The sequence below is a fragment of the Halomonas sp. AOP27-A1-41 genome (assembly GCF_052378605.1).
Classification (GTDB): Bacteria; Pseudomonadota; Gammaproteobacteria; order Pseudomonadales; family Halomonadaceae; genus Vreelandella; species Vreelandella citrativorans.
The window spans coordinates 1-55769 of the sequence record NZ_JBQSXT010000011.1; the positions used below are offsets into that span (position 1 = coordinate 1).

The following is a 55769-nucleotide window of genomic DNA, read 5'->3' on the forward strand; positions in this document are numbered from 1 at the left end:
TGTTTACTTCGTGGTTGATGCGTAGCGCCTTTGCTCACGGCCTGACCCCCTATCGGTTTGCTAATTACTGGGCTCCATCTATTCCTATCTGGAGCCGTGACATTGATCGTAGTGCCAGTGATGAGCTGCTCTATACCGTGTCGCGCCACTCAGGTTTTGATGTTGCGTCAGTCGAAAGGATGACATTACGTTCAATTGAGCAGAGTTTGGTAAAAATTCATCGTCAGGGAAATGTCCCCTTTCTTCTGTCAGCGGGGATATCTAACAAGGTACGTACCCAGCACGGCCTCCAATATTGTTCCGAATGCTTCAAGGATTATGGGGCCATCTATTATCGTGACTGGCGTTTAGGGTTTATGGTTGTTTGTCCTTACCATGGCGCCATGATGAGCGATGCTTGCCCACGTTGTGATGCGCCATTGATGCCACATCTAAGTACCGTGCAAAGAATGGATCGCTGTACGGTATGTGGGGTGTCGCTTCTTTCTCGCAAGTTACCAACCTTGTGCTGTTCTCCATTAGTGTTAGCTCTTCAATCCCAGCTACTGAAATTAGCGAATGGAACTCCGACTAACTTGCTCCCACAAGCGTCCACCAGTCCGGAAGCTCTGAGTGTCATTCGGGTAATGGCAGGCGTGCTCGCTAATTCGCTACAGCATGATCGACTGAGGCATCATTACGACTTGAAACCCTTCCATCGTCCTTCAAATCAGCGTTGCTTGTATGAGCATCAGCGTGTTGCCTATAGGACTGCAATTTTGGAAACCTTGGCATATTGGCTTCTTGATTGGCCATCGTCATTCCAAGAAGGTTCAAGTGTGCTTGGTCTAACTCAGAGGACATTCATAAAATCTATAATGCCTGCTTTTTTTGCTGAGCAGTTGTCATATCTGCCTGTGGGGGTACGAAGAACGCGCAGCACGAATCAGCAGCCAAAAGGCCCTTGTCTAAATCGGTGCCGACGAACTGAGCTTGTACAGTTCCGCCAGGAAAGAGCTCGACATATATTAAGTTTTTTAGGATACCCATTTTTGTGAGTCATAAGCCCCACTTGCAGTGTGATGACTGTGGTCGATCCATGCTTAAGGCGCAAAGGCGCTACAAAGGGAGCGCTTACTGCTCGACATGTTATGCCCGTGAGTTTAAGAAGAAGACTTGCACTAAATGCGGCGAGTCAGTGCGAGCCCATAAGTATGAAGAGAACCCGGTCTGCGGTGAGTGCCTCAGGCTGCACCGTGTCTGCGCGCGCTGCGATAAGCCGCTGCCGAGAGCCGGTTATCTTATTGGTCACGCTGCGTTTTGCAAAAGCTGCGCTCCGCATGGGCGAGAGGAACATACCTGTTCCCGTTGTGGATGTCTTTCTAGCAGATATTCACGCATCACTAATGGTGAACTTTCAGAGATTATCTGCCAGGCATGCGAAAGGAAGGCCTGCGCATTTGTAACCTGCTCGGTTTGTCGGAAATATCGTCAGCTCCATCAATATGATGTTGAAGGACGAGCTGTTTGTAGAGATTGCAGCGGGCCATATCCAAAAACTCACTCATGTCCTGACTGTGGAGCAGATACTCCCGGTGGTGGCAACGCCCCTTGCCAAGACTGTTCTTTAAAACGCCGTTTAGACCGACGAATAATGCTGAACCTTGAGTTATTTGAAGCTTCTTGGTGTAGAGCGCTATTTCTTGAGTTTTGCTCTTGGGAAAGGCTTCCTAGGCAAGCGGGAAATATGACGACGCGAATAGATAGTTATGCGCGTTTTTTGGTCATACTCGAACGGAATACTTTGTCCGTCAGAGATATTGATCAGCAACACTTATTCAATTTATTTGGAGCTGAAAAGCTTCGCCGTTCTTTTCATGTGGTGAATTTCTTAGTAGAAAAACTAGGCATAGAGTGGGATAACGAAGAGAAAGAGCAAGCGATTGAAAATAAGAGGATTAATGATATTTTGCAATGTTATGAGAAGCAGCCTTGGCATCGTGAGGTCGTCGACTATGCAAAAGAATTGAGTGAGAGAGTTACTTACAAAGAGACACCAATCAAACCTTTGACTGTTAGGAACTATCTGCGAGCAGCTATAGAGCTATTGATGTCAGCCAAGGTATCTTCCATTCAGGAACTTCCCGAAGAAGCTATCGTATCTCATGCTAAGAAAAAGCCAGGGCATTGTGCTTCCTTAGCTGTTTTCAGAACCTTTGCCAAAGATAAATACGCCGTTAATCTCGTGTTACCTGAGAAAAAAAATAAAGGGATAAGCAATAAGCAACACGTTAAAAAAATTAAGGCAGTAATGGAAAAGCTTGTTTCAACACCGAACGAGCGCGAAGCTAAAGCTTTAATGCCTGCAGCAATTTCAATGCTTTATCAGTTGCCATTAAAAAAGGTACTTATGCTTCGCTGTGCACACGTTGTGCAATCCAGCCGAAAGGTGTTCATTACTGTGGATGATGAGCGCTACGAGCTCCTCGGGCCGCTGCCTCATTTAATGAAGGTAGATCAGTTGGGAATCGACCCTGAGGCTTTTATCTTTGCTGGCAGAAGCCGTATGCAGCCTATGAGCACGGGAACTGTGCGGTACCATGTAAAAAAGCTTGAAGCGCAAATAGGAATGTAAGGTGTAGAGCTTGGCCAATGTGAGCCCTATGATAATTCGCATGATAACCATTTGTTATCGCTGACAGGCTGCCACACCTTTGCCATTTTTTTATTCGCATCAAATTGGCTATTCGCTCTAGTGGTCAATACTGATGCCTGTGATTGTTAAATCCGACCTCGCGCTCCACCACCTGAGGAACCGGGACCTTCTACATATTCGAGGTTCAGATCAACTTCAATCCGAACAGGAGGAATACCATAAACCTCATCTTCCAATCTCGACTTTGCATAGTTATTAAGTGCAAATCGCTCGCACAGGTGTCCACCTTCTCGCCATTCTGATTTTGAAAGTCCAAGTACAGTGACTAATCCCAAGCCAGCATGGTAGATTTTGTAAGGCATTGAATTTTGGCTTTCCCTTGTGCCATGAATTATCGGCTCTTGCCAAAAAAGCTCCAAAAAATTTCGCTGCGGTTCAGTAAGATTAGAAATCGTTTGATTCACCATCCCCTTAAAACGATTTTTTTCGAACTCAATAAAAAGTGGACGTACTACAGGGCTCAGCTGGAAAAAAACTCAGCAGCGGGTGCTTGATGTATTTTTGTGATCCAACCCGATTTGCTCAGCCAGCTAACTTCCTTTTCCCGGATATCCATGCGCTGCTCTGATTCAACCAATTCCCGAAGAACTCTGAGTTCTTTGGGATTGAGGTGTGGCAGGGTCATTCTCACCTTTTTTTTAAAGTTGGCCAGATCTCTCTCTTTTCTTAAACTAGCCTTTCGATCATTCTGCAAACTTAAGATCTTGAGACATCCAATTTCAAGCAACCTGACTACAAGGTATGAAACGGAGAACGCTCCAACTGTCAGGAAAAGAATTATGTAATCATCGGGAAAGCCAATATTAGAGAATAGTTTTGAGGCTGGCCTCCAGAGCAATAGAACAAGCAAAACCGTACCTAGTGCTCTAGCTGCTGATGTTACAGATGAGATCGAATCAAAGAATCTAATAGCCCATTCAGGCACAAAACCCCCTAAATTTAACGGTTTATGAGTGCGCATGCGTGCCTTTCTGGCAACAAGCACCTAACTATCTATCTGTAATGCTTCGTTAACTTAGGTGTCCAACATATCCCATTCGTCACCTAGAACCCAACGCAGCGCTGATAACTGTATTAATGGGCTCTGTGAAACTTAGAAATCGTATCGAACCCCTAAAGCCCACCAATCCTTATCAATCGCATTGATCTCCCTATCTGTACTGCTAGCATATTCTAAATATACAAACATTGGATCACTAAGCCGGTAGCTGCCACCCGCAACGTATTGGACGTCACTCAAATTCATGTCACTATTTTCCATATAGCTGACGTTCCCGTATATTTTGCCTTCTGAGTAACTAAAAACGGGTGCTATACCATAATGACGAATATCTCCCTGCTCTTCAAATAACGCACCGACACTTAGCTGTGGAGATATTTTGTAGGTTACGCTTGCCCCGAGTAGAGCATCATCATCACCTTCTGCTTCATCATAGCCAGCGGCAAAACGTACCGGGCCTGTTTCATAGGCTACATATCCCATTAGGTTAAGTGTTTCTTCTTCACCTGCATCTTCATCTTCTGGATCGAGCTTTCCAGCGACACCCAGGCTGAAGCCATCGAAACTTTGGGATTCAAAAGAGATAGAGTTTCCACGGGCGCGGGCACCACCTTTTGCCAAGGCTCGCCAATCCACAGTATTTCTTACATTGATAACCTTGGATATGTTCTGATAATAGATGGAGTCAAAGTTACCAACCTTTACGGCTCCGACGTCTTCAAATCGTAGCCCTACATATGTGTTCCTTATATCATCAATGACGTTAGGCCGTGCCTCGTCACGATCATTAGCGGTGAATCTAAACTCGGCTCTTATAAAACCCTCTAGCTTAGGATTTATCCTATGTCCAGCTTTAAAGCCAAGGCGTGAACCTTCTTCACTAATATAGTCGTTACCGTCATCGTTGTTTAACGTCAAGTGTATACGGCCATATAGGTCAAAGTAAGTTTCTCCGTCTTCATACACATTGAATGCCTGTGTGGTTCCTGAAAACCCTAAACCTGCTACTAGTGCCAATGTAGAAATGCCATGGCATTTTTTGTTGTTCAACAACATGTTTACTCCCTGATTTATCTTTTTGAGTTTGTTTTTACACTGCCGTGAGATTTTTTTTCTTTTTGGCCCTCCTCTTTTTTATTAAATGTTGTATGGCGTAGGCATTAATAAGCCGCTCACTCAGCCAAAGCGGGAGACTTTTTCATTGAATTTCCTTTGCGAGAAATTCTACTTTAAAGCACTACGGTTTGGTGGGGGGATTACCAGTGTGACTGAGGTATCGGCATGAACGAAGTTTAGGCAACCTACACTCAACGCAGATCCCAATAAAATTTTTTTCATTATGAGTACTTTTCCAGGTTAAATTAAATGTAGACGGTTTAACCGTCTAAAGAGATTGACTGATCCACCCAACTGGCACTCGTATGACTGGTGTAAATAACCAGTTTCTGAGCGGCTTTAGCCTGTAATAAAAGCGTGCTCACCTGATGACTACGCTCTGGATCCAATCCTGTACAGGGCTCATCTAAAAGTAAGATTGGAGGAGAAGAAAAATAAGCGTGAAGCAACATAAAACGCTGTAGTTCACCACCAGAGACATCACAGGCATAGCGAGAGAGTAAGCTAGGAGAGAGGTCCAGCAGTCTTAGTCCGTCGAGTACTGTCTTTGTGGGGACTAGAGCAAACCAATCCACAAGTTTTTCGCGAGGTAGTACGGTAGGATGTTGCCCTACGTACGACATTAATCGTGAGCGTAGAAATGCAAAGTGGGCGGGTGTCATTGTGCTTGGTGTGAACTGCTGATCGTGGGTTCGTATGCACAAGTGTGCCGTTCCTAAGCTTCGACTTCCCCAAATTCGTGAGAGCAAAGTCGATTTTCCTGAGCCTGACGCTCCCCAGATCTGTACGATCTGCCCTGTTTGTGCCGTTATGCGAAGTGGCCCATGATGTATGCCATTGCCTTCATACTGCAAAATCACAGTTGGTTTATTCATTAAATCATTGCCTTAACAAGAGCTTGGGCGATGAGATGCTCAGGCTCAGTAAGCAAACGATCCATAATGGATTCGCTGACGATGCGGCCTTGATCCATCACGATGGCCCGATCAGCAATGAGTCGAGCTAGACGTAAGTCATGAGTCACAAACACCATGGCAGTCTGTGTTTGGTTTCTCAAATTAGAGAGCACATCTAAAAAATCTGCTTGAGCGACTGAGTCGAGACCAGCAGTGGGTTCATCTAAAAATAAAATGCTCGGCTGATGGATCATGGCCGCAGCGATTTGTACGCGTTGGCGCATCCCTCCCGAAAAGTTCTTCACTGGCTCATGTAATCGTTCTGGACATAAACCAAGTCGCTGGCCCCATTTTTGTGCTTGTTTGAGTGCATCAACCGCACGGTTGTCACCTAAATCAAAAAGACGACGTACGATATTAGTGGCGGCACTTTGTCTCAGGTTTAGGGTTGTGCTGGCATCCTGAGCCACATAGCCACACGCCCGCCGACGTAAAAGGTTAGTTTGATAAAGACTGGTACGTAGTAAATCCTGGCCTAAAAGGGAAAGAGCCTGACAGTTGTTAGATAGCTGTCGTCCAGCAAGTATATTCAGAAGACTTGATTTTCCAGCACCTGAGGGGCCGACTAAAGCGAGAACCTCGGAAGGATAAAGCTTGAGGTGACAATCCGACAAAATACGGTGCCCAGCTATTTCAAGTGAGATAGCCTGTGCTGTCAGCACGGGATCTGGCAAGCTAAACATGAGCGCGCTCCTTGCATGCTTCGGAGTCGGAACATACCCAATGGGGGGTGTTTGACGTACCAATATTATCCAAATAATGAATAGATGAGCCGCAGATACAACATGCTGTATCGACTTTTTTCAGGCTAGCAGGCAGGTCAACAAAAGCTAAGTTTGCTAAGGGTGTATAGGCAGGCAATGCATAAATTCGTCGCTCGCGTGCGGCGCCAAAAATCTGAATAGCAGGCATCATCGCCATGCGGGGGTTATCCATAGCAGGAATAGGCGACGGTGACATTAAGACCCCATCATTAACAATCACAGGGTGGTCGTATCCTAAGCACGCCTCATCTTGTTGCAACCATGTTTCAAATAGAGCGCTTAACACGACACCGTAATCATGATGTGCGTGCCGTGTCAGTGCTTCGGCCGCATCATTAATAAATCCACGTAGAGGGTCAGGTCGAGGAACTTGGTACACCACAATTTGCTCTTCCCGCAACGGGCTTTCAGGGACTCGCTGACGCGTTTGAATGAGAGTAGCCTTTGAGCTTGTTGTCGTAATTGATATGTTTGCCGTTTTAGTAAAAAAATCCGCGATATTCAGGGCATTAACGGTATCATCCGAACCATGATCGACTACCTTTAACGTGTCATTCGGTTCTAATAAGGCAGCGGTAATAGCCATGCCTCCTACCCCCCAACCATAGGCAATGGGTAGCTCAGGAGCTGAGAAAGGTATTTGACGTCCAGGTAGACAGAGTGCTTTTAGGGTTTTACGACGTATTTCTTGTTTGGACGGTAGATCAAGGTAGGCATAATTCATATTTCCTCCTTAGCCTGAACTCGGCGTAAACGCGCTAAATCAGCATCAAAGTCAGAGTAATGAGGTAATTTCAAATGGCTGACATAGCCGGATGCAGCGACTCCGTCGGTATGCATGAGTGCATCACTGGTAGCACCCTCAATTTTAAAGTGCTGATCTACGATTGCCATGGCGACGGCTTTACGCTCGTTAGCTCCAAAAGCAATACCAAAACCCGCTTCTAAATGTGGAGATGAGCTAAAATTTGGAGCCACAGTAGTGCAGGCAGTTAACTCAACCTCACCAATGGATACGGTTAAATTGAGGTCTTCCAGCTCTACGAATATTTCAACGCTCCCTCTCATTAATTGCGCTACATAGGGATGACTCGTTGAGGCTTTACGCAAACTCTCGTAAGCTAATCCAGTTAAGTAGCCTTCTTCGCCACGAGCGAGATGAGCGAGACGCTCGCAAGGATCAGGTAAAGAAGGCAAAACAGTTCGCGTAATGTCTATCGGAGCTTTAGATATTTCGGTGCGGATAAGATCTGCGTACAGTGGCTCAGAGCTAGAGGGCGATGAGGGAGCTGTTATCACTGATTTAGGTAACTCGCACTGAGGGCGAGAGTGTTCTAAATCCATATTCAGTAAGCGGTGGGTGTAGTCGTAAGTGGCGCCTAAAATTTGCCCTCCAGCCAACTCTTTTTGCGTGGCGGAAATGTGGCGACTGTAATGCATTGTTTTTAGATCTATGTTTTGGCTTGAGCCAAAATTGGCTAATTGCGCGCGATGAGCACGTACGAGAAATACCGCTTCGGCAATGTCTCCCTGAGCTTGCTTAAAGGCAATAGCAGCAAAACGTCGATCGTATAAGCCCCCCTCACTCATGATCCGATCAAGAGCTAACGACATTTGTGCCATGATTTGATTAATTTCAATCTCGGGGATTGTGTCGTCGCCTCGGCGACTCCGTTCTACGGCTATACGGGAAGCAGCAATTGCTTGTTCACCACCCTTTACTGGTACGTACATTAAATGATCTCCAAAGTTAAGTGACGTGGTAATACAACCAGCTGCGTGTCAGCGCATAGTAGTAGGTCCACTCCACGCGGGTAATCGGCACGAAAAGCAATATGATCAATGACTACATTTTGATGTAACCCTGAAAAATATAAAGTGTGTGGTTTGTTGAGTCCTGCACCGGTGGCTCGTATAGCAAGCCCCCCGTTTGTAGGTGATATGGCGGCTATTTCCATGACAAGGGTTGCCCCACTTTCAGGCGCCTCACGGCTTCCTGCTGGAATATGTTGTAAGTGATGCCGTTGAGAACCTGCAAAAACCCATTCGGGAGTTTGGCTCAAGGTTGCGCCTGTATTCAAAATACGGCTTGTTAATTCCTTATTTTCCACCTCAATAGCTACCGTCGTTTGGCTGTCTAGAAGGCAGTCAACGATGCAATGAATAGCACGCTCTTCTAGTTGCTGTATGCGCATTGGGTAACCAAAGGCATGCAGTAGTCGCCGATAAGTACGCGTCTGCCGATGTAACTCATCGTCATGTCTGTGCTCAGATCGTAAAGGTATTTTCATGATTCTAAGTTTTTTGTGTGGTGTAGAAACGTACAGAAGTAGCAGCCGTCAGCTGCTCCCTCTCAGCCTTTTTTAGCTCTAACTGTTGGCGTATAGGGTGCAGCACCAGCTCACGTTGGTGGGAGGGGGCCGTTTGTAGAAAGGCGTCTAGATAGGCCGCTAACTCCGCTTTGCGTAGATCGGAGCCCAAATGTACTGCGTAACCTTGAATTTTCCCAATAGCGATTACGCAGCGAGTACAAGAAGCCTCACCAAACTGAAATGACACTGAGGCCTTACAAGCTTGTGTATTGAGCTGCACCAACCCCGTTTCAGGGCCAGCGAGTTTTTGTATAGGCACACCCGGATTGTAAGTAGCCCAGATATTTTCCAGATAATCTCGGTTAGCTCGGGCAAGTAGCCCGAGCCAAGTTTGACGTTCTTGACTCATGGCTATGACTTATTACGATAATACGGTAGCGTTGTAAATATCTTCTGCGGGCTGGACTAACAAGCGTTCTCCCATTTCGAGCTTCATTTCAGCCAAAATGATCTCTTCTTCTGGTGAGCGGTCTTTCTTGCGTGCTAACTGAATGAACTCGGGGCGTACGTGTCCGGGACGGATGGTGATTTCAACAGCGGTGCCACGGTACTCGAAACGGAAGTAATAACGACCACCGGGGGACTCTTCTTCTTCGAGCCCTACTGAGTTATCAACAATGTAGCGACCCTCAGTAAGACCGCGGGTAACAAACTCAATCGCATCTCTACCCCCTGGGCCTCCAAAGGCTGTGACACAGCGAATTTCACGTCGTTCAGGCAAACGACCATTATCTAGCAAGGGCCAGGCTCGCTGCATAACTTTTAGCCCGTGGGCTACACCACCCGGATAACCGGCACCGTGGTATTTTAATAACTCATCAAAGTGGACTGTAAATTCATGTCCATTTTCCAGATAGGAGATTGTATCGTTACTCATTGTATTTACCTTTGTTTAGAGGATAAGAAATGGGCATATCTTGATCCGGTTCACGTATTCCAAAAACCGGGCAGATTGTGCTTTGAAAATGTTCTCCCGTTTGCACCATTAGACGGCGTAGTCTGACGTTGTATAAACGGGATAACTCAGACTCGGTTAACAGCTCATCAGCTGGACCAAATTTAATCTGATCGTTGGTGTGCATCAGCAGTACTTTGTCTGCGAGATGCAGAGCGTGTTGCGGATGGTGAGTGGTAAAAACGACCGAATGGCTACGTACTCGGCGTAACTCGAATAAGACGTTAAGCAATAAGTCCTGATTAGCTAAATCTAAAGCTGAAGCCGGCTCATCAAGTATGAGTACCTCAGCACCAGTAGCTAAAGCACGAGCAAGCAACACTAATTGGCGCTCGCCGCCGGATAGAGAGCCATATAAACGATAAGCAAAATGCCCTCCGCCTACTTTTTCCAATGCTTCAAGAGCTAGCTTACGATCCCGCTGTGAAGGAAGGCTGAACATGGGAAGCAAGGCGGCTCGTGCCATGAGTACCACATCGAGGCAACAATGGTTTTCACTACCGTATTGGTATTGAGGTACATAGCCGATGAGGTGGGGTACCTGCCGTTGTCCTTGATCTAAACGTTGTGAGCCTAATAGAGCTTTTAGCAACGTAGTCTTACCGCGTCCGTTTGGGCCCAAAATGGCCAACGTTTCGCCCTTTTGTACGTTAAAACTTAAATCCTGAAAAATCACACGTTCACTAAAACGTACGCACGCTCCAGTTAAACTGAGATGAGAGGTAAAGACGGTTTGCATGATTAAGCCCTTTCACGTCGACGAGTGCATAGTAAGTACACAAAGACGGGGGCGCCAACTAGAGCTGTGAGTACGCCTAAAGGAATCTCTGCAGCAGTTAAACTACGAGCCAACGTATCAGTCAAAATCATGAAAGTGGCACCCAGCATAAGACTCGTGAAATAGAGCCGGCGGTGATCTTCGCCTACTAACATACGAGCAAAGTGTGGGATTACGAGTCCTACCCACCCCACTACGCCCGATGCGGTTACGCAGGCGCCGATAATGATAGAAATCAACGCGAAGACGATCATCCGGGAGCGTGCAACATGGATGCCAAACGACTTAGCTTCGTCGTCACCCATAGCGAGTACAGCAATGCGATAGCGCATTCTATTCAGTAGGTAAATGCTGGCAATGAGTATAGGAGCAGTTTGTGCAAATTTTTCCCAACTCGCCGTTGCAAAGCTTCCCATCAGCCAAAAGACGATGGCAGGTAAACTCGTTTCTGGATCCGCGGCATATTGAACTAACGAAATACCTGCTGCAAATAAAGCATCAATAACAATTCCAGCAAGCACAATAGTCATCAAAGTACGACCCGCCATATTTGAAATCAGCACTACTAAAAACAGAGCAGCAAATGCTGATACAAACGTAGCCCCCATCAGTAGCGGCCCCCCTACTCCAGCCAAAATTGCCAGTGATCCTCCTAATGCTGAACCTGAGGATAAACCTAGCACTTTAGGTGAAACGAGAGGGTTACGAAATAAGGTTTGTAAGGCTACCCCGCAGATGGCAAGCCCAGCCCCACATACTCCTGCCAATAATATGCGCGGCAAGCGTACATTCAAGATCACCAACGCATCCATATGCTGTGAGTTATCACCTCGTAAGGCTGCATATAGGATGGCTACAATCTCATCTAGCGCTACGCTGTATCGACCTACTGATAGCCCGATTAGCACAGTCGCTATAAGCAGTAGGGACAAAAGAGGCCAATGACTAGCACGCCAAGTGCTCAGGGTAACTGGCTCAACCATTTCTGAGGACGAGTGAATCGATCGCGTATATGTGTTCATTGTTTACGAAACACTTGATAACCGTGACTGTCGCCGTTCATAGCAATACGCAGAATTCGATCTATCTGCTCATCCGATAGGTCAAAGTTATAAAGTAATTTGAAGCCTTCTTTTAATTCGTGACGTAGGTCAAAAGAGAAAATATCGGGATGAGTAAGATTGGCCAGCCACATCCATGTGTAGGGGCTTTCATGGGAAGCACTATCCCAGATATATCCACCTTGAGGTGTCTTATAAACGCGTTTTTGTACGGCGGCATTTAAGCGAGAAAGTAATGGGTCGTCGTATATCGCTTCTAATCCAGCATCCGTCTCTGCTGCGGAAAGTAAGATAATATCTGGGTTCCATTCAAGAATCTGTTCCACGCTAACAGTGCTTTGTACGCCAGCTCCTTGAGCTACATTTTTAGCGCCAACCAGCTCGATGAAGGTTTGTTGATAACTTTTCTCACCAGTAGCAGTCAACTTGGATTTGGCAGAGCGCAAATGCAAAATGCTTGGTGTTGCATGAAAGCCTACTTGTTTTAAACCAGTAGTAATTTCACTTTGTACACGGTCACGCCAATCAATAAGCTTTGACAGTTTTTCAGTATTACCCGTGATATCAGCCACCATTTTCATATTGGCTCGGGCCAGCTCTTCTGTACCCGCATTGCCACCGCCTACCATTAGAGCAACGGGCAAACCTGCATTGCGAAGTGGAGCTACGATATCATCGCCGCGCTCACCCCACTGGATGACTAAATCCGGTTTAAGTTCTGCGATGGCCTCTACGTTGGGCATCCAACCACCGTTTTCCGACAAAATGTCACTGGAGATATCAACAGCTTCAGGAAACATAACGCTCATCATACCGCTCTCAAAGGCTCGTTTAGAGCCCTCATTCATACCCACTAACAGCTCGGTAGAACCATCTATTGCGATGAAGGTAGCTGCAGCTGGATTGGGCAGAGTAATGATACGTCTAGGAGGGGCTTCTAACTTAATTTCCTGTCCGGTTACATCAGTAAAGTTAAATTCTTGCGCTGACAAGTTACCTGATAACAAAGTTGTCGCTACTAGCACGGCAAAGCAACGGGGTATTGAGGTCATAACCTCTCCAATTAAGAATGAGATTGACTATCATTTTGATTAAAAATATTATAGCCAGTGTTTCATCAATTGGAATCGAAATGTTTATGACGGTGCGTGAAGTAATTTCGAACAAGCTAGCAGCAGTGTCTGTGCGTGACTTGCTTTTAGTTGAGGCCGTCGCAATGAAACGTAGTTTTCGTTATGCGGCCATAGACATGGGTATTTCGACCTCGGGCTTGTCTTATCAAGTAAAAAAAGTAGAGGAAATTCTCGGACAGCCCATTTTTGAAAGGGGGAGTAAAATAACACCCACTGCCTTTGGAAAGGAAGTTTTAGACTTAATCGCCGTAATTTTAGAAGGCGTGACTCGGCTTGAGGGGTTACGTGATGATGGCTTAGCTCTTCCCTTTGGGCAAACCTTACGTATTGGAGTGATTTCCTCACTGGCACCGGATAACTTGTTACGGATTATCCAGATTTGTGCTCACCGTTCAGGTAAAACTAAAGTCGAGTTGGTTAGTGGCAAGCATCAAGGTCTGTTACGGCGTTTACAGAACCGTGAAATTGATTTGCTAATTAGTGCAGCACAGTCGGTTCCTGAGGGGATGGCATATACAAGCTTATTCAAGGAACACTTTGTCTTACTAGTGCGAGCCGATAAACTTCAGCCTGAACTCCATCCTCTTATGCTCTGTGAGCCTGGATTACTACCACTTAGCGAGGATGATTTTGTTCCATCGCTAATTACTGAAGGCTTAAGTAAATTATTAAGCTCCGGCTTGACTCGTACATATGGCCTTGGTGTTGAGCATCGAATGGCTTTAGTTGCCGCAGGTTATGGTCATGCATTATTGCCGTATGGCTGGGTAAGAGATGTACATTTACCGGATCATTTAGCAGTGATGGAGCTTCCTCCCGCTTTATCGGCAGAGCGTGAATTAGGTTGCTTTTGGCGTCACTCATACATGATGGGGAGTCAAATTTCTCAGGCTTTTAGTGAAGCATGGATTACCTCTGCTATCAGGTAGTCGCGCCCATTATTCCTATGCTTTTGAGGCGAAATGGCTGATGCTGACATGAGTAGCCTCGCAAATAATGGTTATTAAACCCACGTGAGCATATTCAGACTAACATCAACGCCGGTAAAGGCATGGCCCTATGGGGGTATAGCGGGCGACCCATTGCACATGACATAGCCCCTTTCCACGGATAGCTCTTCATAATAACTTAAGTCACCTTTAGGGGGAGCTCTGATTATCTTTTTTGCTCGTTTGAAGCGTGTCGATTGTTATTGCCACTACCCCATATTGGTCTACTCACTATCCATGTGTGACTCCTCGCACCTCATCTAGAGCGGCATCAATAACGAGATCAGGGTCTGTAGCTATCAGATCCTGGGGCCTTAGCCCGCCAAGATAGCTGTTTATCGACTGAAACCAAAAGGCCATTCCCCATCCGTCTTTATCCTCTTTGAAGATGTCGATGATTTTCGACATGACGCGATACGGTCGGTAGCCAGCATCCTTCTCAAGCCCAAACGCTGGGTAGTAATCGGTGCCGTGGTCATTGATAGTAAAAATATCACCTTGTTGTTTCCACTGAGCAGGATGAACACTATCCCCCTTTGTCAGCCTTGTTGTCCGGTTGGTGATATCGCCTAAATCTAATCCAGAGGGAGCGGCATGGAGTCCTTGTGCCACGTTATTCTGCAGAGCGTAAAGCAGCCGTCCTGAAGAAGTTGTTACCACCCCATAATCACAGTGTGGCATCGGTAGCAACAGAGGAAGGCATCTCTGACGCGACGCTGTATAGTTGGCTAAAACAGTGTCGAGTAAAAGGAGTGCCTGTGCCGGGTTACACCCAAGGCGACAGCGAATGGTCGCCCGACGCCAAGCTCGCCGTGGTCATCGAAACCGCCACCCTGTCAGAGGCGGAGCTTGGCGCTTACTGCCGCGAAAAAGGCCTTTATCCCGAGCAAATTCAACAGTGGAAAGCGGCTTGCCTCGAAGGCGCTGGTCGGCAAGAAGATCAGGAAAAAGCGGCGCAAAAGCAACGTAAAGAAGACCGTAAGACCATCAAGCAACTCAAAGCGGAAGTGCGACGCAAAGACAAGGTAGTGGCAGAGACGACGTCGTTACTGGTGCTCTCAAAAAAGCTCGACGCCTTGTACAGCGAAGATCCCGACAGCGGCGAGGACGACTAACGCCGCTCGACGAACGTGCAAGGCTTATCGCGCTATTTGACGAAGCGGTTATGGGGGGCGCTTCCCGCTATCAAGCAGCCGATATTATCGATGTAAGCGAGCGCACACTAAAGCGTTGGCGATCTGAGTGTGGCACTGTTGTTGAGGATCAGCGTCCACAGGCGGCACAAGGGAGGCAGCCGCATCAGCTGACGCATGAGGAAAAGCAGACCATTTTGAACACGTGTCATCGTCCCGAGTATCAGAGCTTGCCGCCGTCTCAAATCGTGCCCTTACTGGCAGACAACGGCGTCTATCTGGCCTCCGAATCGTCGTTTTATCGGGTCTTGAAAAAGCATCACCAGCAGCATCATCGTGGCCGTACGAAAGCACGCCGCACAGTACCCGCGCCGACCAGTTTTACGGCGACAGGGCCGAACCAGGTTTGGAGCTGGGATATTAGCTATTGCGCCTCCGTTGTACGAGGCCAGCACTGGTATCTCTACCTGATCATGGATATCTACAGCCGCAAAATCATTGCCTGGGAAGTTCATGAGACGGAATCGGGCGACTTGGCTAAACAGCTGATGGAGCGTGCATTATTGCGTGAGAAATGCTGGCATCAGCCGCCGGTGTTGCACTCGGATAATGGCGCGCCGATGACGTCCTATACGCTCAAAGCGAGGTTAACCGAACTAGGGATGTTGATGTCTTACAGTCGACCGAGAGTAAGCAACGACAACCCTTACTCGGAAGCGCTGTTCCGTACCGTCAAATACTGCCCAGCATGGCCCACCAAGGGCTTTACATCGCTGAGCGCGGTACGAGAATGGATGTTGGTGTTCGAGCGGGCTTACAACGAACAGCACCTTCACAGTGGCATCCAATATGTCACGCCAGCTGACCGGCATCGTGGCGTTGATCGAAAACGCCTTGAACGTCGTAAAGCGGTTTATGAAAGCGCTAAGCGTCGCTATCCGAAACGCTGGTCGGGCAGCACCCGAAACTGGGAGGTCACTGGTTCAGTGTCGCTTAACCCAGGGAAAGTGCAGGAAATCGAGCGTAATAAAAAGGCTGCTTAAGTGCAGCCATTTGGACAACTGGGTTGAAAATCACCGCTATCACCACGTGAGCGGACGCCTGGCAACTGCAATATCTCATCGACAGTTAACCAATCGCCGCTTTCCATCACGGCTCGACGCGCTCTTGCTTCCATCTCAGCTTCGCGCAAACTAGTTGGCGTGGTCATAATCTTAGGCACCCTTATTTTGGGTATGTACTCTGGTCCATTATCCTGGGGGCTATACTAATAAGTTAGCCGTCGCGGAAGTGATCGTCGTGGTACTTGAGGCTAGCCATGCATAAGCGGCCGATGATGGATAACGTCTAACCACCTTACGGTGTTCAACCTACCAGTGAGATAGCTTTGTTGGCTCCTCACTTTGAATTTGTTCTTCCTTCCTATGGCTACAACCTAGCGGATAGATAAAAGCGCTGGAAAACTATCAATCTCAAGATCAGAAACGCTAGAGAGGATTGATCAGCTCATCACCTTGTCCCTCGGAAGGTTTGTTAACAGCCGTGCTAACCGGCCAATGTTCAACTAGTCCCGCATCGATATGCCGCACCATGCTGCGGATTGTCTCTTTATCCGTCAGGTCAGTAGCAAGCCAGTGTTCAAGACTGTCGTCGTCCAAAATTAACGGCATCCTGTCATGCACATCGGCAGCACTGCCTCGAGCTGGCTCGGTGAGAATGGCACATCCTAGACCTCCATCATCCCGTTCTGCGTAGATAGCGGCGAAGTATAGGGGCTCTCGATCCCTTCGGCACAGATAATGAGGCTGCTTAGGGGGCGTGTTCTTGATCCATTCGTACCATCCGTCAGCGAGTACGAGGCACCGGTGTTTAGCAAATGCCGATTTGAAAAAGTTATTAGTCGCAACGGTTTCAACTCGCGCATTTATGGGTTGCGTGCCTTTCCCTTTGGCCCACGATGGGCGAAATCCCCACCACACCTCTTCAAGCGTGGGAGCAGAGTCCTCAGACGCCTGCCGTATGCTCGCGATCCAGGTACCCGGCGCCACATTGTAGCGCGGTCGAATGTCGCGCTCAGACATAACCGCACCGACCTTTTTGGTCAGCTCAGGTATCGGGGTGAATAAAGCAAATCGTCCGCACATAGCTGCAGGATAGACGAGAATTGGCCATCCAAGTCAGCCTACGCACCAAAATCGCGGTGCCCTCATCTAACCACCGTCAAAATAAGGTGGGCTTGCCAACACGATAAGACCAACGAATGAAGAAGAGTGCTTGCGATTCACTAGGCTGATCGCTTATTGTCAGCCCTTAATACTGTATATATTAACAGCTATATAGGGAGGCGCTTATGAGCAAGAAAACTTACCCACGGTCTATGCAACGGCCATTCAGTAGTCCCCGTACTCTTCCAGTTATCGTTGGAGGATTTCCTCTTCAACGGGATGATTTGAGAGAGGAAGGTACGCAGTTGTTGGCGGTTTGGGGGACTGAACAAGACGCGCTACTCGCACCGCTTGAAAACATTGAGGTGCATCTACCAGGCACATGGCGAGCGATGGGGAGCATGGCATGAGTATGCATTTCACCATTCTTGGACGCGTCGACACCATGGCTCGACCGCTAAGGCTGCCTTTAGCGGGTGGCGAAGTCCGCGCTGGTTTCCCGAGTCCCGCAGACGATTATGTCGAGGTCGAATTAGATCTTATTGCCCATTTGATTAAGCACCCTAGTGCAACGTTCTTTCTGCGAGCCAAAGGCACCTCCATGGAAGGCGATGGCATTAAAGATAATGCGTTGTTAATTGTCGACCGGTCTATCAATCCTCAGCCAGGCCATATCGTGATCATGAGCGTGGACGGCGAGCTGACGTGTAAAAAGCTAAGCATCATGGGCAGTCGGCCGTATTTGGTGGCCTCTAACCCAGAGTTTAAGCCCATCCCTCTCACTGGGCATGATTGTCACAATTGGGGTGTGGCCACCCATAGCATCCAACCGCTAGCACCCGGTTTCACCGTATGATTGCCTTGGTCGACTGCAATAATTTCTATGTCTCCTGCGAACGAGTCTTTGCTCCCAGGTTGGAAGGCCAAGCTGTCGGCGTTTTGTCGAATAACGACGGCTGCGTGGTCGCGCGTTCGCAAGAAATCAAAAACTTAGGTGTGGCAATGGGAATGCCTGCCCATCAGATTGATCCGCATATTCGTCGACAATGCACATTGCTCAGCTCAAATTATGCGCTTTACGGTGATATGAGCAGCCGCGTTACTGATGTTCTCTCACAGCATACGCCTCACGTGGATGTATATAGCATTGATGAGTCATTTCTATCGTTTGAGGGCTTTGAACCAGACACATTAGAAGAACGATGCCAATTAATGCGACAGCAAGTTAAGCGAGATACAGGTATTCCGGTTAGCGTTGGCTTAAGCACTAGCAAAACGCTTGCAAAAATTGCCAATCACCGCGCTAAAAAAGAAAGTGTTTTCAATGGCGTGGCCATGATGGACCCTAACAGCAGCGACACCCGGGAATTCCTGGAGCAGCTACCCGTTAATGAGATATGGGGGGTAGCAGGTCGCAGTGCAGCGCGGCTTCATACTCTAGGCATAGAGAATGCTTGGCAGCTGCGCACCGCCAGCTCTAAGCATTTGCGGCGCCATTTCAGTGTGGTCATGGAACGTCTGGTTTATGAGTTGAGGGGCGAAAACTGCATATCACTCGACGACATGAGCCAACCAAAAAAACAGATCATGGTGTCCCGCTCCTTCGGCCGGCTCACGACGAACAAAACCGATCTGCACGAAGCCCTACGCGTGCACGCATCACGTGCTGGTGAAAAGCTACGACGACAAAACGGCTTGGCGCAGGCATTGATGGTGTTTGTTCACACCAATCGCTTTCGGCAAGATCTGCCGAGCTACAGTAAACGGTTAGTAATACCGCTACCTCACCCCACCGATGATAGCCGCGAGCTCATCAAAGCTGCCATGGCAGGGCTAGAAAGAATTTTTAAAAAAGACATCTGGTACCAAAAATGCGGGATTATGCTCATTGATTTGTGCGATCACGACAATGAACAACTAGGGCTGCTCGCCGAACCGATCAGTGACGAGAAACGTGCTCGTAATGAAAAATTGATGGCCACGCTCGATAAGCTCAATCGCGAACACGGAAAAAATACCGTCCGGATTGGCATGCCTCGCAAACAGAATGCTTGGGAATTGCGTTGCGAGCACCGTACACCACGCTACACCACACGCTGGGAAGAGCTAGCAGTGGCCAAAACCTAGAAAAGAGCTGCCATCCCTGGCACTCCTACCTCTTTTCACTACCAATAATCACATCCCTGTTGTGACGCATTCGACGTGCTAAAGCGGCGATCCTGGGCGTCACACTTTCACCCTAGCCTTTATCAAGCCATTTTTATGTAAGCGATTGACCACAGCGTTTGTAAGCAATGGCTTACAACAATCCGTTATGCAATGAAACTAAAAACGATTGGCGATATGTGTGCCACTAACCCAATTGGCAGCAACTAAGCCAGTGGTACTTCAGCTTATTCTGATGGATGGCAAAGACACCTGATCCGATTCAGGATAATTCGAGCAGTTAGCACGTGACATTTTTCCGCTAAAACAAGGGTTCAAACGCAGGATCGCTTGGTGAATAGGTCCCCTGGTAGCCTGTATGATTTCAGGCGGGGCATCAGAATTCATCTTCGTTAATTAGCTCAAAGGTGTGGTCGCTTAAATATCGCTCAAGGTTTTCCAGCAGCCTTGGCGGCTTCTTCAACCCATACTCCAAGGTTTTCACGACCATTATCTGTATTCCAGCGGTAGTGCTTGTATCCTTGGATCTTCATGCCGCAGAAGTCACTTGTTTGTTTATTGAAATCTGGGATTTTACTAATATCTATAGTCAACAATCCGTTGCCCCGTTTGATACTTTTCTCTATTTCGTATTTTACCCATTTACTTTTATCAGTATTGGCACCTATAAGTACGACTGTCACAGTCGTACCGATAAGCTGGGCATCTATCCATGCTTTTACCGTGCTATCACCTGTGCGCTCTAACTTCTCGAACTCTGCTTTGTCGATGAATCCAACTTTAGGGTTGGCATTGATCACGTTACTGTTACGGACATTCATCGCTCTCAGAACGTCGTCGTACTGGAAACTAAAGAAAACCTTTCTAGCCATGGGGACACCTTAGATGAGCCGTAAGAGGAGGAGGATGACTTCTTGAGCGCGTTCAAGTGATGTAGATTTATCGCCTAGTTCACCCAACAAGGGTGAATCGCCCCGGATATTCTAGACACCCGTTAGGCTCTTGAAGTAACGCCTTTCATACTCAACCGGTGACAAGTTATCACTTGTGCCGTGTCGGCGCTTTGGGTTGTAAAACATTTCAATGTAATTGAACACGTCACATCTAGCCGCTTCGCGTGTTGAATAAATCTGTCGCTTGATTCGCTCTCGCTTGAGAAGTTGAAAGAAGCTTTCAGCAACGGCGTTGTCATGACAGTTACCACGTCGGCTCATGCTGCCTACCAAGTGATTCGCTTTCAGAAAGCTTTGCCAGTCTCCACTGCTAAACTGGCTTCCTTGATCCGAATGCACCATCACCGTTCCTTGTGGCTTGCGTCGCCAGACTGCTGATAACAAAGCATCCAGTACCAACTCCGTGGTCATGCGAGACTTCATCGACCAGCCAACCACTTGACGAGAAAACAGGTCGATAACTACCGCTAAGTAAAGCCAGCCTTCGTAAGTGCGGATGTACGTGATGTCCGTCACCCAAGCAATATTTGGCGCTGTTACTTCAAACTGACGGGCTAAATGGTTAGGGGATACAACAGCCGCTTTTCCACCGCCATAGCCGCCAGGGCGTCGTCGATAGCCCGTCTGAGAGCGTAAACCTTCCCTACTCATAAGACGCGCCACACGGTGCTTCCCGCAAGTTTCGCCAGCTTCACGCAAGTCCTGGTAGACCTTGCGATAGCCATATACACCGCCACTTTCAAGCCAGGAGTGCTTGATCAATCCCAGTAGGCGCTCATCTTCCCGAGCTCGATTAGAGAGCGCTTTTTTACACCATGCGTAGTAACCGCTGGGATGCACGGCCATCATCTGACACAAGCGACGTACCGCGTATTGGCTCGCATAATTTTGAATAAACGCGTACCTCAGTCGGACTCCCTGGCGAAGTACGCGGTGGCCTTTTTTAATATGTCTCGCTCTTCTGATACGCGTTTGAGTTCGGCCTTCAAACGACGGTTTTCAGCTTGGAGATCATCATCTTCTTGCCGTTGTTCTACCGGCTTATCGTAGCGCTTGATCCAGTTGTACAAGCTGTGCCCTGACACGCCTAGCCGCTCAGCGACCTCGGCCACGCGATGGCCGCGCTCTACCACCTGTTTGACGGCTTCGATTTTGAATTCTTCAGTGTAGCGGGGATGGCTCATGGTTCCTCCTAGATACCTTTAGTATAAGGCCTGGAGGTGTCTACGAAACCTGGGGCGATTCAGGGTGTAATCTTTTTACCATTCTCGTGCTGAGATTCTTGATAAGACTTCATAACCTCATTCCACAGTAATTTCGACATCGAGCCTGTAATACCTACAGGAATTACAAAAACGCCTTTCGCTACAGCGATATCGAATTCTTCACGCATTCCGTCAGAAAGGATTAACTCGCCATTTTCCAGCTTATTGCCAAACATAAAAATAGCAACGCCTGCATGAGCGAGCATATTGCGTCGATATTCTGTCCACAGTTCCTTCAGAGGCCTTTCCCCAGTCTTGCTTTGTGGAAAGGGCCTAAGAATTAACTGGTCGTTGTCGAGACGGCCACCATTCATAACAGTTTGTTCAAGCACGCCAGTGATGATTGCGCTACCTATACCGAGGCCAAACCCTGAGATCACTCGGTACTGTTCTTTGCAAATGGCCCTGCTCAGATGATAAACGAATTGCTCTGATTCAGCCTTGCACCACGGGTTATAGTCATGAGCAGCACCAGAGATAAAGATTGTATTTCTTTTGTGGCGATGCTCGATGGCACGCAGAATGTCAGTAATTTCAGAAAACTCATCAACATAAACGGCTTTGATCCCTACACGGAGCAGCTCTCCTGTGAAAAGCTCTTCCTTACGTTGGCGATACTCGAAGTCAGCAAGGTCTTCATTCTCTCCCTTGCTAGCTCTTCTCAGGATGCAGTAGTGCTGTCGTTGATCTCGAGTAAACTGAATCCTGACGCGGCTAAGAATATATTCTAGATTAGGGTCGGTGAAGCTGAAGCCGAGAAAGAGGAAGGTTTTAGAAACCAAGTCACCGCTTAAAGCTGTAATGAACGGCTGCATATTGACGTGGTAACGCTCATAGTCATCGCGAGTCAACACCGCGTCAGCGGCATGCTCGATGTCACCATGCATCTTATAAACAATTGCATCACGTTTCGGCCGTGTCGTTGCCAATTGCTTATTGGTATGTTTGATGTCAGCTATCTTTTCGTTTTTTTCAAGCGCCGTTTCGATCAAACGATCATAATTGGTTGTCCAGTAGGTCGGAATAGGCAGCCTTGCCAGAATCGCGTGGTTTTCAGTGGGCTCCGCCGTCATTGAGAACTCAGTCACCAGTAGCTGATTGAGTTTTGCTCGGTTGGTCGCATTGACGTTTGTGTGGTATTGCGCCAACGTAACTAGATCCCATTCTTTATCGACGTCTAAATCAAGCTCATCAGCTATTGGCTTGAGCAATGACTTCCAGTCGACATAACCTGCTGCTCTTGAAAAGCCTGCACCCGCAAAAATAGCCAGATTTCCTTCTTCTAGCTCTTTTGAAAGGGTGTCAACGAGCCGTAACTGATCACGTTTCATTCTGAGCTTCCCGTCAGGTTTTTGTAAGGCATAATCAGATATTTCTCAGCCAACGACTGTGCCCTTGAAGGTCGTATAGGGCTAATGCTCCGTTTGGTGTGGTGTCGATACGGGAATAAAGCTGTAAATATTCATTGCCATGATGACGACCTGATGAGTCGACGGTAGGAACGATGACGATGTTATTGAGATTCTTCTTTCCATCAGCGTAACCAATCTCCCAAGGGCACCATCGTGATGACATGGAGTTCTCAGTAGCCAGGAAAAGGAACCAATTGGCATGCACAATGGCATTCTTGATTCGCCTTGCGGTTTCTGCATCAGGGCGTTCCGGCATCTTTTGGTCTTGCCAATCGATGTAGATATCCCACCCTTGTTCAATGAGCATTTGCTGAAGGCCTAATGCTTGCTGGTTATCTTTGTGACTATGGCTCAAGAAAGCAGTCGGTCGACCGATGCTTGGTGATGAAAAAACCCGTTGTTGCTTACGAAATGAAGCATTGCTGAGCTCATATTGGTAAATTGCCATACGTTACCATTCCCTACTATTTCTTAGTGTTTCAAGGGAAAGTGTCATTATTTTCATTCATTCGCAAGCCGTTTCTGAGCGTATTCTGATAGCGGAAGCGTTCAGCGTAATAGGCGGCGATGAAAGGCTTAGTGAATCCTGTTAGGCCTAACCGGGTGCTGTACGAAATAGCGACTACCACCCTCATTGGGGTTCCATCATGATCTAGTGGCAGCCAATGGTGTAACCGGATCATTCAATTCTTCAGATTATTGGGCCTGGGAGATAGATGATTGAATAATGTAGGAGAATCAAAATGAAAATTATTGAAAAGGTGGAAATCGATTCCGTCACCGATGTGATGTGCGATGTATGCCTATGCTCCACTCGGGTAGCGAATGTTGGGCTTGAATTTGCGACGCTCCAAGCTCATTGGGGATACGGGGCTAAGCACGATGGCGAGCGCTACGAACTACATCTCTGTGAGAGTTGCTTTTTTGGCACAGTTGCGTACCTAAAACAGGAGCGACGTATACAAAATTTATTCAGTGAGGAGGTTGGGATAGAGGCTAACGAGCCGAACAGCACATTTGGCCTAGTTGCATCAGAGGATTATTTTCGTGACGACGTCGGAAGCAAACTCTAATCATGATCTGCTCTGAAGTGGCCAATAAAGCGCTTTTAGCGCGAGGCTGTTGGACATTTTTGAGCAAGATGTGTCGTAAAAAAGAGTCAGGGCGGGCCTTGATCAAAGGCCATTGTCACTACCGGATGCGCCTTCTTGGCCTGGGTAACATGAACTAACTAGGCCGTATTGTTGTAGGCATGAAGCTGCCTTCGTCATTTAACAATATTGCTAATATCTGTCACCCATGGGGGCTTATGGGCTAGGGTCATTACTGGCATTGCCAAGAATACAAAAGTTCTAAATTGCAGTGGAATGACCTTCAGTCCTGGATTCAACTAATAAGTGCAGCACCTGCGGTTTCTAGTGCTCCTGAGTATTCACCTAAGAACACCTGGGCTGGGGTTCGGTATCCCAGCCGCTTTCTTGGTCTATCGTTTAGCTTATTGACGACACTTCGTAGCTCGGCATTGGTCACTTTGCGGAAGTCAGTACCTTTAGGAAAATACTGCCTAATCAGACCATTGGTGTTTTCATTAGTACCACGCTGGCATGAGCGGTACGGGTCGCAAAAATAGGTCTTAGCCGAGACGGCCTTGGCAACTTTCCGGTGCTCAGCGAATTCCGACCCATTATCCAAAGTGATGGTGTGCACTGCCCCTCGGCGTGGTGCCAATAACCGCGTCATTGCCTGAGCCGTTCTAGTGGCGGTGATTGTTGGCAGCCGCGCTGCCAAGAGGTAGCCACTGCGTCTTTCGACCAGGGTCACCAGTCCAGATTCTTTGTGGCCCTTAAGCACCGTGTCGCCTTCCCAATGTCCGATATGGCGCCGTTCTTCCACCTTGGCAGGGCGCTGCTCAATGCCTACTCGGTGCGGGATTTTGCCTAACCCCGCCCGCTTAGCCAATTGGCGCTGGTAGCGCCGCTGGCGTGGCAGTCGGAGCCGTTTCCATAATGTTCCACCGTGCTTCTTGTCGTCCCAGATTAACGCATAGATCCATTGATGGCTTACGCAGGCCCCGTTGGCATTGGCCATGAAGCCACTGATTTGCTGAGGGCTCCATTCGTCCATCAATTGGTCAGTGACCCAGCGAATCAGGCTGGGCAGCCGCTTCGTCACTTTCCAGGCAGTGCGTCGGCGCTGATCACTTGCCGATTGAGCCTGTTCAGGCGCATAACCACTGGTCAGACCGTTGCGCTTTATCTCGCGACTAATGGTGCTGCTATGGACACCAATGGCCTTAGCTATCTTTCGCTGGCTAATGCCGGTCTCAAGATAGGCAAAAATTTGGTATCGTTGGATCTGGGTCAGTTGTCGGTATCCCATGCTCTGCTTCACTTTGGTAGGTAAGGCAGAGAGGGTACCGGCGCTGGCCCTCCTGCCTCTACCTTGTGGTCCAAAGTGCTGCGCTTATTCTATGAATCCAGGGTACGTGCTTAATAAGAAAAAGTGACGTGAAAGGTACGACTGGCGTAGGCAGGTTCTTCTGCGCGAACCCGAATTCAAGTAGTCTCTACTATGGATAACGAAAAAAGCGGCTAACTGGGAATGTAAGGCATGGATCGTGGTGCCAATTTTTGGCGTAATGAAGTCGTAGCTTTTCTTGCGCTATCGACTATCAAAGGTGTTGGGTACTGGACGCTATTTCGTCTGATGTTGCCCGGGAAAGGGTTCAAAGACTTTCTCAAAAATTCACCGATTTCTGTTCTTGAAAAAGAGCTGAAGGTATCACTTTTGCTGGACGGTGAAAGTCCTGAAGAGTGGCAGCATAGAGTCTGGGAGGCTGGCCTTCAGCTAGCCAGGGAACTGGCCAAATATAGAGCACGGCTAGTCTTTCGGGATCAGGAGGAGTTCCCAGGCAGGCTTAAAGAAATTGAAGATGGGCCGCGCTGGCTATTTATCCAAGGGGATATTCGAACCCTTTATAATCGTCCAATTGCTGTTGTGGGCACTCGTAAGCCTTCAAAGGATGGTGAGTTCTTGGCTCGCTACGTTGTCGCAACACTTGCACATTCAGAGAGAACGGTAGTATCTGGCCTCGCTTTTGGCATCGACCAAGTTGCTCATCAGGAGTCTCTCAGGTATGGCTTGCCCACAGTGGCGGTTTTAGGAAATGGAATATTCCTTGATTACCCCAAAGGCTCTCAAGAGATCCGTGAGAAAATTTTGATGAATGGCGGGGCAGTCATAACAGAATACCTGCCACATCAATCTTATTCTGGTGAGAACTTTGTGAGGCGAAATCGAATCCAGGCAGGCCTTTCTGAGTTTGTTATTCCAGTTGAATGGAAAATAAAGAGCGGCACAGCTCACACTGTTGAATATGCTTCAAAATACCAAAGAAAAGTGGTCAATATATTCCTGCCAGGAACAGCAAAAGCCCGACCAGAAATGGTTTTTTCGGAGCGTGCACGTGGCGCAACATCGTTTGAGATACCTAGAGAAACCGAGCAGCTTATAGCGCTACTGGATTTGGATACCTCCTCATTGCAAGTGGATTCCGAGCAATCAGAAGATATCGCGACCGAACCAGTGCAACAGAATTTAGAAATTTAGGTAGTTCCTAGTCACTTTAACAATATGAAAAGAAGCCTATGTTGATAGTAACACTCTCCCAGTGCGCTGCTAATTAATGGTGACCCCGATCCCTCTATTGCACAGGTTTTGATAGAAGCAGCTCAAAATAATCATAAGGTTGGGATTGTCTCAAATAACGCCAAACCGGGTTGGTTTGATGAGTTATTTGCCGAAACCGGTGTAATATTTAAGCAAGAGCTAGGACGGCAAAATGGAGGGATTATTAAAAGAACTGCCGAAAAGCTAAAAATCGCGCCGCAAGATGTCTTAGTGCTAGTTGGATCGCAAGCTGACATTGCCATGGGTAAGAATGGTAAAGCGGTTATGGTTGCAGCCGGTTGGTCAAATGACCCAAGAGTGTCTGAGCTCGGTATTCAAGTGGATTGTGCACGTTCTCTTAAGGAAACCCTTCGATTAACTTCGGAGTGGGATGGCAAGTGGTGGTTCAATGGCCAAGGCGCTTCGTATTCTGTACATGCTCTTTCAGATCTATCTACTTTCGGAAAAGACTTTGATCAAAAACAATTTCGCGCGCATCTAACTAGTACTATAAAACAAGGGGGGCCTCGATTGAATGCCTTACTTGCAATGGTTGCGAGATCTCTGCTAACTCAGGGTGTTGACTCGTTTCCAAAGCTTTTTTGGGGAGTGTTTCCTTCGTCAGCTAGCGATAACAGTGATAGCGAGGTACTCAGCGATTTTACGCATCGCTTAAGGACAACTGTATCAAAAGTTCGTATGGCGAGAAAGGGAGAGCCCTTGTTTGTGCGTCATAAACCATCAACTAAGCGGTCGTCAGCTGGTTCAAGAACAGATCGACTTGATCCCACCGAACAGATAGAAACTATTCATTTAAACCCTAAATATCGCGGTAACCTCACCGGGCGTAATGTCATAGTGGTAGATGACTGTACTACTCATGGGGTGTCTTTCGGTGTAGCCGCCGCACTTTTGCGTAAAGCAGGCGCTAATTCTGTCACATGCATTGCACTGGGTAAGTTTGGTAGATCTCTGAGGGACTATCAGATTGATATTACCTCAGATCCATTCCAACCACTCAATCTAGCGAAAAACGCTGTTATAAAAGATAATCCTTTTTTTGTGGGGCACGAAAATAATGCTGCACAAGAAGCGCTTAAGGGCTTGTTGGGCTAGATAGGTCATTAACTTTTTTGTAAAGTAATTATAACCTTACTGTGACCTGCCACTTGAAGGTTTAAATCTAGGCAGGTCACTTACTCTTATCGAAACAAGGAAGTTACCCGCTGACCGGCGTAACTCGTGTTGCTTGTCTCGAAGCAATCATGTTCGCGGGACGCTGAATTTCACTCAGCGTAGCGTCGTCTAAAAGCCCTTCTTCGCGTACAAGATCTAGTACTCCTCGCCCGCTCTGTAGTGCCTGTTTGGCGATTCGTGTTGAGTCGATGCATCCCACATAGCTTCGCTGGATATCTGTCTCTTCTGGCACGCAGAGGCTGACCAAATCGTCGCATAGTGAATCTGGCAGGATTGTTTGAAGGTGCAAGAGGGCAATGCTGTTTAGCATGAATTGCGGCTTTCGGAAGGGCTGCTAAAGTAGCCTCTTACAAAAACCGCCCTCTGGATGACGTCTTTCGGTACGTTTCACCTAGCTTATATATTTTAAATTACTTTAGTCTTTATTCGCCTGTGAGCGTTCTTAAAGCTTTGGTGAAGCTTACATGGTTAAGTGGCTTTATAGATGAACTGCTATCTTGCTTTTTATTATATGCGTGTACCCATGTTTTCATATCTAAAACACCCGAAGAAGCTCGAATTTTACTTTCAGCTCCTTTTAAATTTCCACGGAAAAATGCTATGTGGTTTATAACTTTTTTGATAGTCGCTTGATGGTTTTCTTCTGTTATCTCAAGCAGTAACGCACAGTACCCACCCTCATTTTCTCTACATTCAATTTCAAGAAGAAATACTCTACTTCCGCTGTAGTCAAAATGATAAACTAAAACGCTTCTATGTTTTGAAAGTGTTAACGTGGTCCATTTGTCCCTTCTGTGTTTTTTTTGATACTCGTCTATAACTCTTTTGGGTAATGGCCAAGTCAGAATGTTATCTCTAAACAGACCGCCTTCTTGTGGCTGATAGCAGAAAAGATTACTTATTATTTTTTTATTGCGAAGCAGATTCAACATTTTCTTTAACTGCAAAAACCTATAAGGCATGTTTGTTTGGCCGACCTGTTCCGCAGAAACCTCCTTTGTTTCTGTATTTCCATGCGTCGGTAATCCAGAAGTGCCATACTTGAAAAATTGATTTTCAATAGGCGTTACTTTTCCTGTAAGGTATTTATAACTAACCTCTTTTTCAATTTTTTTTAATTCTGGTTTGTTTTTCCAAGCAACCCCTAAAGAGCTGATTTCATCAAGCCCAGAATTCGCTGCAGGATCTTCTTTAGAAGAAATCGCTAAATCATCATTTGGGCTGCTGTTGTTCTGACTGCCATTTGGCCAAGGCTTATCTTTATCTGAATCTATAGTGTCTTTGCCTGTCTCGCCACTATTGTCGCGACCATGGTGGATTGTCAAGTTACTAAAAGGCCACGTTGCTGAGATTATCTCCAAGCAAAGATATTTGTTAGGTTCTGATTGTATTTGAACTGCACGTACAGAAAATTTAAAATTGTTAACTAGAAAAGGAATGCCTGCATATATATAAGACTCACCAGTAGCCCTTAAGGCATTAGCATAAATAGCATTAGCTGCTTGAATGCCATGTTCAGAAATAGTGAGATTCGCTGCATTATCAGCAAACTTATCCTTAATTCTCTTTCTTAAAATTACCAACCATTCGTCATCGGAAATTGTTCCAGTTTTTTGTATATTAACAATTCTTTCCCTAGTTGTTGCCCATGGCCCCGTTGTTAATGCTAGTGCGAACTCAGAAGAGGGTGCCATGAGGGCCCTAAAAACTTCGTGGCAAGGGATTATATAGGTACTTTGTGCTTGCTGAATTACAACGCAGTAGCTGTTAGAAAAGTCTTTTCCAAGATTGTATTCTGACTGCCCTATCCAACGGTATGGGAATTCATCTTTCCACCAACTTGGCCTTTCAGGCATGATATCGTTTGCTTTAACAATTCTAGAACTGTTATCTGTTAAATCTGCATTAATATTAATAGTTTGAGCATTAGCGCGACCAATTAGGCGCCCATTTTTGTATATGGTACCTAAAACAAGCTCTGGAACTATTCCCGTATGTGCGCGTACCAGGATCTCTTCACTCAGGCTGGCAGGCTTGCAGATTTCTTGTTTGTTTGGGTTCGAGCTTACTGGACAAAGCTTGACGCCAACAGAGGGGGTTGATGTTCGTCCCTCATGCGATTGGTACCCATCTACCCACCGTATCATCCAGTGGCGACCATCGTGAGGAAATTCTTCAAAATTAGTGATTAGATTTCGACTAGCCATGCAAATATTAGCACCTATTTTTTTCTTAAGTGCAGTATGCCAGTCGTGCAGTTTTTTGTTTAGTCGTTTTTATTAATGTAATTCACAGCCGCCGCCCACCAGCGCTGCGGCGCTGGCGCTATGATGCGGTTGGCGAAATGGGCGCTTGCCCCAGTCGGCATCCAGCGACAGCCCACATACCGAGCGCACGGCGGCGACCGCCAAGGCGTCTTCTTCTGAAAGCGGCGGTAGAATGCCCGGCAGGCGGCTGGCCAGCATGGTTTTACCCGTGCCAGGCGGGCCTGCGAACAGTAAATTGTGGCCTCCCGCAGCGGCAACTTCCAGCGCGCGACGCGCCTGTTGCTGGCCGCGTACATCGGCTAAATCGGCCATTGGCGTGGTGGTTTTTACTGAGGCGGGTAGGCGGTGGGGCAGGATTTTCTCCTGCCCAAGTAGGTGAGCAACGACCTGCCAAAGCGTATCCGCTGGTAGTACCGGTAAGTCACCGGCTAGTGCGGCTTCGTCGGCGCAGGCGCGAGGAATGATCAGAGCGTTTCCGGCCCGGCGCGTTGCCAGCGCGAAAGGAAGCATACCGGGTACGGCGCGCAGCTTGCCGTCCAGCGCCAATTCGCCCGCGCACTCCATGCCTTCTAGCGCGTCTACTGGAATCTGGCCTGAGGCCGCAAGAATGCCGAGTGCGATGGGCAAATCGAACCGGCCTCCCTCCTTGGGAAGGTCCGCAGGCGCCAGGTTGAGCGTAATGCGCCGGGTGTTGGGAAAATCAAACCCGGCATTAATCAATGCGCTACGCACGCGTTCACGACTTTCCTTGACTGCTGTTTCGGGTAACCCAACCAGCGTAAGCCCCGGTAAGCCGTTGGCAAGATGTACTTCTACATGGACGGCTGGTGCATCCAGGCCCACGCCCGCACGCGTGGCCACAATGGCTAAGGTCATTCCGCTTCCTCGCTTATTTCCTAATTCTACTTGATCAAAATAGTTAACTTACCGTAACTAAGAAAACTTTGATAGCAGGCAGGGCTTTAGGCGTGATGAGCATAGCGGGGAGATGGTGCGATGTGCGGACGCCACTTCTAACGGGAGGGCTGGTTGTGGCGGGAAAAGTCGTCCAAAGCGGTAGACAACACACGGGCAAAGCGTTGGGCGGAAGGTAGCGCTCCAAAGCTCCATACGGGTGGCAGGCGCAAAAAGTTGCCGCTTTGCACAACGGGCAGCTGTTGCCACAGGCCACTTTCTGCCAGCTCTTCTTCTACGCCCATGGGCACCGGGTCAACAATTACCAGCGTCGCTTCTGAATAGCGGGCAAGCACTTCGATACCTGCTAAGGCGAACCCCCAGGCGTTGGTGGGTTGGTCCCAGGCATTGTCCAGGCCAAGCTGCTCAAGCACCGCATTGTAAAGGCTGTTATCCCCGAAGATCCGCACATGGCGTGCATCCATAAACTGCACCATCAATAGCGGTGCGGTGTCAGGTTGCGCTTCACGTAGTGATGCCATTAGCGCTTGCGTATCGGCAATTAATTGCTCTGCCTGGGGCTGTCGCTCGGTGAGCTCACCCAACTGGCGCGTTAATGCCTGGATTTCCTGCCAGGTATCGGCGCCGGGAGAGTAAAGCGGAATGGAAGTTACCGGTGCGATGCGCTCCAAACGAGGCGTGAGTGCAGCAAACATCGGCGAGATCAATATCTGCTCGGGAGCCAGCTGGGCCAACAATTCAAAATTGGGCTGGGTGCGCAGCCCAAGGTCGGTCACACCTTCTGGAAGTCGCGGCTCGCCGACCCAGTCGTAGTAGTCCTTCTGTTGAGCCACGCCGCTGATCGGCGCGTCGATAGCCACCAACGTCTCGGCAATGGTCCAGTCCACCGTGGCAAACTGAGCATGGGCGCTGGTAAATGCTAGCAGGCTGGTGAGCAGAAGCGCGGCTCGGGCGAAAAAAAGCGTCACGGTACGGCGCATGAGGAAGAGCCATTTTGAAAGAAGAGCTGTATTTAAACGATAATCTTTCTTGCTTGCAACGCCGTGCAGGCTTGTCGTTGGCTAAACCCCGACGACGTGTGGTTAAACAGGGCGACGGGGCTCAGCGGCTCTCTTAAGTGTTTAGAAACGGTAGTGAACGCTTGCTGTAATCCCGCGCTCAGCGCCAAAGTAGCAGTAATCCAGCGAGTTGCATGACGCTACGTAGGATTTATCCAGTACGTTGTTGACGTTAAGGCGGGTTTCGACGCCGTTAACGCCCACATGGCTGAGGTCGTAGCCGATGGTGGCATCGACCAGCGTGTAGTCGGGTACGCTTTCGGTATTTGCGCGGTCTGCGGCGATATCCGCGTAATGCCTCACACCAACGCCTACATCCACGCCGTTTAGCCAGCCGCTGTTCGCTTCATAATGTCCCCATGCCTGTAGCTGGTGCCGGGGCGAGTAAATCGCATTGTTGCCCTGGTTGCCGTCGTCACTTTTAGCGTAGGTAATATCGGTAAAGCTATAGCCTGCCTGAAGCGAGAGCGTTTCGGTCAGTTGGGTCTGGGCTTCCAGCTCAAGTCCTTGGGACTCAATTTCACCCACGGCGCGGTAAGGGTCAGAGGGCTGCTCTTTGGTGGCTACGTTTTCCTGGCTGATATGGAAAATGGCCGCGCTGTACTGGTTGGCGCTACCGCTGGGTTGGTACTTCACCCCGGTTTCCCACTGCTCGCCTTCCATGGGCGAGAGCAAATCGCCGCTTTCATCCACAAAGCTTGTGGGCGTAAACGCGGTGGAGTAACTCAAGTAAGGCGCTACGCCGTTATCGAATAGATACACCACGCCCGCACGGCCGCTAAGTTGAGTATCGTTTAGCGAGCTTGAAGCGTCGGTATCCTTGTTCGTGTTATCAATGCTTACCCAGTCATAGCGTCCGCCCAGCGTGAAGCGCCAGTTATTAAGCGCAATTTGGTCCTGTAGATAAACACCGGTCTGTTCAATGTTATGTTGTTCCCGAGTAGGGGCATAAAATGCGACGGGATCACCGCCATAAACGGGCTCAAAGGCGTTAATGGGCTGGAAGGCACCGGAAGGCCATGACACGTTGTTTTCGCGCTGCTGGTAGTCCACGCCAAAGAGCAGTGTATGCGCCATAGCAGCGCTATCAAATCGAGCTTCAAGCTGATTGTCGATGGTCCATGCTTCAAGGGACTCGTCGCTGCCGGAGTAATAGCGGGTTAACTCATTGGAAGTGGGCGATGTCCAGCCAAAGCCATATACCTGATTGAGTACTACGTCTGAATTCAGGTAACGCAGCATTTGACGGCCAGTGAACTGGTCATTAAAGCGGTGTTCAAGCGAGTAGCCGAACATACGCTGGGTGCGCTCGTAGGCGTCGTAATCTTCTTCTCCGTCAAAGAAATTATTGCTGATTTTACGCCCGTTGCGGGGTGTTACGGCACCTTCATAAGGCACGCCGGAGTGATAGCCGCCTTCAGGTTCATCCTGCAGGTAGGCTTCAACCGTCAGGCTGGTGTCGTCGGTCATGTCCCATGTCAGGCGTGGCGCGATGGCGTAGCGCTGCTCTTCGGCGGACCCGAACTGGGTGTCCGCACCGCTGGCAATACCCGTTAAGCGAAATGCTATGCGCTGCTGCTCGTCAATCGGCCCGGTGAGATCGAACGCAGCGCTACGCTGGTTATTGTTGCCCACTCGCAAGCGCAGCTCGCCGCCTTGCTCAAACTCAGGACGCTTGCTGTTCAGCGCTACCATGCCGCCCGGAGAGGCGCGGCCATAGAGCACGGAGGCAGGTCCGCGAACGACTTCGATGCTTTCCAAAAACCAGGGGTCGATACGCATCGAACTGTGGGAGTTGGCATCGCCCATCACTTTCAGGCCATCCAGAAACGTATTGCTTAAGCTGCCATCGGAAAAGCCGCGCAACACTAAATAGTCGAAGCGGTTTGAAGCGCCCACCTGATTGGAGTAAACGCCTGGCGTGTAGTCGGTTGCGCGCTGGACGGTCGTTACACCACGCTCTTCCATCTGCTTCTGGGTAATGGTTGACACACTTTGCGGCGTCTCGATAAAGGGGGTTTCTACCTTGGTGGCAGCTTGCTGAGCAGTGACCGTGACCGTCGTTAACTGATGGGCAGCATCCGGTGATGTTTGGGCGTAGGCGGCAGATACCGAGCCGCCTGCCAAGGCAATGGACAGCGCAAGGTGGCGATAGGAAAAGCGGTGCGGGAGCATAAGCATGACAATAATTCTCTACCGTTTGTAATAATGAGAATTATTGCTTTTTAAGGGTCTGTTGAGCTATGCAATATGCCAAATCAGCTATGCGTAATGCCAGTGTTGATGATGCGCTTAATGTGTTCTGGCCCTGCTGCTCACTTCTGTTGGCGCAACACCGAAGTGGCGTTTGAAAGCCGTCGTAAAATTGGTGGCATGGCGATAGCCACAGGCATGGGCTGTCTGTTGAACACTATAGCCTTTTTCCAAGTGGCTATAGGCTTGTTGAAGCCGACAGTGGCGTAAGTGATCAAAAATTGAGCAGCCGTAAAGTGCACTAAATTTCTGGCGCAAGCTACTGGAGCTCATCGCCGCACGACGAGCCAGGCCGCTCAGGCAGTAATCGGTCATTGGGTTATTGCGCAGCTCGGCATGCAATTGAGCAAGCTGTTCGCGTTCGCGGGCTTTGATGCCTCGTGCAGGTTTACCCTCTCTGGCAGGCGGCGCGGGTAAGCCGTGCCCAAGAAGCTGTAGGGCAAGCCCCTGCCAGACTAGTGAATGCCGCCAGTCGTCCAGTGGCGCTTCGCAACTCGCGCGTAGCTGAGCAAAGAGTGTGGAAGGTGGCGCCCAGGCATGCAGCTGAGGCGCTTGAGCGCTAGGCAACGCATTAGGAATTGTGGCCAGTACCGCAATATTGAGGGTACGCAGCCGTGGCTGTGCCGGTTGTTCAACGATCAACGGCGCCTGCGGGGTAAAGTGTGCGCAAAGCCCCTGCCCCGCGCCTATAGTCAGCCGCTTCTGGCCTTGGGCGATGTCAATCCAGCCTTCCAAAACAACACTTAGAAACCAGGGCACTGTCTGCGTAGAGCGGGAGACATAGCGTTGACGAACAGCAAGGTCGGACAGGGTGAGATGCAGCGCAGAAGAGAGCGGCAAATCACTGACGTTGCCTTGGGCAATGGGGTCGTCAATTCCCTCCCCGGCATACAGATAGTCAATGCCGAACGTTTGGCCCAGTTGGCTAAGTGTCGATGGTGTTAACGACGTAAAGGTTGGCATCAATAAGGACCCTGCGGCTTGGTAATCCAGTGATCAACCCAGCGAGAAAACGCCGCCCAAAAGAGCGACGCTTGAAAAGAGGAGCGGTTCGTGGGTTATCCAGAGAACGCGTAAATCATCGTGATCCTATCATCGGTAGATTAAAACGCAATGATAGATGTTCTCATTTTGGTGGCGGCAGGCGTTACCAGTGCTGTGCTTATGTATCGCTTTTCTTATCGTCGTTCAGTGTGCTGCTGGCAGCCGGTTTTGGGGCAGCGGCCTTAGTGGCGACTGGCAGGTGCTTCTCAGGCTGACTCGCTTCCAGCGTAGCTTCCAACTGCGCTACTTGCCTCTCCAGGGCTTCTACCCGCGAGCGCGTGCGCTGTAGAACGTCCATCAGGATATCGAAGTCTTCCCGCGATACGAGCTCCAGCCGATCAAAGGCACCACGAACCACCTGTTGAACGCCTTTCTGAATATCTTCGGGCGCTTGTGACGCATTTTGTAAGCGGTCGCCAATCTGTTGTGCCAAACGGCTAATACGGTCCTGGGGCGTCATGGTTCTCTCCTTAAATAATGATGCTTTAAAAGTGGGCACTATTTTAAGGATACGCAACCCGCCGCCAGTACGCATGTATTGCGTATGGCATTGGCGCATTTATTCGTTTATCTCGTCGCCCAATCATGGTGCGCCAACCGTTCGTGCCGGTTCTTTTTTGGTGCAATCGGTTGCGTCCTACGCCTTTCGCGATCTTGGGGTGTGCGTAAAAGCGCCTTATTTTTTGTTAAGCCACTAAAAATTAATAAGAAATTAGCTAATGGCACGGTATGCGCATTAGTAGAGCATCGCCATTTTCAGCGGCAATGCCGCTAGCTATCTAGCAGGACTTATCAGCAGGAGAGATATGGGATGAAACTCATCACCGCCATCATTAAGCCATTCAAACTTGACGATGTCCGCGAAGCACTGGCCGACAACGGCGTGCAGGGCATTACCGTGACAGAGGTAAAAGGTTTTGGGCGTCAGAAAGGGCATACCGAGCTCTACCGGGGTGCTGAGTACGTGGTCGATTTTCTGCCCAAGGTAAAAGTAGAAGTGGCGGTTGACGATGCGCGCCTGGAAAGCGTGATGGATGCCATTTGCAATGCCGCCAACAGTGGAAAAATCGGCGATGGCAAAGTATTCGTCACACCGCTCGACGATGTTATCCGAATTCGTACCGGTGAACGCGGCGTTGATGCCGTTTAAACAGGGGCTTACCGGGCTACTTCGTAGTTCAACGGGGAACTAACAAATGAACGAACTGGCTGATCTGAGCTACGCGCTCGACACGTTTTACTTCTTGATGTGCGGTGTATTGGTCATGTGGATGGCCGCGGGCTTCTCCATGCTTGAAGCGGGTATGGTGCGCGCTAAAAACACCGCCGAGATTCTGACGAAAAACATCGCGCTGTTTGCGATTGCCTGCACCATGTATCTGCTGGTGGGGTATCACCTCATGTACTCCAGCGGCGAAGGCGGCTTCTTGCCCAGCCTGGGCTTTCTGCTGGGTACTGAGAACAGCGTCGATTCAGTGCTGGCGGGTGGCGAAGATGCGCCGTACTACTCCATGCGCGCTGATTACTTCTTTCAGGTTGTCTTTGTGGCTACTGCCATGTCGATTGTTTCCGGTGCGGTCGCTGAGCGCATGAAGCTATGGGCCTTTTTGGCCTTCGCTGTGGTCATGACCGCCTTTATCTATCCGGTTTCTGGCTACTGGACGTGGGGTGGCGGATGGCTGAGCAGCGTGGGTTACTCGGATTATGCTGGCTCGGGTATTGTTCACATGGCAGGCGCTGCCGCTGCTCTGGCAGGCGTGCTGATTCTGGGGCCGCGTAAAGGTAAGTACGGTAAAGATGGCGCTATCCATGCCATTCCCGGTGCCAACATGCCGTTGGCAACGCTGGGTACGTTCATTTTGTGGATGGGTTGGTTCGGTTTCAACGGTGGCTCTGAGCTAAAAGTCTCGGATATCGAGTCGGCCAACAACGTCGCCCAGGTGTTTGCCAATACCAATGCGGCCGCTGCTGGCGGTGTGATTGCCGCGCTGGTCCTGGCCAAACTGTGGTTCCGTAAAGCGGACCTGACCATGGCGCTTAACGGTGCGCTGGCTGGCCTGGTGGCGATTACCGCTGACCCGCTCTCGCCAACGGCATTAGGTGCCACCATTATCGGTGCGGTGGGCGGTGCTATTGTGGTCGTAGCGATTGTATCGCTTGATAAGCTCAAGCTGGATGATCCGGTCGGTGCTATTTCCGTTCACGGCGTGGCGGGTATCTGGGGCGTGCTGGCGGTGCCTATCACCAATGATGGCGCGTCCTTCAGTGCTCAAATGATGGGTATTGCGGGTATCTTCGGTTGGGTGTTTCTGACAAGCCTGGTGGTCTGGCTGGTGCTGAAAGCCATCATGGGCATCCGGGTGAGCGAAGAAGAAGAGTATGAAGGCGTGGATATCGCGGAATGTGGTCTTGAAGCCTACCCTGAGTTTAGCGTTAAGAAATAAGCATAATACTAAGCAAGTGAGCTGGCGTGCTCCTTATGGCCTTCCTTTCGAGGAAGGCCTTTTTATTCTCCGCCTGTAGCGGTGTATGCTTAGCACCAGAGGTGGCTGGCTTTCGCCGCACCCAATAGACAAGACAATGGCCACCAAGCTAGAGGATGTCTCAATGAAATTGATCTCAGCCATTATCAAGCCGTTTAAGCTTGATGACGTACGCGAATCGCTCTCCGATATCGGCGTGCAGGGCATTACTGTCACAGAAGTAAAAGGGTTTGGTCGTCAAAAGGGCCACACGGAGCTTTATCGTGGAGCTGAGTACGTGGTGGATTTCCTGCCCAAAGTGAAGCTGGAAGTCGCTGTCGATGACGATATGGTTGAGCAGGTAATTGATGCGATTACCCAGGTCGCCAACACGGGTAAAATCGGCGATGGTAAAATCTTTGTGATGCCGCTTGAGCAGGTTATTCGTATTCGTACCGGCGAAACGGGTAAAGACGCGGTTTAAGCGGGTGAAGGGTGAGCAGTGAAGGGTAAGTCATGAATCAAAGCCCTGCGGAGTATCTCCGCAGGGCTTTTTATCAGCGAGTGACGTATGAGAGGGCAGCGATCAGGTTCGACTATTCACACCTCGCTCTTCACGACTCACCAATCCATCACTTCTCAACAAACGCACGCTCAATCACGTAGTCACCAGGTTCACCCATGCGCGGTGAGATATTTAGCCCCAGCTCATCCAGCAGTGCGCTGGTGTCATCCAGCATCGCAGGGCTGCCACAAATCATGGCGCGGTCCTGGCGCGGGTCGATCGGCGGAAGGCCGGTATCCTCGAAAATTTTACCGCTGCGGATATGGTCGGTTAAGCGGCCCATGGTATGGAACTCTTCACGGGTTACCGTGGGGTAATAGACCAGCTTATTGGTAATATCTTCGCCCAGATACTCGTGGGCAGGCAGCTCTTTGGTAATAAAATCAGCGTAGGCCAGCTCAGACACTTCACGCACACCGTGTACCAGCACGACTTTCTCATAGCGCTCATAGACTTCCGGGTCCTGAATCAGGCTCATAAACGGTGCAAGGCCCGTTCCGGTCGAGAGCATATACAGGTTGCGGCCCGGCAGCAGGTCGTCGCACACCAGCGTACCGGTCGGCTTACGGCTGACCATGATTTGATCGCCTACTTTCAGATGCTGCAAGCGTGAGGTCAGCGGGCCATCGGGCACCTTGATGCTGAAAAACTCAAGGTGATCTTCATAGTTCGGGCTGGCGATGGAGTAAGCACGCATCAGTGGTTTGCCGTTCACTTCCAGACCGATCATGACAAACTGGCCGGTTTTAAAACGCAGGCTGCGCTCGCGCGTAGTGCGGAAGCTAAACAGGGTATCGTTCCAGTGGTGAACGCTGAGAACTTCTTCCAGAGCAAACTTACTCATACCAATGTCTCCCTATCGCGATGCTGGCAGGAAATCACAGCATCTATATTCTTTAAAAGAATAAAAAATCATGAAATATGTTGTTATCAATTCTAAGTAAAGGTGATATATCTGTTAAGCGAATTATATTGATAACACTTATCTTTAAAATCGATATAGGCCCTGTATGCACTATACCCTCCGGCAATTGGAAGTCTTTGTCGCGGTCGCTCAGCACGAGAGCGTCTCGCAAGCGGCGCGTGCGCTGGCCATGTCTCAATCGGCTACCAGCACGGCGCTTGCCGAGCTTGAGCGCCAGTTCGACTGCCAACTGCTTGATCGCATGGGAAAGCGGTTAAAATTAAATGCGCTGGGCTTTCAACTGCTGCCCAAGGCGGTAGCGTTGCTTGATCGCGGCGAGGAGATCGAAGAGCTTCTTCGTGGCCAGCAAGGCGTTGGGGCGCTGGACGTGGGGGCCACACTAACCATTGGCAACTACCTGGCCACGCTTCTGATTAGTGATTTTATGCAGCGTTACCCAGGCAGCCGGGTGCGCCTTTCGGTGCGTAATACGCGCCATATTATTGAGGGCGTGCGCCAGCACTCGCTGGATCTGGGCCTGATTGAAGGCCAGTGCGATGACGAAATGATCATCAGCCAGCCTTGGGTTGAGGATGAGCTGTGTGTTTTCTGCTCGCCGCGCCACCCGCTGGCGGGAAAAGAGCACCTCGAACTTGAGCAACTGCTGCGCGAAGACTGGATCATGCGTGAAGAGGGGTCAGGCACCCGCATGACACTAGAGCACGCCGCACGCCACCGGCGCAGCCGGTTTAATACGTTGCTGGAGCTGGAGCATACGGAAGGGATTAAGCGGGCGGTAGAGTCGGGGCTTGGCATCGGTTGTGTCTCGCGGCTAGCGCTACGCGATGCCTTCCGGCGGGGAAGCCTGGTACCGCTTCCCACGCCGGAGCTGGATCTAAAGCGTCAGTTCACCTTTATCTGGCACCGCCATAAATACCTCACTACGGGCGTGCGTGAGTTCCTGCGCCTGTGTCGTGAAATGACCGCAGGCGCTAAACGCAGTGACGATATTGAGCTGCCGCCGGTGCCTTAATGTATTTATAGTCCGTCAGGGGGCAGTGTCGAAACGGCATATTTTATGCGCTCGGCGATAGTTAGGACATGGTGGTGAAAAATTAACGCAAGTCACTGACGGCTTCCTGGATGTCGTTAAGTGACGCTTTGCTAAGATCTTTCGACAGCGTATGGAGTACCAATTTCTGGGTTGGCGCATCAAGCTTTTCGCGCAGCAGGCCCAGGAATTTGGGCGGTGCGACGATAATCAGTTTTTCCATACTGTTATTGACGCGGGCGTTATAAAGGCATTGAGCAACCTCTTTGGCAAACAGCTCGTTCTCATGTTTTAACGCTGTCCCCCCTTCGGCAGACGAACGTGAACTCGATGACATGGACTCATGTACATCCGCGCCTGCACTGTCTGTAATCAGATCACCCTCATGCAGGCGGCCTTCGGCATGAACTAGGCTCTCTTTCTCCTTCAGATGAAGAAAGTCACGAGTAAAAATGCGTGCTCGAGCGGCATCCGCTACCACGATATAGGTTGTCATCAGTCAACGTCCTCCATGCCGTTAGGGATATATTAACCATGGCAAGCGTTTGGCATTCGGTCAAACTAGAGCACTTTACGTCGTAAGAGACTGGTTATTGCCTCACCAATCAGCACTAGCACAATAATCGCGATCAGGATGGTCGCCACGGTAGGCCAGGCAAAGGTATCAATGGCACCCTGCAGAATGACGCCGATCCCGCCTGCGCCCACCAGTCCCAGCACGGTAGATTCGCGAATGTTGATATCCCAGCGCAGGATCACGATGGCGAAAAACGCCGGCATCACCTGGGGCACGATGGCATAGACAATTACCTTGGCCTTGGAGGCGCCAGTGGCTTCCATGGCTTCGACCGGTCGCTTATCGATTTCTTCGATTGCTTCGCCCATCAACTTGCCGATAAACCCGATAGAGCGAAACACAATGGCGAGAATGCCTGCCAGCACGCCGGGGCCGAAGATCGCCACGAACAAGAGCGCCCAGATGATGGTGTTCACCGAGCGGCTGGAAACCAGAATGAACCGCCCCAGCCACAGGCAGGCCCGGTTGGGCGTAGTATTCTGTGCGGCAATATAGGCCACCGGCAATGCCAGAAAAATGGTCAGGAAGGTGGCAAGCGTGGCTATGTGTACCGTTTCGATTAGGGCATTTACGATATTGCCAAGCCCGGCAGCGCTGGGGGGCCACATGCGCGCGCCCAGCCCGGAAATCTGGTTGGGCGCATCCCACACCCAGGGCCAGAAGATATCGATATCGCGAACTGCCCATACCACCACCATCAGAGTGATGAGCAGCACGGCAAAGCGAATAAGACGTTCCTTGCGATCAAAACGTTGCCAAACGTGGTCGGCGAGTTTCTGTGCATGATCTACCATATTTTTTTCCTCACCCAGCCGCTGATACCTTCACTGAGTAAAATGACCGCGATGATGACCAGCAGGATCGCAAAGGCGAAGTCATAGTCATAGCGCCCGAAAGCGTTCATCAGCGTGCCGCCAATGCCGCCGGCACCCACGATACCCACCACGGCAGACGCCCGCAGGTTGCTGTCCAGCTGGTACATGGAAAGCCCTACCTGGCGCGGTAGAATCTGCGGGAATACGGCGTAGAAGAGCGTGGCCAGATACCCGGCGCCAGCGGCGCGCATGGCCTCTACTTGGCCCCAGTCGATCTCCTCGATCTCCTCGGCCAGAAGCTTGCCGACAAAGCCGATGGAGTAGAGCGTGAGCGTCAAGATGCCCGCCAGCGGGCCAAACCCCACGGCGGCAACGAACAGAATCGCCACGATCACCGGATGAAAGCTACGTGAGATAATGATGACTGCACGGCCAATCAGGTAGATCGGCATGGGCGCAATATTGCGCGCCGCCATCACGGCAAAAGGGATCGACAGGAAGACGCCCAGTAGCGTGGCCAGAATGGCGATCTGAAAGCTCTCCTTGAAGCCGGTCAGGAGAAGTTCGTAGCGCTCGAGATTGGGTGGAAAGCCGCCGCTGAAGATACGCGCGGCGCGAGGCAATCCTTCAGAAATGCGCGCCCAGTTGAACGGTAGCGAACCAAATGCCCACACCAGATACACTGCCGCGACGATGATCAGCCCGTAGCGAAGTAGAGGATTGGCAATGAACGGCGGCTTCTTCCAGGTGCGCGGCGTGCTGGATGAAGCCTCAGGCGGGGTCATGGGCGCGCTCCTCTGATGGGGCGTCGCTTATCGCATCGTCCGGTGCTTCGATGCCGCCGTAAATGGCGTCCAGCGCGTCTTTATTGAAATCACTTGGCACGCCATCAAAAATCATCTTGCCGTGGCGCAAACCCACAATGCGCTCGGTGTAGGTTTTGGCCTGGGCCACGTTGTGGATATTGATCAGCACCGGCAGTGAAAGCTCGCTTGCAAGACTTTGCAGTAGCATCATGATCTGCTCGGAGGTGCGCGGGTCAAGCGAGGCGGTGGGTTCGTCGGCCAGCAACACGTCGGGCTCCTGCATCAGCGCCCGTACCACGCCTACCCGCTGGCGCTCGCCACCGGAAAGCTCATCGGCGCGCTTGTTGGCGTAGTGGGCAATGCCCACACGCTCCATCAGCATAAATGCGCGCTCAATATCCGCCTGCGGGTAGCGGCGGGTAATTGCCTGATAGAGATTCACGTAGCCCAGCCGCCCAGCCAGCACGTTCTCCATTACCGTCAGGCGGTCCAGCAGGTTGAAGCCCTGAAACACCATGCCGATTTTGCGACGCGCACGGCGCAGGTCAGCGCCCCTGAGATGCACAAGCTCGGTACCGTTGAGGGTAATGGAGCCGGAGGTCGGCTCCACCAGGCGATTGATACATCGCAGCATGGTGCTTTTACCGGCGCCGGAGGCGCCCACAATCGATACCACGCTATTGCCCTCAACCTTCAGGTCGAGACCTTCCAGCACGGCTTTGTCGCGGCCATACCGTTTGACCAGATTCTTGATTACCAGCATGTTTTCGCTTCCATCGGTAGCTAACAAACCGCGCCACGCGGGCGCGGTACGTTTTACTCTTCCAGATTGTCAGGCGTATAGCTCACGCCATTGGCAGCCTGGATGGTGCGAATTACCTGCCAGTTATCCTTGTAATTGATGGGAATGAACTTCTCGACACCCTCAAACTCTTCGCCAAGCTCTGTGCCTTTAAAATCGAAGCTGAAGAAGGCCTCTTCGATCTTCTCGACCAGGTCCGGGTGCAGATTGTAGGCGTAGTTATAGGAGGTGGTGGGGAAGCGGTCGGATTCAAAAATCAGGCGGACGTCGTCGGTATCGTAAAGCCCGCGCGCTGCCATTCGATCAACCACTTCCGAGGCCACTGGGGCGGCGTCGTAATCGCGGGCCACGACGCCCAACATGGATTGGTCGTGGCTGCCAGAGTAGACCACTTCGTAATCTTCGTCAGGTGTTATACCCAGTTCAGGCAGTAGTGCCCGAGGCGCCAGATTGCCTGAATTGGAAGTGGGTGATGTATGGGCAACCCGTTTACCTTTCAGGTCTTCCAGTTCATGGATGTCGGAGTCTGCGTGGGTAAAAAGCTGTAGAGTATAGCCAAACTGGCCGCTATCTGAGCCCATTAATGCAAAGGGAACTGCGCCTGCCAGGTTGACTGCAAAGGGCGTGGGGCCGGTAGAAAAGCCCGCAATATGCAGTCGCCCGCTGCGCATTGCCTCCACCTGAGCCGCGTTGGATTGAACGGCGAAGAAGCGCACATCGCGGCCGGTCACCTCTGACAGGTGGTCGATAAAGGGCTGCCATATATCGGAATAGATGGCTGGATCTTCCACCGGGGTATAGGCAAAGATAAGCGTGTCGGGATTTAGCCATTGCGCCTCATCGGCGGGACGGTCCGCGACCATATCGGAGTTTTCGTCACAGTAAAGCGCATCAAGGTCGCCGCGTTCGCATTCGGCGTAGGCATGACTGGAAAGCAGTGCCAAGAGCGTAGTTGTGGTCAGTAGGGCAAGCGGACGCTTGCAAAACGTCATGGAAGTCATAAGGGGCCTCATTCATGAATTATTCTTGTGTTCTTGAAGTTGCTCAGCAGGCTAATGATGTTCTTTTATATACTTTGTGCCATGATCAAAAGGCGTCAAGTGTTTCGAAAATGTACATTTAGCCATCAAAATATTTATTTTTCGAAAATCGACACTCTCAATCTAGGGTTTGTTACAAAGTTATGTCAAACACTTTTCTTGCCGCCTCCTACCATTGGCGTAATCGTTACCTGTTGATGCGTCATGGTCATAGCCAGGCAAACCAGCAAGCGTTGATTATCAGTAGTCCCGGGCGGGGTGTTGAAGCGTTTGGACTCTCCACTATCGGCGAGCAGCAACTGGCGAGCGCGGTGCATGCATGGGCCTGGCCGGTGCCAACGCAGGTGGTGCATTCTGATTTTTTGCGCACCACCCAAACGGCTGCCCGCGTGGCCGAGGCCTTTAAGCTTACGATGACGCCCGACAAGCGCCTTAGAGAGCGCTCCTTCGGTGAGTGGGAGGGCGGCTCGGACGAGCGTTATCCGGATGTGTGGGCGCTGGATGCCCAGAATGCCGACCATACTACGCACCAGGTAGAGGCGGTGAGCGCGGTGGCTGCGCGCATGATGACAGTAATAGAGGAGCGGGAGCAACAATGCGAGGGAGAAACCATCCTGGTCGTTAGTCACGGCGACCCGCTACAAATACTGCTGACCGCCTTGCAAGACAGGCCACTCACCCAACACCGTGAGCAGCCAGCTCTGTTACCGGCCAGCATTACCCAAGTGGGCGCGCCTTAGGTCGCGCCTCCCCCGTATACCTTAGTGCCCCAGAATCTGGCTCAGGAACAGCTGGGTCCGCTCGGACTGCGGGTTGTTGAAGAACGGCTCCGGCGCGTTTTCTTCAATGATCTGCCCCTGGTCCATGAAGATCACCCGGTCGGCGACGGTTTTGGCAAAGCCCATCTCGTGGGTCACGCAGAGCATGGTCATGCCCTCTTCGGCAAGCTCGACCATGACGTCCAGCACCTCTTTGATCATCTCCGGATCGAGTGCTGAGGTAGGCTCATCAAATAGCATCACATCCGGGTGCATGCACAGCGAGCGGGCAATCGCCACGCGCTGTTGCTGGCCGCCGGAGAGTTGGCCGGGATACTTTTGGGCCTGCTCGGCGATGCGAACGCGCTCCAGGTAGCGCATGGCCTGCTCTTCGGCTTCTCGGCGCGGCTTCTTCTGCACCCACATGGGGGCGATGCAGCAGTTCTCCAGCACCGTGAGGTGGGGGAACAGGTTGAAGTGCTGAAACACCATACCCACGCTGCGGCGTATCTGCTCAATACGTTTTACGTCTTGGGTCAGCGGCACCCCGCCAACCACGATATCGCCCTGCTGGTGCTCTTCCAGGTGATTAATGCAGCGAATCAGCGTTGATTTACCCGAACCGGACGGGCCACAGATAACGATCCGCTCGCCGCGTTTTACTTCGAAATCTATATCGCGCAGTACGTGAAAGTCGCCATACCACTTGTTAACGCCGCGCATTTCGACCATTAGGTCAGACGTGCTTTTAGACATGCTGTTGCCAGAGAGGTTGGTGGCTGCTTGTGTCATGATTAAATCCTGCTCAAATTCTTGAAAAAGCGGCGTTAGCGCTTGTGGCCGGTGTTCAACTTGCGTTCCAGATACTGGCTATAGCGCGACATGCTGAAACAGAAAATCCAGAATACAAACGCGGCAAACACGTAGCCTTCCAGCGAAAAGCCCAGCCAGTTGGAGTCGGAAAGCGCCGCCTGCACGATCCCCAGCAGGTCAAACAGCCCAATGATCATGACCAGCGTGGTGTCTTTAAATAGCGAGATAAACGTATTCACGATGCCTGGAATCATCATCTTCAGCGCTTGGGGCAGAACGATCAGGCCCATGCGCTTCCAGTAGGTCATGCCCAGTGCCGCGGCGGCCTCCTCCTGGCCCTTGGGGATCGCCTGAAGACCGCCACGAATGACCTCGGCCATGTAGGCACTTTGAAACAGCGTTAGGCCAATCAGCGCCCGTACCAGGCGGTCAACGCTAATACCAGAGGGCAGAAACAGCGGCAGCATTACCGAGGCCATGAACAGCACGGTAATCAGCGGCACGCCACGCCAGAACTCGATGAAGATGACGCAGAAGCTCTTCACGATGGGCATGTTAGAGCGCCGCCCCAGAGCCAGCACGATGCCAATGGGGAGAGCCCCTATCATGCCCACCGACGCTAGGAGTAGGGTCAGCATCAAACCGCCCCAGCGGTGGGTAGGTACGCGTGGCAGGTCAAAGTAGCCGCCGTGAAGCAGTACGTAGGCCGCGATGGGAAAGCCTACCAAGGCAAACACGGCCACCCAGCGCTTGAGCGGCAGGCGCGGAATGGCAAGCCAGGCGATCAGGGTAAAAAAGCCGCCAAACACAATATTGGCTCGCCAGATTTCCTCTCGCGGATAAAGTCCGTAGATAAACTGCGTAAAGCGCGCATTAACGAACACCCAGCAGGCGCCCTCTCGCGAACAGTCATCCCGGGTGGTGCCTACCCAGTCGGCGTTGATGAACGCCCACTGAATGGTCGGCACCAAAAGCAGGTACAGAACGTACAGCCCCACCAGCGTAAATAGCGTATTGAGTGGGCTGCTGAACAGGTTGGTGCGCAGCCAGGCTACGGGCCCCAGGGTATTGCTGGGGGCAGGCCGCTGGTCAATCATTGTTTGGTTATGAATCATAAAGCTATCCTCACCGGCGCCTAGCGCTCAACCAACGCTACGCGGGCGTTGAACCAGTTCATGAACATGGAAACCAGCAGGCTGATCGTCAGGTACACCGCCATGGTCATGGCGATCACCTCAATGGCCTGCCCCGTCTGATTCAGCGTGGTGCCCGCAAACACGGATACCAGGTCGGGATAGCCGATGGCCGTGGCAAGCGAGGAGTTCTTGATCAGGTTCAGGTACTGGCTGGTAAGGGGCGGAATAATGACCCTCAGCGCCTGCGGAATGACCACCAAGCGCAACACCAGGTTACGCGGCAGGCTCAGGGCTTGGGCGGCTTCGGTCTGGCCGTGGGAAATGGCCTGGATGCCCGAGCGGACAATTTCAGCAATGAACGCAGCGGTATAGATAGAAAGCGCCAGCCACAGCGCCAGAAATTCCGGAATCACGGTAAAGCCACCGCGGAAGTTAAAGCCGCGCAGTTCCGGAATATCCCAGGTGATCGGTACGCCGGTGGCGACCGTAATCAGCAGCGGCAGCCCCAGAATCAGCGCAAGCGATATCCACCCGGCTGGGATGCGTTTACCGGTTGCCTCTTGGCGACGCTTGTTCCACACACACAGCGCAATACTGGCGATAACCGCGACGATAAAGGTCGCTGGAATCATCCCGAAGCCTGACTCAAAAAGCGGCTCAGGCAGATACAGACCGCGCACGTTAAGAAAAACAACCTCGCCAAACGAGAGGCTGTCCCTTGCACTGGGTAGCGTGCGCAGCACGGCGAAGTACCAGAAAAAAATCTGTAGCAGTAACGGGATATTGCGGAAAGTTTCGATATAGGCGGTGGCCAGGCGTGCCAGTAGCCAGTTGGGCGACAGGCGAGCAATGCCGACAATAAAGCCAATCAGCGTCGCGGCCACCACACCCAAGGCGCCGACCAATAGCGTATTGAGCAAGCCCACCAAAAAGGTGCGGCCGTAGGTATCCTGAGAGGAGTAGTCGATCAGGCTTTGTACGATACCAAAGCCTGCGGTGTTATTTAAAAAGCCAAAACCGGTGGTGATACCCCGGGCGGATAGGTTGTCCTGAGTATTGCCGACGATATACAGCAAAAATACGACAACGGCTGCCGTTAAAAGCAGCTGAAAAACAAGTGCGCGTTTGGCACGGTCTCGCCAAAACGGTGGCTTGTGGCCAGCGGGGCGAGTGTTGGGTCTTACGGACATGGGTGGCGTCTCCGCTACACGGAAGGTCAATCAAATGGCCCGTCGGCACTCATCTGCTAAGCGCGACGGGCCGGGTCAAGCGAGATGCTTAGCGAATCGGCGGAGCGTACTGGAAACCACCCTGGTTCCATAGCGCGTTGGCACCGCGTTCAATCTCAAGCGGTGAGTCCATGCCAACGTTGCGCTCAAAGCTTTCGGCATAGTTACCGACCTGGCTAATAATGTTGTAAGCCCAATCCGCATCAAGCCCCATGCCTTCACCGTAGTTACCGTCCTGGCCAAGCAGGCGGGCGATGTCGGGGTTTTCGGAGCTGGTCATTTCCTCTACGTTTTCACTGGTCACGCCGTACTCTTCAGCATTGAGCATGGCAAACAGTGACCATTTCACGATGTTGAACCAGGTGTCATCGCCCTGGCGAACTACCGGGCCCAGCGGCTCCTTGGAAATGATATCGGGCAGAATGACGGCGCCATCCGGATCATCTAACTGAATGCGCAGCGCCGCCAACTGAGAAGTATCCGAGGTTAGAACGTCACAGCGGCCAGCCTGGAAGCCGCCCACGGTCTGCTCTGAGGTATCAAACACGATAGGATCAAATTCCATATCGTTGGCGCGGAAGTAATCGGCCACGTTAAGTTCGGTGGTGGTGCCCGTTTGGATACAGATCGCCGCACCGTCCAGCTCATCAGCACCGCCGATGCCCAGGTCACGGCTAACCATAAAGCCGATACCGTCATAGAAGTTGACGCCTGCGAAGTTCAGACCCAGCGTGGTATCGCGGGTGGTGGTCCAGGTCGTGTTACGAGAAAGCAAATCGACTTCGCCAGACTGCAGCGCAGTGAAACGCTCAACGGCATTGAGAGAGATGTAATTGACGGCATCTGCATCACCCAGCACGGCAGCGGCGACCGCACGGCAAACATCGACATCCAGCCCTTGCCAGTTGCCATCACCATCGGGTGCCGAAAAGCCTGGCAAACCGTCGCTGACGCCACACTGCACGGCTCCACGTTCAATGGTTTCTTCAAGTGTTGCTGCGTTAGCGTTAGTGGCGCCTGTCAGTGTGATGGCGCCTGCAGAGGCCAGTAATACCCAGTGTTTCTTGTTCAACATGGTAATTCCCTTCCTCAATTAATATTGTTATGCATGCGAAGGCATGACATATAAAGCTAGCAAGGAAGATGCCAATGTGGGTACAACGCCAAATTCAGCGCTTTTCAACGCAAAATGATTCTGCTTCTACGAAAGTTTAGGTGCAAAAAAATAGAAACGGTTGCCGCATGCGCTGTTTTGGTGCGACAACCGATGGTTGATGGCAGAGTGCTGACCGGTAAGCCCTAGCGAATGGGCGGGGCGTACTGAATGCCGCCATCGCGCCACAGAGCATTTAAACCACGGGTAATATTGAAGTTAGAGTCCACGCCCACGTTGCGATCATACATTTCGGCGTAGTTGCCCACCTGTTTGACGATTTGGTAAGCCCAGTCGTCATTAAGTCCCATGCCTTCACCAAAACTGCCGTCCTGGCCCAGCAGGCGGGCAATATCTGGATTATCGGAATCCGCGTGTTCATCAATATTGGTGCTTGAGACACCCAGTTCTTCAGCGTTGAGCATGGCAAACAGCGACCATTTTACGATATTGAACCACTGGTCATCGCCCTGGCGTACGGCGGGGCCAAGCGGTTCCTTGGAAATAATCTCGGGCAGCACTACCGCCATGTCGGGGTTGGCAAGCTGCATGCGTTGGGCATACAACTGAGAAGCATCGGAGCTTAAGACGTCGCAGCGCCCGGCTTCAAAACCGGCAATCGACTGTTCGGGAGAATCAAACACCACTGCGTCATAGTGCATGTCGTTAACACGGAAATAGTCTGAAAGGTTCAGCTCGCTGGTCGTGCCTGACTGCGTGCACACCGCCGCGCCGTCCAGGTCTTCGGCACTTTGCACGCCCAGGTCGCTTGCGACCATGAATGCTTGGCCATCGTAATAGCTCACCCCGGTAAAGTGCATACCTTGGGTGGTATCGCGGCTAGAGGTCCAGGTCGTCGTGCGGGAGAGCAGATCCACTTCGCCGGATTGCAGGGCGGTAAAACGCTCCACCGAATCGAGCGGTACGAAATCAACCTTGCTGGCATCGCCTAATGCCGCCGCGGCAATCGCGCGGCAGACATCGGTATCCAGGCCGCGATACGTATCGTTATCGTCCAGTGAGGAGAAGCCGGGCTGGGCGGCGTTCACCCCGCAGCGTACGCTATCGCGGGATTGAACGGTTTCTAACGTGGTGCCCAAGGCAACCGTCGGGGCCAGGGCGCACGCGCCAATGCTTATCCATTTAAGGGTTTTCATTGTTGGTTCCTTAACGTGGTGACACAAAAAAGGCCGAGCAGTGCCCGGCCTCATCGCTTACTGGCGTGCTATTCAAATAAACGTCAGCCGAACGCTTTACGCATGAACGGTGGCAGCGCCAGGGCGCCCCGGTGGGCATCCACTGTGTAGTACTGTAGCGGCATTTTGTGGCTAGCGGCAGCCTCTTCGCGGAAGGTTTCCACGTTGGTGCCTTTACCGGCAAGCGTCACACTCCACCAGCCGGAAGGATAAACCGGCTGGGGGAAGGGCAGTGTGGCGACACTGGCAAAGCCCGCTTCGCGCATGTCATGGCGCAGCTCACGAATAATCGAGCCGCTGTGATAAAGCGGTGATTCGCTCTGCTGTACCATCACGCCATCGGCTTTCAGAATGCGGTGGCAGCGCTTAAGGAAGTCAGTCTTGAACAACCCTTCGGCGGGGCCGACCGGATCGGTAGAGTCGATAATCAGCACGTCGATGCTTTCATCGGCAGCGTCATCCACCCACTTCACACCATCAGCGAACAGCAGCTCAGCACGCGGGTCGTCGTTGGCTTCCACCAGCGCCGGGAAGAAACGCTCTGCGGCCTTGGTGACTTCTTCATCGATATCGATCTGGGTGACTTTTTCAACGCCCGGGTGGCGCAGCACTTCTTTCAGTGTGCCGCAGTCGCCGCCGCCGATAATCACCACGCGCTTGGGCGCCGGATGAGTAAACAGTGCCGGGTGGGCGATCATTTCGTGATACAGGAAGTTGTCACGGTCGGTGAGCATCACGCAGCCGTCCAGCACCATCAGGTTGCCGTAGGTCTCGGTAGCGTACACTTCCAGGTGCTGGTACTCACTCTGCACATCCAACAGCTTTTCAGAGATCTTCAGCGAGAAGGCGCTGCCGTGGCTATCAAACACTTCGGTGAACCACTGGTCGCCGCGTAATTCGCTCATCAATTGGCTCCTGGTTGTGATGGGGTGGATTGGGCCGGAATGCCTTGGTGATACTGCGGGCTTAACTCGTGCAGCGCTTCCATAAAGGCGGTGACGTTATCCGGATTGGTAAACTGGCTGATGCCGTGGCCCAGGTTGAACACGTGGCCCGGCCCGTGACCGTAGCTTTCCAGCACGCGGGCGACTTCGGCACGAATCGCCGACGGGCGTGCAAACAGCACGTTAGGGTCGAGGTTGCCCTGAAGCGCAACCTTGTGGCCCACACGGGCACGGGCGCTGGAGAGCTCGGTCGACCAGTCGATACCCAGTGCATCAGCACCAGCGCAGGCGATGTCTTCAAGCCACTGGCCGCCGTTTTTGGTGAACAGAATCACCGGTACGCGGCGCCCGTCGTGCTCGCGGATCAGCCCGGAAACAATTTGCTCCATATAGCGTAGCGAGAACTCCAGGTACGCGGGGGTGGAAAGCGCTCCGCCCCAGGTATCGAAGATCTGCACCGCCTGGGCGCCTGCGCGAATCTGCGCGTTCAGGTAATCGGTCACCGACTGGGCCAGGGTATCCAGCAGTTGATGCATGGTGTCTGGCGTATCGTAAAGCATGGTTTTCAGGTGACGGAAGTCTTTGCTGGAACCGCCCTCCACCATGTAGGTTGCCAGCGTCCAAGGGCTTCCCGAAAAGCCGATCAGCGGCATGCGCCCGTTCAGCTCACGGCGAATGGTCGATACCGCACGCATGACGTAGTCCAGGTCGCGCTCGGCGTTGGGCACGCTTAGCGCCGCCACTTCTTCCGGGGTGCGCACGGTTTTGCGAAACTTGGGACCTTCACCGGTTTCAAAATAGAGCCCCAGACCCATGGCATCGGGGATCGTCAAAATATCTGAAAACAGAATCGCCGCATCCAGCGGGTAACGCTCCAGCGGCTGGAGCGTTACTTCGCAGGCCAGGTCCTGGTTGCGGCACAGGTCCATAAAACTGCCCGCATCGGCGCGGCGCTCACGATACTCAGGCAGATAGCGGCCTGCCTGACGCATCATCCATACCGGCGTGCGGTCAACGGGCTGGCGCGCCAGGGCGCGGAGAAAACGATCATTTTGCAACGGTGTGGAAGTCATAAACACGTGCCCTTGGGGAATTTACCTGTAGTGTATTTTAAAGGGTATACAAACCAGTGCTGATACTTTACTTGAAACATGATTGAAAAGGCGCTTGGCTCGGGTCTCTAAAGCTTAAGGCAGAGGTGAGAGTGTACTTGAGAACGCCCAACTAAGCGGCATGGCGACGTGTAAAACGTGCCCAAACCTATCCGCTACGCAGAGGCCGGTGTGGCACGAAGCTACGGCTCTTCCTTCGCAGAAAAGGGATAAACCTCGGTCGTTGTCTTGCTCTTGTTCTCGTTTGCGCTAATGGTTGGGCGGCGGTCACGAGCACGCAGGTCACGATAAACAGCGGTGCGCATCAGCAGCATGGCCACCACCGGCGCAGTGAGCATCACAAAGGCAGTGATTAATAGCTCATGAATGACCAGTCGTGACTGTAGCACCGAGAAGTAGATCATGGAGGCAATCAGAATGGAGCCGGTGCCTAGGGTGATCGTAATGGCGGGGCCGTGAATGCGCTGGAAGAAGTGCGGCAGCCTAACAAGGCCCAATGCACCGATCAGTACAATCGCGCTTCCAAGTAGCAATAGCAGGGTAATGGGCAGGCTGGCCCATAGCGGCAGTGACTCCAGCTGTGGGTTCATTCAATTACCTCGCCACGCATAAGAAATTTGGTAAGCGCGATGGTTGATACAAAGCCCGTCAGGGCAATCAGCATCGCGGCCTCAAAATAGATCACGCTGCCAAACCGGATGCCCAGCGCTAGGGCAAACAGCATGGCGCACATCCATAGTGTATCGAGTGCCAGTACACGGTCTTGTGCGGTTGGCCCACGCAGTAAGCGCACCGTACACAGCAGCATGGCTAACAAGACGCTAAGTAGCGTGATATTAATTGCCAGAGAGAGCAGTGTGGTCATACTGAGCGCCTTTTATTCATGTTCAAAGATCTCGATTAATGGCTGTTCGTAGCGCGTTTTAATCGTGTCGATCCACCACTGCTCATCGTGGAGGTCAAACACATGCAGCGCCAAATCATTAGAGTCTGGCAGCTGTTCTACCCACACGGTGCCGGGAGTTGAATTGATCAGGCACGAAAGCAACGCCAGGCCGTGCGGGTCTTTAAGATCCAGTGGCACTCGGACGAACTGTGATTTTACACCCTTGGCATTGAACAAGATGATGCGGCTGACGTTAAAGCAGGAGCGTATGATTTCGATCATCGACATAAACAGCAGGCGTGCCAACACCAGCGGTTTACGCAGTGGTGCTGGGGCGAGTGGGCGCAGTGGTCTGGCGAGCAGCGGTGCGGCAATGGCCAGGACACTGCCCAGCAACACCTGTGCAGGCGCAGTGCTTTGATTCAGCAGTAGCCACATGATTAACAAGGCGCCCGATAAGGCAGGAGAGGGAAGCCAGCGCAGCGTCATTGGGCCGACTCCCCGAACGTACCGCCCACCGCAGCGGTTGAGCCTAGACGGTTTAAATAAACCTCAGGCTGGTTGAGCGCGTCTGTGCTGCGCTCCAGATACGCCATCGTCGGGCCTGCTTGAACGGTGAGCAGCAGGCAGGCCAGTAGCAGGGTGATGACAGGCATGACTTCGGAGCGCTGCAGATGAGGCGCGACCGGGTTCTGGACGGCCCAGAAGGTCCGTACCCCAAAACGCATTAACGAAATAATGCCTGCCAACCCGGAAAGTACGACCAGCGCAATAACGACCCAAGTGACGATTCCCCGCTCAATCAGCAGGTCGGTAGGATTCAACAGCCTATGAAAAAGACTGAATTTGGCGATAAACCCTGACAGCGGCGGCAGCCCGGTAATAATCAGGGCGCAGCAGGCGAAGGCCAGCCCCAAAAAGGCCAGCGCGCCAGGAATCGCCTTGCCGACGGGCTCCTCCGGCTTATCCTCCACCGCGAAAGCCTCCATGGTTAATGCCAGCATCGCGGCTCCCGGTGTGCGGATACGCTCAATTAACTCTATCAGCAGCAAAAACGCGGCAACGGCCAGTGTCGAGCTGATCAAGTAAAACAGCGCCACGTTGATAAGCGCCGGTTGGCCGTATCCAACGGCAGCCAGCAATGTGCCTGATGAGATGACCGCCGCATAGCCTGCCATGCGGCCAGGTTCCTGGCTTGCAAGGATCCCGATGGTGCCGAAAGCAAGCGTAACAAGCCCTCCCCAGAGCAGCAGGTCAAAGCCGAAACCGGCGGCAGGGCCTTCCGAGAACAGCAGTAACCACAGCCGAATCAGCACGTACACGCCAACTTTGGTCATCAGCACCATCATGGCAGCCACCGGCGGCGAGGCCGCCGAGTATGTCGTGGGCAGCCAGAAACCCAGTGGCCACATGGCGCTCTTGGTGAGAAAGGCTAACGCCAGAATAACCACGCCAATTTTTAACAACATGAGGTCTTCCGGCGATAGCATGCTCAAGCGCATCGCCAAGTCGGTCATGTTTAGCGTGCCGGTCGTCGCGTAAATCAGGGCCACGCCAATCAGGAAGAAAAACGACGCTAACAAATTCACCACAATGTACTGCATGCCTGCTCTTATACGCACGCTGTTATAGCCATGCAGTATCAAGCCATACGAGGCCGCCAACATGACCTCGAAGAACACAAACAGATTGAACAGGTCATTGGTAAGAAAGGCCCCGTTAATGCCCATTAACAAAAACTGGAATAACGAGTGAAAGTGCACACCAATGCGGCTCCAACGGATCATGGCAAAGATCAGAGAAGCGCTCGCCAATATTGACGCAAGCAGCAGCATCACCGCCGTTAGCCGGTCAACCAACAAGACAATGCCAAAGGGGGCTGTCCAGTTAGCAGAGAGGTAGAGACCAATGCCATCGGGCCAGTATTCGTGGTCCGCCAGCAAAAGCAGTGCGACCGAGGTCGCCAGCATCGCCAGCGTGCTGGCCAGGTTAATAAAAAACTTTTTTTGGTGATGACGCTCATTCACCAGGATCAGCCCCGCCCCGAATATCAAGGGCAGCAAAACAGGTGCCAGCATTAAATGGTGCAGCCAAGGAAGACTCATCAATGGGGCTCCTTGCCATCAACGTGGTCGGTGCCGGTAAGCCCGCGAGCACCAATCATCACCACCAGATAAAGGGCTGTGGTGGCAAAGCCGATCACG

Annotated in this window: 59 protein-coding genes and 1 pseudogene (1 of these 60 running past the window's edge); 14 read left to right on the forward strand and 46 right to left on the reverse strand. The window is 51.2% G+C overall.

Annotated elements, in window-relative coordinates:
* Both ACT3TC_RS08900 and ACT3TC_RS08905 read left to right on the forward strand, forming a co-directional pair.
* On the forward strand, positions 1–1037 hold a 1037-nt coding region (locus tag ACT3TC_RS08900), incomplete at its 5' end, for a TniQ family protein (protein WP_444639796.1).
* A 689-nt stretch (positions 1038–1726) separates the two neighbouring features.
* The gene (locus ACT3TC_RS08905; protein ID WP_096277095.1) at positions 1727–2614 is read left to right on the forward strand and encodes a hypothetical protein; all 888 of its coding nucleotides are present in this window, start codon (positions 1727–1729) and stop codon (positions 2612–2614) included.
* 146 nt (positions 2615–2760) lie between these two features.
* Here ACT3TC_RS08905 and ACT3TC_RS08910 read toward each other — a convergent pair whose 3' ends face one another.
* The 13 genes from ACT3TC_RS08910 to ACT3TC_RS08970 form a co-directional block, all read right to left on the reverse strand.
* Positions 2761–3099 carry a hypothetical protein gene (locus ACT3TC_RS08910; protein WP_141393021.1) on the reverse strand — a complete coding sequence of 113 codons (339 nt, stop codon included), beginning with the start codon at positions 3097–3099 and terminating at the stop codon, positions 2761–2763.
* A 56-nt stretch (positions 3100–3155) separates the two neighbouring features.
* Positions 3156–3656 (reverse strand): hypothetical protein, encoded by a 501-nt coding sequence (locus tag ACT3TC_RS08915; protein WP_141393022.1) that lies wholly within the window; start codon positions 3654–3656, stop codon positions 3156–3158.
* A 132-nt stretch (positions 3657–3788) separates the two neighbouring features.
* A complete protein-coding gene (locus ACT3TC_RS08920) occupies positions 3789–4751 on the reverse strand; it encodes a porin (protein ID WP_086961201.1) in 963 nt (320 codons plus the stop codon).
* A gap of 320 nt (positions 4752–5071) precedes the next feature.
* Complete coding sequence (locus ACT3TC_RS08925) at positions 5072–5686, reverse strand: ATP-binding cassette domain-containing protein (RefSeq protein ID WP_016239123.1); 615 nt, start codon at positions 5684–5686, stop codon at positions 5072–5074.
* Positions 5686–6450: an ATP-binding cassette domain-containing protein gene (locus ACT3TC_RS08930; protein WP_016239122.1), complete on the reverse strand. Its 765-nt coding sequence runs from the start codon at positions 6448–6450 to the stop codon at positions 5686–5688. The genes ACT3TC_RS08925 and ACT3TC_RS08930 overlap by 1 nt, the downstream gene beginning before the upstream one ends.
* Complete coding sequence (locus ACT3TC_RS08935; RefSeq protein ID WP_048766754.1) at positions 6443–7255, reverse strand: alpha-D-ribose 1-methylphosphonate 5-phosphate C-P-lyase PhnJ; 813 nt, start codon at positions 7253–7255, stop codon at positions 6443–6445. Before ACT3TC_RS08935 ends, ACT3TC_RS08930 begins: the two co-directional genes overlap by 8 nt.
* Positions 7252–8265: a carbon-phosphorus lyase complex subunit PhnI gene (locus tag ACT3TC_RS08940; protein ID WP_016239120.1), complete on the reverse strand. Its 1014-nt coding sequence runs from the start codon at positions 8263–8265 to the stop codon at positions 7252–7254. Before ACT3TC_RS08940 ends, ACT3TC_RS08935 begins: the two co-directional genes overlap by 4 nt.
* Positions 8265–8822: a phosphonate C-P lyase system protein PhnH gene (gene phnH, locus ACT3TC_RS08945; RefSeq protein WP_048766753.1), complete on the reverse strand. Its 558-nt coding sequence runs from the start codon at positions 8820–8822 to the stop codon at positions 8265–8267. The genes ACT3TC_RS08940 and phnH overlap by 1 nt, the downstream gene beginning before the upstream one ends.
* Positions 8823–8826: 4 nt before the next feature.
* Entirely contained in the window at positions 8827–9252 is a 426-nt protein-coding gene (phnG, locus tag ACT3TC_RS08950; RefSeq protein ID WP_081194694.1) for a phosphonate C-P lyase system protein PhnG, read from the reverse strand.
* Between the two features lie 12 nt (positions 9253–9264).
* A complete protein-coding gene (locus ACT3TC_RS08955) occupies positions 9265–9780 on the reverse strand; it encodes a hypothetical protein (protein WP_019282989.1) in 516 nt (171 codons plus the stop codon).
* Entirely contained in the window at positions 9773–10597 is an 825-nt protein-coding gene (locus tag ACT3TC_RS08960) for an ABC transporter ATP-binding protein (RefSeq protein WP_016239116.1), read from the reverse strand. Before ACT3TC_RS08960 ends, ACT3TC_RS08955 begins: the two co-directional genes overlap by 8 nt.
* A gap of 2 nt (positions 10598–10599) precedes the next feature.
* Positions 10600–11658, reverse strand: a complete 1059-nt coding sequence (locus tag ACT3TC_RS08965) for a FecCD family ABC transporter permease (protein ID WP_096277100.1) — start codon at positions 11656–11658, stop codon at positions 10600–10602.
* Positions 11655–12749: an ABC transporter substrate-binding protein gene (locus ACT3TC_RS08970; protein ID WP_096277102.1), complete on the reverse strand. Its 1095-nt coding sequence runs from the start codon at positions 12747–12749 to the stop codon at positions 11655–11657. The genes ACT3TC_RS08965 and ACT3TC_RS08970 overlap by 4 nt, the downstream gene beginning before the upstream one ends.
* A 23-nt stretch (positions 12750–12772) precedes the next feature.
* Here ACT3TC_RS08970 and ACT3TC_RS08975 point away from each other — a divergent pair, with 23 nt between their 5' ends.
* Entirely contained in the window at positions 12773–13759 is a 987-nt protein-coding gene (locus ACT3TC_RS08975; RefSeq protein WP_225734538.1) for a LysR family transcriptional regulator, read from the forward strand.
* Positions 13760–14050: 291 nt separating this feature from the next.
* Here the strand turns inward: ACT3TC_RS08975 and ACT3TC_RS08980 are convergent, their stop codons facing one another.
* Positions 14051–14431: a hypothetical protein gene (locus tag ACT3TC_RS08980; RefSeq protein WP_226938656.1), complete on the reverse strand. Its 381-nt coding sequence runs from the start codon at positions 14429–14431 to the stop codon at positions 14051–14053.
* On the opposite strand from ACT3TC_RS08980, the gene ACT3TC_RS08985 reads away from it, so the two are divergent.
* Positions 14425–15995 (forward strand): IS3 family transposase gene (locus ACT3TC_RS08985; protein WP_233926273.1). Its coding sequence is split into 2 segments (ribosomal slippage): positions 14425–14878 and positions 14878–15995, totalling 1572 coding nucleotides; the frame shifts between segments, so codons are not numbered across the junction. The genes ACT3TC_RS08980 and ACT3TC_RS08985 overlap by 7 nt on opposite strands.
* Here the strand turns inward: ACT3TC_RS08985 and ACT3TC_RS08990 are convergent.
* Positions 15992–16162, reverse strand: a complete 171-nt coding sequence (locus ACT3TC_RS08990; protein ID WP_444639797.1) for a hypothetical protein — start codon at positions 16160–16162, stop codon at positions 15992–15994. The genes ACT3TC_RS08985 and ACT3TC_RS08990 overlap by 4 nt on opposite strands.
* Before the next feature lie 277 nt (positions 16163–16439).
* A complete protein-coding gene (locus ACT3TC_RS08995) occupies positions 16440–17096 on the reverse strand; it encodes an SOS response-associated peptidase (protein ID WP_096277108.1) in 657 nt (218 codons plus the stop codon).
* Positions 17097–17523: 427 nt separating this feature from the next.
* Between ACT3TC_RS08995 and ACT3TC_RS09000 the strand changes: the two genes are divergently transcribed.
* Together ACT3TC_RS09000 and ACT3TC_RS09005 are read left to right on the forward strand one after the other, a co-directional pair.
* On the forward strand, positions 17524–17973 hold the full coding sequence (locus ACT3TC_RS09000) for a LexA family protein (RefSeq protein WP_225734540.1): 450 nt from the start codon (positions 17524–17526) through the stop codon (positions 17971–17973).
* The gene (locus ACT3TC_RS09005) at positions 17970–19244 is read left to right on the forward strand and encodes a Y-family DNA polymerase (RefSeq protein WP_096277112.1); all 1275 of its coding nucleotides are present in this window, start codon (positions 17970–17972) and stop codon (positions 19242–19244) included. The genes ACT3TC_RS09000 and ACT3TC_RS09005 overlap by 4 nt, the downstream gene beginning before the upstream one ends.
* Before the next feature lie 467 nt (positions 19245–19711).
* Here the strand turns inward: ACT3TC_RS09005 and ACT3TC_RS09010 are convergent, their stop codons facing one another.
* The 4 genes from ACT3TC_RS09010 to ACT3TC_RS09025 all read right to left on the reverse strand — a co-directional run bounded on the left by ACT3TC_RS09010 (position 19712) and on the right by ACT3TC_RS09025 (position 23361).
* Positions 19712–20155, reverse strand: a complete 444-nt coding sequence (locus tag ACT3TC_RS09010; RefSeq protein WP_096277114.1) for a TIR domain-containing protein — start codon at positions 20153–20155, stop codon at positions 19712–19714.
* 111 nt (positions 20156–20266) lie between these two features.
* Positions 20267–21420 (reverse strand): IS3 family transposase gene (locus tag ACT3TC_RS09015; protein ID WP_096277116.1). Its coding sequence is split into 2 segments (ribosomal slippage): positions 20267–21183 and positions 21183–21420, totalling 1155 coding nucleotides; the frame shifts between segments, so codons are not numbered across the junction.
* Between the two features lie 59 nt (positions 21421–21479).
* The gene (locus ACT3TC_RS09020; protein ID WP_096277118.1) at positions 21480–22832 is read right to left on the reverse strand and encodes an SIR2 family protein; all 1353 of its coding nucleotides are present in this window, start codon (positions 22830–22832) and stop codon (positions 21480–21482) included.
* Between the two features lie 34 nt (positions 22833–22866).
* The gene (locus tag ACT3TC_RS09025; RefSeq protein WP_096277120.1) at positions 22867–23361 is read right to left on the reverse strand and encodes a toll/interleukin-1 receptor domain-containing protein; all 495 of its coding nucleotides are present in this window, start codon (positions 23359–23361) and stop codon (positions 22867–22869) included.
* A gap of 295 nt (positions 23362–23656) precedes the next feature.
* Here ACT3TC_RS09025 and ACT3TC_RS09030 point away from each other — a divergent pair, with 295 nt between their 5' ends.
* On the forward strand, positions 23657–23986 hold the full coding sequence (locus tag ACT3TC_RS09030) for a hypothetical protein (RefSeq protein WP_086961195.1): 330 nt from the start codon (positions 23657–23659) through the stop codon (positions 23984–23986).
* A gap of 313 nt (positions 23987–24299) precedes the next feature.
* Here the strand turns inward: ACT3TC_RS09030 and ACT3TC_RS09035 are convergent, their stop codons facing one another.
* The gene (locus ACT3TC_RS09035; RefSeq protein ID WP_096277122.1) at positions 24300–25292 is read right to left on the reverse strand and encodes an IS30 family transposase; all 993 of its coding nucleotides are present in this window, start codon (positions 25290–25292) and stop codon (positions 24300–24302) included.
* Positions 25293–25523: 231 nt separating this feature from the next.
* On the opposite strand from ACT3TC_RS09035, the gene ACT3TC_RS09040 reads away from it, so the two are divergent.
* On the forward strand, positions 25524–26522 hold the full coding sequence (locus ACT3TC_RS09040; RefSeq protein ID WP_086961193.1) for a DNA-processing protein DprA: 999 nt from the start codon (positions 25524–25526) through the stop codon (positions 26520–26522).
* A gap of 108 nt (positions 26523–26630) precedes the next feature.
* Positions 26631–27698 carry a hypothetical protein gene (locus ACT3TC_RS09045; protein ID WP_217990264.1) on the forward strand — a complete coding sequence of 356 codons (1068 nt, stop codon included), beginning with the start codon at positions 26631–26633 and terminating at the stop codon, positions 27696–27698.
* A gap of 103 nt (positions 27699–27801) precedes the next feature.
* On the opposite strand, the gene ACT3TC_RS09050 is transcribed toward ACT3TC_RS09045, so the two are convergent.
* From ACT3TC_RS09050 to ACT3TC_RS09080, 7 genes and pseudogenes are all read right to left on the reverse strand, one after another.
* Positions 27802–28089 carry a hypothetical protein gene (locus ACT3TC_RS09050; protein ID WP_096277124.1) on the reverse strand — a complete coding sequence of 96 codons (288 nt, stop codon included), beginning with the start codon at positions 28087–28089 and terminating at the stop codon, positions 27802–27804.
* 112 nt (positions 28090–28201) lie between these two features.
* Entirely contained in the window at positions 28202–29986 is a 1785-nt protein-coding gene (locus ACT3TC_RS09055) for a hypothetical protein (protein ID WP_096277126.1), read from the reverse strand.
* 87 nt (positions 29987–30073) lie between these two features.
* Positions 30074–30922: pseudogene (locus tag ACT3TC_RS09060) on the reverse strand (YifB family Mg chelatase-like AAA ATPase); the annotation flags it as partial.
* Between the two features lie 137 nt (positions 30923–31059).
* Positions 31060–31941, reverse strand: coding sequence for an ABC transporter substrate-binding protein (locus ACT3TC_RS09065; RefSeq protein ID WP_444639798.1), 882 nt, complete (start codon positions 31939–31941; stop codon positions 31060–31062).
* Positions 31942–32082: 141 nt separating this feature from the next.
* Positions 32083–34200: a TonB-dependent siderophore receptor gene (locus ACT3TC_RS09070; RefSeq protein WP_444639799.1), complete on the reverse strand. Its 2118-nt coding sequence runs from the start codon at positions 34198–34200 to the stop codon at positions 32083–32085.
* Between the two features lie 111 nt (positions 34201–34311).
* Positions 34312–35235 (reverse strand): helix-turn-helix transcriptional regulator, encoded by a 924-nt coding sequence (locus ACT3TC_RS09075; RefSeq protein WP_444639800.1) that lies wholly within the window; start codon positions 35233–35235, stop codon positions 34312–34314.
* A 199-nt stretch (positions 35236–35434) separates the two neighbouring features.
* Positions 35435–35776: an accessory factor UbiK family protein gene (locus ACT3TC_RS09080; protein WP_444639801.1), complete on the reverse strand. Its 342-nt coding sequence runs from the start codon at positions 35774–35776 to the stop codon at positions 35435–35437.
* Positions 35777–36127: 351 nt separating this feature from the next.
* On the opposite strand from ACT3TC_RS09080, the gene ACT3TC_RS09085 reads away from it, so the two are divergent.
* From ACT3TC_RS09085 to glnK, 3 genes are all read left to right on the forward strand, one after another.
* Positions 36128–36466 (forward strand): P-II family nitrogen regulator, encoded by a 339-nt coding sequence (locus ACT3TC_RS09085; protein WP_172116897.1) that lies wholly within the window; start codon positions 36128–36130, stop codon positions 36464–36466.
* 46 nt (positions 36467–36512) lie between these two features.
* The gene (locus ACT3TC_RS09090; protein ID WP_193057139.1) at positions 36513–37760 is read left to right on the forward strand and encodes an ammonium transporter; all 1248 of its coding nucleotides are present in this window, start codon (positions 36513–36515) and stop codon (positions 37758–37760) included.
* Positions 37761–37923: 163 nt separating this feature from the next.
* Complete coding sequence (glnK, locus tag ACT3TC_RS09095; RefSeq protein WP_027337179.1) at positions 37924–38262, forward strand: P-II family nitrogen regulator; 339 nt, start codon at positions 37924–37926, stop codon at positions 38260–38262.
* A gap of 148 nt (positions 38263–38410) precedes the next feature.
* Here the strand turns inward: glnK and ACT3TC_RS09100 are convergent, their stop codons facing one another.
* Positions 38411–39187 carry a ferredoxin--NADP reductase gene (locus ACT3TC_RS09100; RefSeq protein ID WP_087110558.1) on the reverse strand — a complete coding sequence of 259 codons (777 nt, stop codon included), beginning with the start codon at positions 39185–39187 and terminating at the stop codon, positions 38411–38413.
* A 166-nt stretch (positions 39188–39353) separates the two neighbouring features.
* On the opposite strand from ACT3TC_RS09100, the gene ACT3TC_RS09105 reads away from it, so the two are divergent.
* A complete protein-coding gene (locus tag ACT3TC_RS09105) occupies positions 39354–40280 on the forward strand; it encodes a LysR family transcriptional regulator (protein WP_087110560.1) in 927 nt (308 codons plus the stop codon).
* Positions 40281–40362: 82 nt separating this feature from the next.
* Here ACT3TC_RS09105 and ACT3TC_RS09110 read toward each other — a convergent pair whose 3' ends face one another.
* The 5 genes from ACT3TC_RS09110 to phnD form a co-directional block, all read right to left on the reverse strand.
* Positions 40363–40794, reverse strand: coding sequence for a host attachment protein (locus ACT3TC_RS09110; protein ID WP_444639803.1), 432 nt, complete (start codon positions 40792–40794; stop codon positions 40363–40365).
* Between the two features lie 65 nt (positions 40795–40859).
* Positions 40860–41669 carry a phosphonate ABC transporter, permease protein PhnE gene (gene phnE / locus ACT3TC_RS09115; RefSeq protein ID WP_172116904.1) on the reverse strand — a complete coding sequence of 270 codons (810 nt, stop codon included), beginning with the start codon at positions 41667–41669 and terminating at the stop codon, positions 40860–40862.
* A complete protein-coding gene (gene phnE, locus ACT3TC_RS09120; protein ID WP_172116905.1) occupies positions 41663–42475 on the reverse strand; it encodes a phosphonate ABC transporter, permease protein PhnE in 813 nt (270 codons plus the stop codon). The genes phnE (ACT3TC_RS09115) and phnE (ACT3TC_RS09120) overlap by 7 nt, the downstream gene beginning before the upstream one ends.
* A complete protein-coding gene (gene phnC / locus ACT3TC_RS09125) occupies positions 42462–43259 on the reverse strand; it encodes a phosphonate ABC transporter ATP-binding protein (protein WP_444639804.1) in 798 nt (265 codons plus the stop codon). The genes phnE (ACT3TC_RS09120) and phnC overlap by 14 nt, the downstream gene beginning before the upstream one ends.
* 53 nt (positions 43260–43312) lie before the next feature.
* A complete protein-coding gene (phnD, locus tag ACT3TC_RS09130) occupies positions 43313–44299 on the reverse strand; it encodes a phosphate/phosphite/phosphonate ABC transporter substrate-binding protein (RefSeq protein ID WP_444639805.1) in 987 nt (328 codons plus the stop codon).
* Positions 44300–44481: 182 nt separating this feature from the next.
* Between phnD and ACT3TC_RS09135 the strand changes: the two genes are divergently transcribed.
* Complete coding sequence (locus ACT3TC_RS09135; protein ID WP_444639807.1) at positions 44482–45078, forward strand: histidine phosphatase family protein; 597 nt, start codon at positions 44482–44484, stop codon at positions 45076–45078.
* A 21-nt stretch (positions 45079–45099) separates the two neighbouring features.
* Here the strand turns inward: ACT3TC_RS09135 and ACT3TC_RS09140 are convergent, their stop codons facing one another.
* From ACT3TC_RS09140 to ACT3TC_RS09195, 12 genes are all read right to left on the reverse strand, one after another.
* Positions 45100–45828: an amino acid ABC transporter ATP-binding protein gene (locus ACT3TC_RS09140; RefSeq protein WP_444639818.1), complete on the reverse strand. Its 729-nt coding sequence runs from the start codon at positions 45826–45828 to the stop codon at positions 45100–45102.
* Positions 45829–45923: 95 nt separating this feature from the next.
* Positions 45924–47024: an amino acid ABC transporter permease gene (locus ACT3TC_RS09145; RefSeq protein ID WP_087110580.1), complete on the reverse strand. Its 1101-nt coding sequence runs from the start codon at positions 47022–47024 to the stop codon at positions 45924–45926.
* A 20-nt stretch (positions 47025–47044) separates the two neighbouring features.
* The gene (locus ACT3TC_RS09150; RefSeq protein WP_444631467.1) at positions 47045–48235 is read right to left on the reverse strand and encodes an amino acid ABC transporter permease; all 1191 of its coding nucleotides are present in this window, start codon (positions 48233–48235) and stop codon (positions 47045–47047) included.
* Between the two features lie 88 nt (positions 48236–48323).
* Positions 48324–49349 (reverse strand): amino acid ABC transporter substrate-binding protein, encoded by a 1026-nt coding sequence (locus ACT3TC_RS09155; RefSeq protein WP_193054093.1) that lies wholly within the window; start codon positions 49347–49349, stop codon positions 48324–48326.
* Between the two features lie 224 nt (positions 49350–49573).
* Positions 49574–50584: an amino acid ABC transporter substrate-binding protein gene (locus ACT3TC_RS09160; RefSeq protein WP_193054092.1), complete on the reverse strand. Its 1011-nt coding sequence runs from the start codon at positions 50582–50584 to the stop codon at positions 49574–49576.
* 83 nt (positions 50585–50667) lie between these two features.
* Entirely contained in the window at positions 50668–51528 is an 861-nt protein-coding gene (gene speE, locus ACT3TC_RS09165) for a polyamine aminopropyltransferase (protein WP_193054091.1), read from the reverse strand.
* On the reverse strand, positions 51528–52640 hold the full coding sequence (gene hemE / locus ACT3TC_RS09170) for a uroporphyrinogen decarboxylase (protein ID WP_193054090.1): 1113 nt from the start codon (positions 52638–52640) through the stop codon (positions 51528–51530). The genes speE and hemE overlap by 1 nt, the downstream gene beginning before the upstream one ends.
* A 221-nt stretch (positions 52641–52861) precedes the next feature.
* Complete coding sequence (mnhG, locus tag ACT3TC_RS09175) at positions 52862–53269, reverse strand: monovalent cation/H(+) antiporter subunit G (RefSeq protein ID WP_193054089.1); 408 nt, start codon at positions 53267–53269, stop codon at positions 52862–52864.
* Entirely contained in the window at positions 53266–53544 is a 279-nt protein-coding gene (locus ACT3TC_RS09180) for a K+/H+ antiporter subunit F (protein WP_087110601.1), read from the reverse strand. The genes mnhG and ACT3TC_RS09180 overlap by 4 nt, the downstream gene beginning before the upstream one ends.
* A gap of 12 nt (positions 53545–53556) precedes the next feature.
* Complete coding sequence (locus tag ACT3TC_RS09185) at positions 53557–54054, reverse strand: Na+/H+ antiporter subunit E (RefSeq protein ID WP_444631468.1); 498 nt, start codon at positions 54052–54054, stop codon at positions 53557–53559.
* Entirely contained in the window at positions 54051–55670 is a 1620-nt protein-coding gene (locus ACT3TC_RS09190) for a monovalent cation/H+ antiporter subunit D (RefSeq protein WP_444639808.1), read from the reverse strand. Before ACT3TC_RS09190 ends, ACT3TC_RS09185 begins: the two co-directional genes overlap by 4 nt.
* Positions 55670–55769, reverse strand: partial view of a Na+/H+ antiporter subunit C gene (locus tag ACT3TC_RS09195; protein WP_172116917.1) — the 3' portion only. It continues 242 nt past the right edge of the window; 100 of the gene's 342 nt are visible here — the last part of the coding sequence; its start codon lies off the right edge, out of view; it ends in the stop codon at positions 55670–55672. The genes ACT3TC_RS09190 and ACT3TC_RS09195 overlap by 1 nt, the downstream gene beginning before the upstream one ends.

Coding starts and splice junctions, on each gene's coding strand:
- ACT3TC_RS08905 (WP_096277095.1), top strand. CDS start 1,727: ATGACGACGCGAATAGATAGTTATGCGCGTTTTTTGGTCATACTCGAA.
- ACT3TC_RS08915 (WP_141393022.1), bottom strand. CDS start 3,656: ATGCGCACTCATAAACCGTTAAATTTAGGGGGTTTTGTGCCTGAATGG.
- ACT3TC_RS08920 (WP_086961201.1), bottom strand. CDS start 4,751: ATGTTGTTGAACAACAAAAAATGCCATGGCATTTCTACATTGGCACTA.
- ACT3TC_RS08925 (WP_016239123.1), bottom strand. CDS start 5,686: ATGAATAAACCAACTGTGATTTTGCAGTATGAAGGCAATGGCATACAT.
- ACT3TC_RS08930 (WP_016239122.1), bottom strand. CDS start 6,450: ATGTTTAGCTTGCCAGATCCCGTGCTGACAGCACAGGCTATCTCACTT.
- ACT3TC_RS08935 (WP_048766754.1), bottom strand. CDS start 7,255: ATGAATTATGCCTACCTTGATCTACCGTCCAAACAAGAAATACGTCGT.
- ACT3TC_RS08940 (WP_016239120.1), bottom strand. CDS start 8,265: ATGTACGTACCAGTAAAGGGTGGTGAACAAGCAATTGCTGCTTCCCGT.
- phnH (WP_048766753.1), bottom strand. CDS start 8,822: ATGAAAATACCTTTACGATCTGAGCACAGACATGACGATGAGTTACAT.
- phnG (WP_081194694.1), bottom strand. CDS start 9,252: ATGAGTCAAGAACGTCAAACTTGGCTCGGGCTACTTGCCCGAGCTAAC.
- ACT3TC_RS08955 (WP_019282989.1), bottom strand. CDS start 9,780: ATGAGTAACGATACAATCTCCTATCTGGAAAATGGACATGAATTTACA.
- ACT3TC_RS08960 (WP_016239116.1), bottom strand. CDS start 10,597: ATGCAAACCGTCTTTACCTCTCATCTCAGTTTAACTGGAGCGTGCGTA.
- ACT3TC_RS08965 (WP_096277100.1), bottom strand. CDS start 11,658: ATGAACACATATACGCGATCGATTCACTCGTCCTCAGAAATGGTTGAG.
- ACT3TC_RS08970 (WP_096277102.1), bottom strand. CDS start 12,749: ATGACCTCAATACCCCGTTGCTTTGCCGTGCTAGTAGCGACAACTTTG.
- ACT3TC_RS08990 (WP_444639797.1), bottom strand. CDS start 16,162: ATGACCACGCCAACTAGTTTGCGCGAAGCTGAGATGGAAGCAAGAGCG.
- ACT3TC_RS08995 (WP_096277108.1), bottom strand. CDS start 17,096: ATGTGCGGACGATTTGCTTTATTCACCCCGATACCTGAGCTGACCAAA.
- ACT3TC_RS09000 (WP_225734540.1), top strand. CDS start 17,524: ATGAGTATGCATTTCACCATTCTTGGACGCGTCGACACCATGGCTCGA.
- ACT3TC_RS09005 (WP_096277112.1), top strand. CDS start 17,970: ATGATTGCCTTGGTCGACTGCAATAATTTCTATGTCTCCTGCGAACGA.
- ACT3TC_RS09010 (WP_096277114.1), bottom strand. CDS start 20,155: ATGGCTAGAAAGGTTTTCTTTAGTTTCCAGTACGACGACGTTCTGAGA.
- ACT3TC_RS09020 (WP_096277118.1), bottom strand. CDS start 22,832: ATGAAACGTGATCAGTTACGGCTCGTTGACACCCTTTCAAAAGAGCTA.
- ACT3TC_RS09025 (WP_096277120.1), bottom strand. CDS start 23,361: ATGGCAATTTACCAATATGAGCTCAGCAATGCTTCATTTCGTAAGCAA.
- ACT3TC_RS09030 (WP_086961195.1), top strand. CDS start 23,657: ATGAAAATTATTGAAAAGGTGGAAATCGATTCCGTCACCGATGTGATG.
- ACT3TC_RS09035 (WP_096277122.1), bottom strand. CDS start 25,292: ATGGGATACCGACAACTGACCCAGATCCAACGATACCAAATTTTTGCC.
- ACT3TC_RS09040 (WP_086961193.1), top strand. CDS start 25,524: ATGGATCGTGGTGCCAATTTTTGGCGTAATGAAGTCGTAGCTTTTCTT.
- ACT3TC_RS09050 (WP_096277124.1), bottom strand. CDS start 28,089: ATGCTAAACAGCATTGCCCTCTTGCACCTTCAAACAATCCTGCCAGAT.
- ACT3TC_RS09055 (WP_096277126.1), bottom strand. CDS start 29,986: ATGGCTAGTCGAAATCTAATCACTAATTTTGAAGAATTTCCTCACGAT.
- ACT3TC_RS09065 (WP_444639798.1), bottom strand. CDS start 31,941: ATGCGCCGTACCGTGACGCTTTTTTTCGCCCGAGCCGCGCTTCTGCTC.
- ACT3TC_RS09070 (WP_444639799.1), bottom strand. CDS start 34,200: ATGCTTATGCTCCCGCACCGCTTTTCCTATCGCCACCTTGCGCTGTCC.
- ACT3TC_RS09075 (WP_444639800.1), bottom strand. CDS start 35,235: ATGCCAACCTTTACGTCGTTAACACCATCGACACTTAGCCAACTGGGC.
- ACT3TC_RS09080 (WP_444639801.1), bottom strand. CDS start 35,776: ATGACGCCCCAGGACCGTATTAGCCGTTTGGCACAACAGATTGGCGAC.
- ACT3TC_RS09085 (WP_172116897.1), top strand. CDS start 36,128: ATGAAACTCATCACCGCCATCATTAAGCCATTCAAACTTGACGATGTC.
- ACT3TC_RS09090 (WP_193057139.1), top strand. CDS start 36,513: ATGAACGAACTGGCTGATCTGAGCTACGCGCTCGACACGTTTTACTTC.
- glnK (WP_027337179.1), top strand. CDS start 37,924: ATGAAATTGATCTCAGCCATTATCAAGCCGTTTAAGCTTGATGACGTA.
- ACT3TC_RS09100 (WP_087110558.1), bottom strand. CDS start 39,187: ATGAGTAAGTTTGCTCTGGAAGAAGTTCTCAGCGTTCACCACTGGAAC.
- ACT3TC_RS09105 (WP_087110560.1), top strand. CDS start 39,354: ATGCACTATACCCTCCGGCAATTGGAAGTCTTTGTCGCGGTCGCTCAG.
- ACT3TC_RS09110 (WP_444639803.1), bottom strand. CDS start 40,794: ATGACAACCTATATCGTGGTAGCGGATGCCGCTCGAGCACGCATTTTT.
- phnE (WP_172116904.1), bottom strand. CDS start 41,669: ATGGTAGATCATGCACAGAAACTCGCCGACCACGTTTGGCAACGTTTT.
- phnE (WP_172116905.1), bottom strand. CDS start 42,475: ATGACCCCGCCTGAGGCTTCATCCAGCACGCCGCGCACCTGGAAGAAG.
- phnC (WP_444639804.1), bottom strand. CDS start 43,259: ATGCTGGTAATCAAGAATCTGGTCAAACGGTATGGCCGCGACAAAGCC.
- phnD (WP_444639805.1), bottom strand. CDS start 44,299: ATGACTTCCATGACGTTTTGCAAGCGTCCGCTTGCCCTACTGACCACA.
- ACT3TC_RS09135 (WP_444639807.1), top strand. CDS start 44,482: ATGTCAAACACTTTTCTTGCCGCCTCCTACCATTGGCGTAATCGTTAC.
- ACT3TC_RS09140 (WP_444639818.1), bottom strand. CDS start 45,828: ATGGTCGAAATGCGCGGCGTTAACAAGTGGTATGGCGACTTTCACGTA.
- ACT3TC_RS09145 (WP_087110580.1), bottom strand. CDS start 47,024: ATGATTCATAACCAAACAATGATTGACCAGCGGCCTGCCCCCAGCAAT.
- ACT3TC_RS09150 (WP_444631467.1), bottom strand. CDS start 48,235: ATGTCCGTAAGACCCAACACTCGCCCCGCTGGCCACAAGCCACCGTTT.
- ACT3TC_RS09155 (WP_193054093.1), bottom strand. CDS start 49,349: ATGTTGAACAAGAAACACTGGGTATTACTGGCCTCTGCAGGCGCCATC.
- ACT3TC_RS09160 (WP_193054092.1), bottom strand. CDS start 50,584: ATGAAAACCCTTAAATGGATAAGCATTGGCGCGTGCGCCCTGGCCCCG.
- speE (WP_193054091.1), bottom strand. CDS start 51,528: ATGAGCGAATTACGCGGCGACCAGTGGTTCACCGAAGTGTTTGATAGC.
- hemE (WP_193054090.1), bottom strand. CDS start 52,640: ATGACTTCCACACCGTTGCAAAATGATCGTTTTCTCCGCGCCCTGGCG.
- mnhG (WP_193054089.1), bottom strand. CDS start 53,269: ATGAACCCACAGCTGGAGTCACTGCCGCTATGGGCCAGCCTGCCCATT.
- ACT3TC_RS09180 (WP_087110601.1), bottom strand. CDS start 53,544: ATGACCACACTGCTCTCTCTGGCAATTAATATCACGCTACTTAGCGTC.
- ACT3TC_RS09185 (WP_444631468.1), bottom strand. CDS start 54,054: ATGACGCTGCGCTGGCTTCCCTCTCCTGCCTTATCGGGCGCCTTGTTA.
- ACT3TC_RS09190 (WP_444639808.1), bottom strand. CDS start 55,670: ATGAGTCTTCCTTGGCTGCACCATTTAATGCTGGCACCTGTTTTGCTG.